The 57,479-nt window shown below is 63.5% G+C and carries 48 protein-coding genes and 1 pseudogene (2 of these 49 only partly in view); 26 read left to right on the top strand and 23 right to left on the bottom strand.

All coding sequences use genetic code 11. From position 1 onward, the window contains the following. On the bottom strand, positions 1-718 hold the 5' portion of the coding sequence (locus tag CUJ91_RS26030) for a DMT family transporter (RefSeq protein ID WP_114157501.1). The gene continues 215 nt to the left of window position 1, outside the view; the window shows 718 of its 933 coding nt (coding positions 1-718); the start codon lies at positions 716-718; its stop codon lies beyond the left edge, outside the window. 113 nt (positions 719-831) lie between these two features. On the opposite strand from CUJ91_RS26030, the gene CUJ91_RS26025 reads away from it, so the two are divergent. Further along, entirely contained in the window at positions 832-1,704 is an 873-nt protein-coding gene (locus CUJ91_RS26025; protein WP_029971801.1) for a LysR substrate-binding domain-containing protein, read from the top strand. Positions 1,705-1,787: 83 nt separating this feature from the next. On the opposite strand, the gene CUJ91_RS26020 is transcribed toward CUJ91_RS26025, so the two are convergent. Further along, on the bottom strand, positions 1,788-3,332 hold the full coding sequence (locus CUJ91_RS26020; RefSeq protein WP_114157500.1) for a carbohydrate porin: 1,545 nt from the start codon (positions 3,330-3,332) through the stop codon (positions 1,788-1,790). A gap of 252 nt (positions 3,333-3,584) precedes the next feature. On the opposite strand from CUJ91_RS26020, the gene CUJ91_RS26015 reads away from it, so the two are divergent. The 9 genes and pseudogenes from CUJ91_RS26015 (at position 3,585) to hutC (CUJ91_RS25975) (ending at position 12,059) form a co-directional block, all read left to right on the top strand. Then, on the top strand, positions 3,585-4,274 hold the full coding sequence (locus CUJ91_RS26015) for a hypothetical protein (RefSeq protein ID WP_029971796.1): 690 nt from the start codon (positions 3,585-3,587) through the stop codon (positions 4,272-4,274). 51 nt (positions 4,275-4,325) lie between these two features. Beyond that, positions 4,326-5,161, top strand: a pseudogene (locus CUJ91_RS26010) (arylamine N-acetyltransferase family protein). A gap of 20 nt (positions 5,162-5,181) precedes the next feature. Then, positions 5,182-5,862, top strand: coding sequence for a methyltransferase family protein (locus tag CUJ91_RS26005; protein WP_114158061.1), 681 nt, complete (start codon positions 5,182-5,184; stop codon positions 5,860-5,862). Between the two features lie 278 nt (positions 5,863-6,140). Then, positions 6,141-7,001: a transporter substrate-binding domain-containing protein gene (locus CUJ91_RS26000; protein ID WP_006052368.1), complete on the top strand. Its 861-nt coding sequence runs from the start codon at positions 6,141-6,143 to the stop codon at positions 6,999-7,001. Positions 7,002-7,103: 102 nt separating this feature from the next. Continuing rightward, the gene (locus CUJ91_RS25995; RefSeq protein ID WP_006052367.1) at positions 7,104-7,826 is read left to right on the top strand and encodes an ABC transporter permease; all 723 of its coding nucleotides are present in this window, start codon (positions 7,104-7,106) and stop codon (positions 7,824-7,826) included. A gap of 13 nt (positions 7,827-7,839) precedes the next feature. Then, positions 7,840-8,595, top strand: coding sequence for an ABC transporter permease (locus CUJ91_RS25990; RefSeq protein WP_114157499.1), 756 nt, complete (start codon positions 7,840-7,842; stop codon positions 8,593-8,595). Between the two features lie 33 nt (positions 8,596-8,628). Beyond that, entirely contained in the window at positions 8,629-9,420 is a 792-nt protein-coding gene (locus CUJ91_RS25985; RefSeq protein WP_114157498.1) for an ABC transporter ATP-binding protein, read from the top strand. Positions 9,421-9,492: 72 nt separating this feature from the next. After that, positions 9,493-11,157 (top strand): HAL/PAL/TAL family ammonia-lyase, encoded by a 1,665-nt coding sequence (locus CUJ91_RS25980; protein WP_114157497.1) that lies wholly within the window; start codon positions 9,493-9,495, stop codon positions 11,155-11,157. A 218-nt stretch (positions 11,158-11,375) separates the two neighbouring features. Then, positions 11,376-12,059, top strand: a complete 684-nt coding sequence (gene hutC / locus CUJ91_RS25975) for a histidine utilization repressor (RefSeq protein WP_029971790.1) — start codon at positions 11,376-11,378, stop codon at positions 12,057-12,059. A gap of 30 nt (positions 12,060-12,089) precedes the next feature. Here hutC (CUJ91_RS25975) and hutC (CUJ91_RS25970) read toward each other — a convergent pair whose 3' ends face one another. From hutC (CUJ91_RS25970) to CUJ91_RS25950, 5 genes are all read right to left on the bottom strand, one after another. After that, positions 12,090-12,899 carry a histidine utilization repressor gene (gene hutC, locus CUJ91_RS25970; protein WP_107710407.1) on the bottom strand — a complete coding sequence of 270 codons (810 nt, stop codon included), beginning with the start codon at positions 12,897-12,899 and terminating at the stop codon, positions 12,090-12,092. Between the two features lie 51 nt (positions 12,900-12,950). Further along, complete coding sequence (locus tag CUJ91_RS25965; RefSeq protein WP_114157496.1) at positions 12,951-13,823, bottom strand: amino acid ABC transporter ATP-binding protein; 873 nt, start codon at positions 13,821-13,823, stop codon at positions 12,951-12,953. A 17-nt stretch (positions 13,824-13,840) separates the two neighbouring features. Beyond that, complete coding sequence (locus tag CUJ91_RS25960) at positions 13,841-14,503, bottom strand: amino acid ABC transporter permease (protein WP_006052360.1); 663 nt, start codon at positions 14,501-14,503, stop codon at positions 13,841-13,843. An 18-nt stretch (positions 14,504-14,521) separates the two neighbouring features. Then, on the bottom strand, positions 14,522-15,172 hold the full coding sequence (locus CUJ91_RS25955) for an amino acid ABC transporter permease (RefSeq protein ID WP_006052359.1): 651 nt from the start codon (positions 15,170-15,172) through the stop codon (positions 14,522-14,524). A 72-nt stretch (positions 15,173-15,244) separates the two neighbouring features. Next, positions 15,245-16,072 (bottom strand): transporter substrate-binding domain-containing protein, encoded by an 828-nt coding sequence (locus CUJ91_RS25950; protein ID WP_006052358.1) that lies wholly within the window; start codon positions 16,070-16,072, stop codon positions 15,245-15,247. Between the two features lie 311 nt (positions 16,073-16,383). On the opposite strand from CUJ91_RS25950, the gene CUJ91_RS25945 reads away from it, so the two are divergent. Together CUJ91_RS25945 and CUJ91_RS25940 are read left to right on the top strand one after the other, a co-directional pair. After that, positions 16,384-17,373: an isopenicillin N synthase family dioxygenase gene (locus tag CUJ91_RS25945; RefSeq protein WP_114157495.1), complete on the top strand. Its 990-nt coding sequence runs from the start codon at positions 16,384-16,386 to the stop codon at positions 17,371-17,373. 13 nt (positions 17,374-17,386) lie between these two features. After that, positions 17,387-18,802 carry an FAD-binding oxidoreductase gene (locus tag CUJ91_RS25940; protein ID WP_029971781.1) on the top strand — a complete coding sequence of 472 codons (1,416 nt, stop codon included), beginning with the start codon at positions 17,387-17,389 and terminating at the stop codon, positions 18,800-18,802. Between the two features lie 22 nt (positions 18,803-18,824). Here CUJ91_RS25940 and CUJ91_RS25935 read toward each other — a convergent pair whose 3' ends face one another. Together CUJ91_RS25935 and CUJ91_RS25930 are read right to left on the bottom strand one after the other, a co-directional pair. Next, complete coding sequence (locus CUJ91_RS25935) at positions 18,825-22,235, bottom strand: alpha/beta fold hydrolase (protein WP_114157494.1); 3,411 nt, start codon at positions 22,233-22,235, stop codon at positions 18,825-18,827. 245 nt (positions 22,236-22,480) lie between these two features. Beyond that, on the bottom strand, positions 22,481-23,272 hold the full coding sequence (locus CUJ91_RS25930) for a hypothetical protein (protein ID WP_029971779.1): 792 nt from the start codon (positions 23,270-23,272) through the stop codon (positions 22,481-22,483). A gap of 354 nt (positions 23,273-23,626) precedes the next feature. Between CUJ91_RS25930 and CUJ91_RS25925 the strand changes: the two genes are divergently transcribed. After that, a complete protein-coding gene (locus CUJ91_RS25925; RefSeq protein ID WP_114157493.1) occupies positions 23,627-25,447 on the top strand; it encodes an ATP-binding response regulator in 1,821 nt (606 codons plus the stop codon). On the opposite strand, the gene CUJ91_RS25920 is transcribed toward CUJ91_RS25925, so the two are convergent. From CUJ91_RS25920 to CUJ91_RS25910, 4 genes are all read right to left on the bottom strand, one after another. Further along, the gene (locus CUJ91_RS25920; protein ID WP_107710397.1) at positions 25,413-26,177 is read right to left on the bottom strand and encodes a response regulator transcription factor; all 765 of its coding nucleotides are present in this window, start codon (positions 26,175-26,177) and stop codon (positions 25,413-25,415) included. The genes CUJ91_RS25925 and CUJ91_RS25920 overlap by 35 nt on opposite strands. Before the next feature lie 340 nt (positions 26,178-26,517). Further along, positions 26,518-26,676 carry a hypothetical protein gene (locus CUJ91_RS34515; RefSeq protein ID WP_006052350.1) on the bottom strand — a complete coding sequence of 53 codons (159 nt, stop codon included), beginning with the start codon at positions 26,674-26,676 and terminating at the stop codon, positions 26,518-26,520. Continuing rightward, complete coding sequence (cydB, locus tag CUJ91_RS25915; RefSeq protein WP_006052349.1) at positions 26,651-27,655, bottom strand: cytochrome d ubiquinol oxidase subunit II; 1,005 nt, start codon at positions 27,653-27,655, stop codon at positions 26,651-26,653. The genes CUJ91_RS34515 and cydB overlap by 26 nt, the downstream gene beginning before the upstream one ends. A gap of 30 nt (positions 27,656-27,685) precedes the next feature. Further along, positions 27,686-29,098, bottom strand: a complete 1,413-nt coding sequence (locus CUJ91_RS25910) for a cytochrome ubiquinol oxidase subunit I (RefSeq protein ID WP_006052348.1) — start codon at positions 29,096-29,098, stop codon at positions 27,686-27,688. Positions 29,099-29,647: 549 nt separating this feature from the next. Between CUJ91_RS25910 and CUJ91_RS25905 the strand changes: the two genes are divergently transcribed. The 3 genes from CUJ91_RS25905 (at position 29,648) to ilvD (ending at position 34,012) form a co-directional block, all read left to right on the top strand. Beyond that, the gene (locus CUJ91_RS25905) at positions 29,648-30,505 is read left to right on the top strand and encodes an NAD-dependent epimerase/dehydratase family protein (protein WP_114157492.1); all 858 of its coding nucleotides are present in this window, start codon (positions 29,648-29,650) and stop codon (positions 30,503-30,505) included. A gap of 32 nt (positions 30,506-30,537) precedes the next feature. After that, positions 30,538-31,836, top strand: coding sequence for an MFS transporter (locus tag CUJ91_RS25900; RefSeq protein ID WP_053860241.1), 1,299 nt, complete (start codon positions 30,538-30,540; stop codon positions 31,834-31,836). A gap of 316 nt (positions 31,837-32,152) precedes the next feature. After that, positions 32,153-34,012, top strand: a complete 1,860-nt coding sequence (ilvD, locus tag CUJ91_RS25895) for a dihydroxy-acid dehydratase (protein ID WP_029971773.1) — start codon at positions 32,153-32,155, stop codon at positions 34,010-34,012. A 111-nt stretch (positions 34,013-34,123) separates the two neighbouring features. Here the strand turns inward: ilvD and CUJ91_RS25890 are convergent, their stop codons facing one another. From CUJ91_RS25890 to garL, 3 genes are all read right to left on the bottom strand, one after another. Beyond that, positions 34,124-36,037, bottom strand: a complete 1,914-nt coding sequence (locus CUJ91_RS25890; protein ID WP_232292381.1) for a glycoside hydrolase family 28 protein — start codon at positions 36,035-36,037, stop codon at positions 34,124-34,126. Positions 36,038-36,344: 307 nt separating this feature from the next. Continuing rightward, the gene (locus CUJ91_RS25885; RefSeq protein ID WP_081653117.1) at positions 36,345-37,259 is read right to left on the bottom strand and encodes a 2-hydroxy-3-oxopropionate reductase; all 915 of its coding nucleotides are present in this window, start codon (positions 37,257-37,259) and stop codon (positions 36,345-36,347) included. 33 nt (positions 37,260-37,292) lie between these two features. Beyond that, the gene (garL, locus tag CUJ91_RS25880) at positions 37,293-38,099 is read right to left on the bottom strand and encodes a 2-dehydro-3-deoxyglucarate aldolase (protein ID WP_114157490.1); all 807 of its coding nucleotides are present in this window, start codon (positions 38,097-38,099) and stop codon (positions 37,293-37,295) included. 238 nt (positions 38,100-38,337) lie between these two features. On the opposite strand from garL, the gene CUJ91_RS25875 reads away from it, so the two are divergent. Continuing rightward, positions 38,338-39,945, top strand: coding sequence for an aldehyde dehydrogenase (NADP(+)) (locus CUJ91_RS25875; RefSeq protein WP_006052341.1), 1,608 nt, complete (start codon positions 38,338-38,340; stop codon positions 39,943-39,945). Between the two features lie 465 nt (positions 39,946-40,410). Then, on the top strand, positions 40,411-41,781 hold the full coding sequence (gene ltrA / locus CUJ91_RS25865; protein WP_006046962.1) for a group II intron reverse transcriptase/maturase: 1,371 nt from the start codon (positions 40,411-40,413) through the stop codon (positions 41,779-41,781). A gap of 136 nt (positions 41,782-41,917) precedes the next feature. Here the strand turns inward: ltrA and CUJ91_RS25860 are convergent, their stop codons facing one another. The 3 genes from CUJ91_RS25860 to kdgD form a co-directional block, all read right to left on the bottom strand. Further along, positions 41,918-42,661, bottom strand: coding sequence for a FadR/GntR family transcriptional regulator (locus CUJ91_RS25860; protein WP_006052340.1), 744 nt, complete (start codon positions 42,659-42,661; stop codon positions 41,918-41,920). A gap of 166 nt (positions 42,662-42,827) precedes the next feature. Beyond that, positions 42,828-44,177 (bottom strand): MFS transporter, encoded by a 1,350-nt coding sequence (locus CUJ91_RS25855; RefSeq protein ID WP_114157489.1) that lies wholly within the window; start codon positions 44,175-44,177, stop codon positions 42,828-42,830. A gap of 176 nt (positions 44,178-44,353) precedes the next feature. Beyond that, positions 44,354-45,271: a 5-dehydro-4-deoxyglucarate dehydratase gene (kdgD, locus tag CUJ91_RS25850; RefSeq protein WP_114157488.1), complete on the bottom strand. Its 918-nt coding sequence runs from the start codon at positions 45,269-45,271 to the stop codon at positions 44,354-44,356. A 217-nt stretch (positions 45,272-45,488) separates the two neighbouring features. Here kdgD and garD point away from each other — a divergent pair, with 217 nt between their 5' ends. From garD to CUJ91_RS25815, 7 genes are all read left to right on the top strand, one after another. After that, on the top strand, positions 45,489-47,078 hold the full coding sequence (garD, locus tag CUJ91_RS25845; protein ID WP_053860243.1) for a galactarate dehydratase: 1,590 nt from the start codon (positions 45,489-45,491) through the stop codon (positions 47,076-47,078). A gap of 120 nt (positions 47,079-47,198) precedes the next feature. Further along, entirely contained in the window at positions 47,199-48,041 is an 843-nt protein-coding gene (locus CUJ91_RS25840) for an NAD-dependent epimerase/dehydratase family protein (RefSeq protein WP_053860244.1), read from the top strand. Then, positions 48,038-48,979: an SMP-30/gluconolactonase/LRE family protein gene (locus tag CUJ91_RS25835; protein ID WP_114157487.1), complete on the top strand. Its 942-nt coding sequence runs from the start codon at positions 48,038-48,040 to the stop codon at positions 48,977-48,979. The genes CUJ91_RS25840 and CUJ91_RS25835 overlap by 4 nt, the downstream gene beginning before the upstream one ends. Before the next feature lie 671 nt (positions 48,980-49,650). Continuing rightward, positions 49,651-50,643: a TRAP transporter substrate-binding protein gene (locus tag CUJ91_RS25830; RefSeq protein WP_006052334.1), complete on the top strand. Its 993-nt coding sequence runs from the start codon at positions 49,651-49,653 to the stop codon at positions 50,641-50,643. Positions 50,644-50,719: 76 nt separating this feature from the next. Next, positions 50,720-51,238 (top strand): TRAP transporter small permease, encoded by a 519-nt coding sequence (locus CUJ91_RS25825; RefSeq protein ID WP_051153951.1) that lies wholly within the window; start codon positions 50,720-50,722, stop codon positions 51,236-51,238. A gap of 7 nt (positions 51,239-51,245) precedes the next feature. Further along, positions 51,246-52,598: a TRAP transporter large permease gene (locus tag CUJ91_RS25820; RefSeq protein WP_006052332.1), complete on the top strand. Its 1,353-nt coding sequence runs from the start codon at positions 51,246-51,248 to the stop codon at positions 52,596-52,598. A gap of 79 nt (positions 52,599-52,677) precedes the next feature. Then, entirely contained in the window at positions 52,678-53,883 is a 1,206-nt protein-coding gene (locus CUJ91_RS25815; RefSeq protein WP_114157486.1) for a porin, read from the top strand. 110 nt (positions 53,884-53,993) lie between these two features. On the opposite strand, the gene CUJ91_RS25810 is transcribed toward CUJ91_RS25815, so the two are convergent. Genes CUJ91_RS25810 through CUJ91_RS25800 form a run of 3 tightly spaced genes read right to left on the bottom strand, consistent with a single transcriptional unit; the run spans position 53,994 to position 55,922 of the window. Further along, on the bottom strand, positions 53,994-54,185 hold the full coding sequence (locus CUJ91_RS25810; RefSeq protein WP_006052330.1) for a 4-oxalocrotonate tautomerase: 192 nt from the start codon (positions 54,183-54,185) through the stop codon (positions 53,994-53,996). A gap of 59 nt (positions 54,186-54,244) precedes the next feature. Next, positions 54,245-55,021: a class II aldolase/adducin family protein gene (locus CUJ91_RS25805; protein WP_114157485.1), complete on the bottom strand. Its 777-nt coding sequence runs from the start codon at positions 55,019-55,021 to the stop codon at positions 54,245-54,247. Positions 55,022-55,052: 31 nt separating this feature from the next. Further along, positions 55,053-55,922 (bottom strand): urea transporter, encoded by an 870-nt coding sequence (locus tag CUJ91_RS25800; protein WP_114157484.1) that lies wholly within the window; start codon positions 55,920-55,922, stop codon positions 55,053-55,055. Between the two features lie 223 nt (positions 55,923-56,145). Here CUJ91_RS25800 and CUJ91_RS25795 point away from each other — a divergent pair, with 223 nt between their 5' ends. Beyond that, entirely contained in the window at positions 56,146-56,700 is a 555-nt protein-coding gene (locus CUJ91_RS25795; protein ID WP_107710430.1) for a putative glycolipid-binding domain-containing protein, read from the top strand. On the opposite strand, the gene CUJ91_RS25790 is transcribed toward CUJ91_RS25795, so the two are convergent. Then, a protein-coding gene (locus CUJ91_RS25790; protein WP_114157483.1) for an alpha/beta fold hydrolase crosses the window boundary here: on the bottom strand, positions 56,675-57,479 show its 3' portion. It continues 152 nt past the right edge of the window; the window shows 805 of its 957 coding nt (coding positions 153-957); its start codon lies off the right edge, out of view — the gene reads right to left on this strand; its stop codon occupies positions 56,675-56,677. The genes CUJ91_RS25795 and CUJ91_RS25790 overlap by 26 nt on opposite strands.

The following is a 57,479-nucleotide window of genomic DNA, read 5'->3' as shown; positions in this document are numbered from 1 at the left end:
GCGCGCCGTAGATCAGCACGTACGAAAGCCCCGTGTGCAGCACGCCCATGCCGACAATCCAGAACCATTGCATCGGCTCGATATGCGTGGCGTCGAAAGGTGCAACGAGCGGCGCGATGAACGGCAGGCACACCACGCCCACCGCACATTGCATCAGCGTCAGCAGGTGCGGGCGCAAATTGCCGAGCCCTTTGGCGATCAACGTGACGCTGGCATAGAGCACCGAGCCGGCCAATGCCTCGCCGATGCCGATCAGGTAGCTTGCATGGCCCTGCAGATTTTCCGTGGCCGCCACGCCCGACGCGAGCACGAGCCCGCCGAAGGCCGCCGCGATCCAGCCGAGCCGATCCGCGCCGAGCCGTTCGTTGAAGAGCGCCGCGCCGATCAGCACGACCCAGAACGGCTGCACATGAAACACCACGGTCGCGACGGCAATGCTGGTGCGATGGATCGCATCGAAAAAGCCGACCCACTGCGTGACCATCAATACGCCGGAGATGAGCGCGAGCGTGAGCGTGCGTCGCGTGAAATGCGCGCGCGTGAAGTAGCCTTTCCACGCGCAATACGCCGCCAGCGACAGAAAGCCGAACAGGCAGCGGAAAAACACCAGTGTCAGCGCGCCGAGCCGCGCTTCCTCGACGAACACGCCGAGCGTGCCCATCAGCAGCCCGCCGCCGGCCAGTGTGATCGCGCCTTCTTGACGTTGGGTGAGGGACATGCGCCGCGTCTCCGTTAGATCTCCGTTGGGTGATGCATTGAAGTATTGCGCCGCTTGCGGGCCACGCACAAACGAATTAAATTGAGAAATTCCATAAGCGCCATTGATAAATCATGCACCCGGAATTCGACGTCGATTTGCTGCGCACCTTCGTTGCAGTGGTGGACACCGGCAGCTTCACGAAGGCATCGGCAACCGTGCATCGCTCGCAGGCCGCCGTCAGCATGCAGATCAAGCGGCTCGAAACCATGCTCGGCACGACGCTTTTCGCGCGCAACACGCGCAATCTTTCGCTGACGCGGCCCGGCAATACGCTGCTCGAATATGCGAGGCGCGTGCTCGCGTTGCATGAAGAAGCGTGGTCGGCGATCGTGCGGCCCGAGGTGACCGGCCGCGTGGTGCTCGGTGCGCCGGACGATTACGTGTCGTCGCTGCTGTCGCCGGTATTACGGCGCTTTTCGAACCTGTACCCGCACGTCGAAATTGAAATTGTCTGCGCGCAGAGCACGTCGCTCGCGCCGATGCTGGCGGACAACAAGATCGACCTTGCCTTCGTTACGCGCGACCGCAAGCTGCGCGGCGAATTCGTGCGCAGCGAGCCGATGGTGTGGGTGGGCGCTTCCGTCGATACCCCGGTGCTGGCGGCGTCGCCATTGCCGGTCGGCTTATACGAGCCAGGCTGCGTGGCGCGTCAGCATACGCTGGCCGCGCTTGACGGCGCGCGGATTCGCTACCGCGCGGCCTTCAGCAGCGCGAGCCTGATGGGCCTGGTCGCCACCGTGGACGCGGGTTTGTCGGTGGTTGCGCTGACGCGCTGCAGCGTGCCGTCGCGGCTCGCCATTCTCGGCGAAGCGCAAGGCTTGCCGCACATCGAGCCGCTCGAAATCGTGGTGGCGCGCAGCGCGAAGTCGGACCGGCCGACTTGCGATTATCTGGCGGCGCAGATGGTGCAGGATCTGTCGCTGCGCGCGCAGCCGCGCGCGTAAGCGGCGGCTGTTCGTGACACGGCGCAGCGCCGTTCACGCGCGCGGCGGCGCGGACAACGGCGGCGCGGGCAACATCAAAAACATCAGAACGCGATATTCGTCCGCACACCCACGACGAACGTGTTGCGCAGCGGCTTCGTCGGATCGTTCGGATTTTGCCCGGCGCCCGCGTTGAACGTGTATTGCGCATCCGCCTGCAGCATCCACCAGGGAGCGATCTGATACTGGTAAGTTGCTTCGAGCGCGGTTTCGCTGGTGCGCACGCCGTACGGGCCGCCGCTAAATGCCAGGTTATCCTGATCGATTCCGCGCGTGTGGCTGCCGATCTTGATATACGTCAGCGCAAGGCCCGCGCTATCGTTGTCGCGGCCCGCGAACGGCGCTTTCAGCACGACGCCGAGATTCGCCGCGAGGCTCACGAGGTTGCGGTCGCCCGGCGCGCCCATGACGCGCGCGAATACGCCGAGGCTGCGTGCCTCGCCGGGATTAGGCCGCCAGATGGTCTGGTCGGCCACCGCATAGAAGCTGTAATCGCCGCGATGGTTCGCCGCAACGCCGGTGGACACAGGACTCGCGAGTGACACACCGTTGTTATCGTAGCGCGGGTCCGCGAAGGGGCCGTTGTTGTACCAGAGCCCGATCTTGTAGGTGCCCGGCAGACCGCCTCGGGTTGCGCCTGGCGCTGCGCCTGGCGCCGCAGCCGCGTCGCTATCGGCCGGTTGATTGATCGCATACTGCAGCTCGCCGATGAACAACGTCCCGTTATGCAGATTGAAGTTCGTGCCGCTGCGGTTATTCGGGTTGTTACCGAGCGGATCGCCGTCGAACACACCGGCGAGCGCCGTCAACGAAGGCGTGATCTGTCCGCGCACGCGCGCGCCGAGCGCCGCGAGCGGATACGCGGGGCCGCCGGACGGCATGTCGTACGAGGGCAGTGCGGGCCACCCGAACATCGTGTTGATGAATAGCGCCGAGTACGTGCTGGAGATGAATTCCTGATCGATACTCTGCTGACCGATTTTCACGTCGACGCGTTTGTTCAGGAACGACTGCTGATACCACAGCTCCCACAGGCGCGTGCTGGCATCCGCTTCGATGCCGCTCGCGGTGTTCAAAGTGCCCAGCTTGTCGGTGCTGAGATTGCGGCCGTGAATCTGCAATGCGCTGACGTTGAACTGGCCGCCTGGCAGACCGAAGGCTTTTTCGGTGTCGAGTTGCAAGGTCGCGGTCGTCAGGCCGTCGTACGCGACGCCGCGCGCCAGTCCGCCGCGCAGGTTGCCGAGCAGTTCGCTCGTTTCCGTGAGCGCGAACGTCACGCCGTATTGGCCGAGCCACGGGCGCAAGCCGCCCATGTCGCCGAATAGCTGATCGCGGTTCCAGAGACCGGTCTCGTTGGCCGGCGTTTTGTTCGCATCCGCGCCGCTCGCTTCGCTTGCGTCGCGCACCGTGTCCGAACTCGTTTGCGCCATTGCCGCGCCGCAAACGGAAGCCCACGCGAGCGCCACATACAACGCCGCATGGCGCAGCGAAAAAAGGCGCGGGCGCCGGCCGGCCGCGCCGCTCGACCGTGCGAACTCACGGCCTGCACGCAGCAGCGCAACGCGTCGAAGGGAGGATGCGAGCTTCATCGAAAGCCTTTAATGTTGTTATCGACTGCCGGGTGTTTTTGCGCGGTTAAATGGCTGTTTAACGCGTGAGTCGACGCATCGGTTCGCGCGACTTGCGGAATGGGCGTGATCGTACCGACGCAGTCTGGGTGCGTCAACGAGACGGGCCGACGCACGGCAAGCTGACAAATTGATGAATTCGCGCGAACGCGCGGAGACAGCGTTTGTCGAACCGCACGAGATTTCCGCAGCCCACTTACAAGGACTTACATGATGAAGAAGCGCACCCTCCTGATTTCGTTGCTGGCGAGTGCTGGCCTTTTCGCAAGCGGCGCCGCGAACGCACAACTGAATCTGAAGCAGTTCGGCATTGGCGGCGGAGACAGCTCCGCGGATGCCGGCGCCGCCGCATCTCCCGGCGGGCTCTCGCAGTTGTTGCAGACCTACGTGGGCGCGAACCAGCAAGTGCTGAGCGGACAGTCCACGCTTGCGTCCGCGATGGGTCTGAGCGGCGCGGCCGGCCAGGCGCAGCAGGCAGCCGGCTTGCTAAGCAGTGGTGGCACGCCGTCGGTCAGTCAGTTGACGCAGGTCGGCAGCACGCAGCAGTCGCTGTCGCAAACGCTCACGCAGGCTTTCGCGAGCCGCGCAGGCGGTGCGAGCGGCGCATCGCAAACGCCGGTGAACAAGCAGGCGTTCACCGACGGGTTATCGTCGCTCGCCAAAGGCGTGACCCAGTATTCGAGCATGCAGTCGGGGCTCGGCAGCATCGGGCAGATGAACCCTTCGTCGCTGTTGCAGGCCGGGATGAATCCGCAGACGATGCAAAGCGCGTCGTATATCGCGCAGTCGGCGCCGGGGCAATTGCAATCGCTGATGTCCACGCTCAGTTCCGCGGTACAGTTTGCGTCGAGCCAGGGGATCAGCGTGCCGTCGATCGCGAGGTCGGCGCTCGGCGGGCAATGAGCGCGCAGTGAGGCGCGCAGTAACACCCCATAAGCCACGAACGGATCACCAATGTCACACACATTGAATTTCGACAACTACTTCGCGCGCATCGGCTATGCGGGCCCGCGCGCGCCGACGCTCGAGGTGCTGCAGGCCATTCACCGTCTGCATCCACGGGCCATTCCGTTTGAAAACCTGAATCCGCTCACGCGCCGCGCGGTGAAGCTCGACCTCGAATCCGTCGAAACAAAACTCGTCGACGATCATCGCGGCGGCTATTGCTTCGAACAGAACACGCTGCTCGCGAATGTGCTGCAGGAGTTGGGCTTTCGCGTGACGCCGCTGATAGGGCGCGTGCTGTGGGGCCGCGAGCCCGACGCGGTGACGCCGCGCACGCACATGGTGCTGCGTATCGATCTGGATAACGAAGCATGGATCGCGGACGTGGGTCTCGGCAGCGTCACGCTGACGTCGCCGCGCGGCTGTCTCCGGGTCTCGCGCAGCGCACGGACCTCGGCATCTTCCGGCTCGCGGACGCGTCGCGCGACGCGCTCTACCTCGAAGTGCAGACACGCGATGAAAGCTGGTCGCGTGCGTATCGCTTCGACTTGCATCCGGTCGAGTGGATCGATTATGAAACGTCGAACTGGTACACGTCGACGTCGCCGGAAGCGATCTTCGCGAGCAATCTGATCGTATGCCGCGTGTTGTCCGGGACGCGGCTCACGCTGCTCAACGACCAGGTGAACGAACGCGCGGCAGACGGCAGCCTGATCGGCGACCAGCGCCTTGCGAGCGCGGACGAACTCGCGGCCTGTTTGCGCGAGCGCTTCGGTCTGAATGTCGGCGACATCGACATCGCAGATATTTTCGAGCGCGTGCGCACTCGGGCCGATTCGGCGTGAGCGCGGCACAAGGCCATGCCATGATTGCGCGCCTCGTCGTCCAGACCGTGCTGTGGCTCGCGGGCATGGGCGTGCTGCTGTTCGGCGCGGCCGGCACGCTCGCGTGGCCGGCGGCGTGGTGGTATCTGATCGAACTCGGCGTATTGAGCTTGTGGATCGGCGTGTGGCTCGCACGCCATGATCCCGGCCTGCTCGCCGAGCGCCTCGCGCCGTTCGTGCAGCAACAGCAAAGCCGCTGGGACCGGCTCTTCATGATCGGCGTGGCGTGCGTGTGGTGCGGCTGGCTGATCGTGATGGGACTCGACGCGATGCGCTTTCACTGGTCCGCGCCGCTGCCCGTCGCGCTGGTGAGCCTCGGCTCGCTTTGCGTGGCGCTTTGCATTTTCATGTGCCGCTTCGTGTTCGAAGCGAACAGCTATGCGGCGCCCGTCGTGAAGATCCAGTCGAGCCGCGGTCACAAGGTGATCGACAGCGGTCCCTATGCGCGCGTGCGTCATCCGATGTATTCGGCGGCGCTGCTGTTGTTCGTCGGCACGCCGTTGCTGCTCGGCTCATGGTGGGGTCTCGCGTTCGTTCCGCTCATGACGATCGGGCTCGGCTGGCGCGCGGTGCGCGAAGAGCGTGTGCTCGCCGAACAACTCGACGGCTATACGGAGTACATGACGCGCGTGCGTTTTCGCTTCGTTCCTCTCATCTGGTAGACGCGCAAAGCCGCCGCACATTTGCGGCGCACGCATGAACCTGTCTAGACAAAACGCACCACACGCGAGCATGAATTAATCTCGCCGCGCGCTCGCCGTTCTTCGATCATGTCCGTAGAAGCCCCGTCCTGTCAGGGCGCCTAGGGGCTTACCCGATGATTCGCGCGATTTCGCATGAATCCCCTTGCGACTGCTTTTTGACTCGTGCAGACTTGTCTATACAAATTCAGCGGCAGTAAACATTCGGCTCGACGGTTCCCCTATCAAGGAGTTTCGACGTGAAAGTGAAACGCACGACGGCAGCAAAAGCATTGATCGGCGCCGTGTTCGGCGCCGCGGCAATTTTCGCGGCACCGGCGCAGGCCAAAGACTGGAAGACGGTGACGATCGCGCTCGAAGGCGGCTACGCACCGTGGAACCTGACGTTGCCCGGCGGCAAGCTCGGCGGCTTCGAACCGGAACTCGTCGCCAATCTTTGCGAGCGCATCAAGCTGCAATGCAACCTGGTCGCGCAAGACTGGGACGGCATGATTCCGGGCCTGCAAGCAGGCAAGTTCGACGTGCTGATGGACGCCATCTCGATCACGCCGGAGCGCGAAAAGATCATCGCGTTCTCGAAGCCGTATGCGGCCACGCCCGCAACCTTCGCCGTCGCTGATACCAAAGTGCTGCCAAAGGCCCCGCCTGGCGCCGCCGTCGTCAAACTCTCGGGCGATGCTAAAGCCGATCAGCCGACTGTCGACGCGCTGCGCAAGCAGTTGAAGGGCAAGACGATCGGCATCCAGTCCGGCACCGTCTACACGAAGTTCATCAACGAGGGCTTCAAGGACATCGCCACGATCCGCGTGTACAAGACCTCGCCCGAGCGCGATCTCGATCTGGCGAACGGCCGCATCGACGCATCGTTCGACGACGTCACGTATTACGCGGCGAACGTCGACAAGAAAGAAACCGCGTCGATTTCGATGGCCGGTCCGAAGATCGGCGGCCCGATCTGGGGCCCGGGCGAAGGCCTCGCGTTCCGCAAGCAGGACGCCGACCTGAAGGCGAAATTCGACACCGCGATCAGCGCGGCGCTCGCCGACGGCACCGTCAAGAAGCTCTCCGCCAAGTGGTTCAAGACCGACGTGACGCCCTGATTCACGAGGCGTCGAACGAATGCGGCACGCGCGGGCGCGAACTCGTGCGTGCAGTTGTTTCGTGCGGCTGTTGCATCGGCCGTCATGAATGAGAGGTAGGCAATGGCTCTGATACAGATGCTCGGCTTCGGGCCGGAAGGCTGGGGCGGCGTATTGCTGCTCGCGGCGTTGATGACCGTCGCGCTCACGCTGGCCGCGCTCGCGGTCGGCGCCGTGTTCGGTGCGCTGATCGCGGCGGCCAAGCTGTCGCGTCTTCGCGTGTTGCGCGTGATCGGCGAAACCTATACGACGGTGTTTCGCGGCGTGCCCGAACTGCTCGTCATCTATCTGTTCTATTTCGGCGGCTCCACGCTCGTGACCACTGTCGGCCAGTGGTTCGGCGCCGAGGGCTTCGTCGGCGTGCCGCCGTTCGTCATCGGCGCGCTTGCTGTCGGCATGATTTCCGGCGCGTACCAGGCCGAGGTGTATCGCTCGGCGGTGCTCGCGGTGTCGCGCGGCGAACTCGAAGCGGCGCGTTCCATCGGCATGCCGACGCTGACCATGGCGCGCCGCATCCTCATTCCGCAAGTGCTGCGTTTCGCGTTGCCGGGCATCGGCAATGTGTGGCAACTGAGCCTGAAGGACTCCGCGCTGATCTCGGTGACGGGTCTCGCCGAACTGCTGCGCACGAGTCAGGTGGCGGCCGGCTCCACGCATCAATACTTCACGTTCTTCGTGGTGGGCGGCGCGCTGTATCTGCTGATGACCAGCATCTCGAACCGGGTCTTCAACCGCGCCGAGGCGCGCGTGGGCCGGTCCTTCAAGCGCAACTTCGCGCGCAACTGACGGCGGCCGCATTATGAATTTCGACTTCGACTTCCTGCTCGACACGATCCGGCAATTGCTCGCGGCCGTGCCGACCACGCTCGGGCTTTTCTTCTGCTCGCTGGTTCTCGGCGGACTGCTCTCGCTCGCGATCGTCACGATGCGCGTGTCGCCGCACTGGCTGCCGAATCGTTTTGCACGCGCTTATATTCTGGTGTTCCGCGGCTCGCCGCTCCTGATCCAGATGTTCCTCGTGTACTACGGCATGGGTCAGTTCGGCGTGATTCGCGAGAGCTTTCTGTGGCCGGTGCTGCGCGAGCCGTATATGTGCGCGGTGTTGTCGCTTGCGCTGTGCACGGCGGGCTATACCGCCGAGATCATTCGCGGCGGCCTGATGGCCGTTCCCGTCGGGCAGATCGAAGCGGGTTATTCGATTGGCCTGTCGGGTTTCGCACTGCTGCGCCGCGTGATCGGCCCGATTGCATTACGCCAGTGTTTGCCGGCGTATTCGACGGAAGCGGTGCTGCTCGTCAAATCGACCGCTCTCGCGAGCCTCGTCACCGTGTGGGAAGTGACGGGCGTCGCGCAGCAGATCATTCAGCAAACGTATCGCACGACGGAAGTGTTCATCTGCGCCGCGCTGATCTATCTGTTCCTGAACTTCGTCATCGTGCGCGCGCTCAGCATGCTTGAGACGCGTCTGTCGCGACATCTGCGGGCGGCGCCGAAGTCTGCCGTGCCGAGCCGCCCGGTGTCCGCCACGACTGAAGCACGCCGCGCCGCGCCCTGAGCGCCGCCATTCCGGATGAACCTGGAGAACTCCATGAACGCTACGGCACCCGTTGCACTGTCGGTCAAGAACATTCATAAATCGTTCGGCGATCATCACGTGCTCAAAGGCATTTCGCTCGACGCTCATCAAGGCGACGTGATTTCGATTCTCGGCGCAAGCGGCTCGGGCAAAAGCACCTTCCTGCGCTGCCTCAATCTGCTCGAAACACCGGACGACGGCTCAGTCGCGCTCGCCGGCGAAGAACTGAAAATGAAACGCCGCGGCGACGGCAAGCTGCAACCGAGCGACCGCCGCCAGGTGGATCGCGTGCGCTCGCAACTCGGCATGGTGTTCCAGAACTTCAATCTCTGGTCGCATATGACGGTGCTCGAAAACCTGATCGAAGGACCGATGCGCGTACTCAAACGCAGCCGTGCGGAATCCGTCGAAGAAGCTGAGGCGCTGCTTGCGAAAGTCGGTCTCGCGGAAAAGCGCGGCCACTATCCGGCGCATCTGTCGGGCGGCCAGCAACAACGCGTCGCAATTGCGCGCGCGCTCGCCATGCATCCGAAGGTCATGCTGTTCGACGAGCCGACTTCGGCGCTCGATCCCGAACTCGTCGGCGAAGTGTTGCGCGTGATGCGCTCGCTTGCCGAGGAAGGCCGCACGATGCTGGTCGTCACGCATGAAATGGGTTTTGCGCGTCACGTGTCGAACCGCGTGATGTTCCTGCATCAAGGGCAAGTGGAAGCGGACGGTACGCCCGACGAAGTATTCGTCGACTGCAAGTCCGAGCGCTTGCGGCAATTCGTGTCGAGTCACCACGACCGCACGACGAACTGAGCGGCGCATCGTCGGCACGTCGCTGCATCGGCATCCGCATCACACACGTAAGTTATCGCGCAAGGCAACATCATGGCCGTGATCCGTTCCGATCGTCCTCTCGACTGGACCCAGGTGGCGGCGGTCGCCGCCGGCGAACCGCTCGAACTTTCCGCCGACGCCCGCGCGCGCATCGCGGCGGCGCGCATGCTCGTCGAGCAGATCGTCGAGCGCGGCATTCGCGCGTATGGCGTGAACACCGGAGTCGGCGCGCTGTGCGACGTGATCGTGTCGCCAAGCGAACAGCGCACGCTGTCGCGCAACATTCTGATGAGCCACGCGGTCGGCGTCGGCGCGCCGCTCGGCGTGGCTGAAACGCGCGCGATCATGGCCGCCGCGGTCAACAACTTCGCGCATGGACACTCGGGCATTCGCCTTGAAGTGGCCGATCAACTCGTGGCCTTGCTCAACGCCGATTGCTTGCCCGAAGTGCCCGCGTTCGGCTCGGTCGGTTATCTGAGTCATATGGCGCATATCGCGCTCGTGTGCATCGGCGAGGGTCATGTGCGCTATCGCGGCGAGCGTCTGACGGGCCGCGACGCACTGCGTCTGCTCGGCCGCGAGCCGCTCGTGCTCGAAGCGAAAGAGGGGCTTAGCCTCGTCAACGGTACCCCTTGCGTGACGGGACTGGCGGCGCTGGCGCTCGCACGCGCGGTGCGGCTGCTCGATTGGACCGATGTGGTCGCGGCCATGAGCTTCGAGAATCTGCGCGGCCAGCTCGTTGCATTCGACGAAGACTCGCTTGCGTTGCGCGTGTCGCCCGGTCTGAATCTGGTAGGCGAACGCATGCGCACCGCGCTCGCCGACAGCGGCATTCTGGCGGCGGTGGTCGGGCAGCGCACGCAAGACCCGCTTTCGATGCGCACCATTCCTCACGTGCACGGCGCGGCGCGCGACGTGCTGACCGCGACCGCCGACGTGGTCAATCGCGAACTCGCGTCGATCACCGACAACCCGATCGTCGCCGGCACGCCCGAAGCGCCGCGCGTGTATTCGCAGGCGCATGCGGTGGGCGCATCCATTGCGCTCGCGATGGACAGCCTCGCCACCGCCATCGCCCAGGTCGCCGCGATGGCGGAACGGCGGCTCGATCGCCTCGTTAATCCGCTCGTGAGCGGCTTGCCCGCGTTTCTCGCCGAGCCTGGCGGCACGTGTTCAGGCTTCATGATCGCGCAGTACACGGCGGCCTCGCTGGTCGCGCAGAACCGGCGCCTTGCGTTGCCCGCGAGTCTGGACGGCGGCATCACATCGGGCTTGCAGGAAGACCACCTGTGCCACGCAACGCCTGCCGCGCTGAAGGCGCTGGAGATCGTCGACAACGCGGGGCGCATCGTCGCCATCGAATTGCTGGCCGCCGCGCAAGCCTACGATCTGCAAGCCACCGACGCGCCGCGTGCGCCGCATACCGAGGCGCTCTGGCAACGCGTGCGGCAGATCGTGCCGACCTATCGCGACGACCGTCCTCTCGCCGACGACATGAGCGTCGCATTCCGCATGATCGCCGGCGAGGCGCCGCCGCCATTGCCGAGTCCGGGTAAGATGAGGCCGCGCCATATAACACCTGGTGGGGGCGCGGAGTTCGTTGCGGGCGCATCGATTGCGAGCCTCGCCGCGGCGGCGACATTTCCCGCGGCAGCGAACAGCGGGAGCAACATAAACAGCATGAACAGCCCACGGAACGCAGCACGCGTCGCCTGAGACAAAAACCGCTGGCGCGCGGGCTTACCCGCCGGCGCGCCAGAGACGTCGTGCGGACGTACAAGCGGTACGACGGCTACGACCCCCAACCCACTCACGAGGTCGGAGTGAACACAGTCACGAATAATCAGAAAGAAGGCCGGCAGCCGGCGCAGCCAGGCGCGCACAGCGGCGGCACTTCTCAGCGCGCCGCTTGCAAGGAGACCCCGGCGAAAGCCATGCCCGCCTACGAACAGATCAAGCGTTATGTGATCCGGCGCATCAGCGAGGGCGACTGGAAGCCGGGCGGGTTGATCCCTTCCGAAACCGAACTGGTGAAAGAGTTTGGCGTCGCGCGTATGACCGTGTCGCGCGCGCTGCGCGAGTTGACCGCCGAACGCGTGCTGACGCGCGTGCAAGGTTCAGGCACGTTCGTCGCGCCGCAGCGTTATGAATCGACCGTGCTGGAAATCCGCAACATCGCCGACGAAATCGCCGCGCGCGGTCATCGTCATGCGGCGCGCGTGCTGACGCTCGAACCGAGCGACGATCCGCACGCGCTCGAAGCGCTCGGCCTTACGAGCGGCCCGGCGTTTCACTCGTGCATCGTCCATAGCGAGGAGGGCGAGCCGATCCAGTACGAGGACCGCTACGTCAATCCGAAGGTGTTCCCCGAATATCTGCAACAGGACTTCAGCGTCGAGACGCCCAATCACTACATGGTGCGGCTCGCGCCGATTCAGCGCGCGGAATTCCGCATCTACGCGCAAAAGCCGGACGCGTATGTGCGGCGTCATCTGTCGATGGAGATCGGCGAGCCGTGTCTGTTGCTGTGGCGTCGTACGTGGGTCGGCGACGATGTCGCGACGTCCGTGCAGTTGTGGCACCCGGCGTCGCGCTTTCATCTGGCGGGGAATGTCTAGCCGGCAAGCGGCGCTATAAGCTGCATCGCGTCAGCCTTGCCGTTGCGACATATCCGGCGAGAAGCGGCAGCCGAGCCGGTAACGGGATCCAGGGTGCACGAATCGCGCGAAGGTGACGGCCACGCCGCTCGTCCATGTGCGGCGCACGAGCGTGAGGCACGGTTCTTCCGCGCGAATGTCGAGCAGTTCCGCTTCCGCGGGAGTGGGCAGCCCGGCGTCGACAATATGTTCGACGTCGTGCGCGGGCACCGTTTCATATAGATATTCCGACGGCCTGATCGCCGAGAAATCCTGTTGCAGAAAATCCGGCGCGATGATCGGGTTCACGTAGCGATCCTCCAACTGCACCGGCAGACCGTTCTCGCGATGCACGCAAATCACATGAAACACCGAAGCGCCAGGCGCGAGGCCTAACGCATTCGATACCACGGCGGATGCGGTCTCGCGTTGCAAAAGCACGGTACGGTAGCTGTATTCGTGTCCGCGTGAACGAATTTCGTCGCCGATATGCGCGATCATCAGCAGCGTGGATTGCGGCCTCGCTTGTGCGACGAAGGTGCCCACGCCCGATACGCGAGTGACGAGCCCTTCGTGCGCGAGTTCGCGCAGCGCGCGATTCACCGTCATGCGCGACACGCCGAGCGTCGCGACGAGATCGAGTTCGGAAGGAAGACGTTCGCCGGCCTGACGCGCGCCCGATTCGATGATGCCGCGAATGTGATGCTTGACCTGTTCGTAGCGCGCAGCCGGCGCATGTTCGGCGGCGCGCGCATTTTTAGCCGCGTCGGCTAGCGGCCGCTCATCGGCATGGTGACGCTTGCTGCGAAGCATGGCGGACATCGGCGGCCCCTTTTCACGGTTCGCGCAACGCGCTTGGCGCAGTGCGCGCGCTCATAGCGCTTCAGCGTCGGCGTCGTCGGGGCCGCGCGCCCAGAAAGCGTTGCGGTCGAAGTAGTTTTGCAGGAACTGCCGCAAGCGCGGTTGCCCGGCGTCGTGAAAGACCTCGCGCGGTTTGCCCTGCACGGCGATGCGTCCTTCGTCGATGAACACGACTTTGTCCGCGACCTGCGCGGCAAAACCCATTTCGTGCGTGACGACCGCCATCGTCATGCCGTCGCGTGCGAGTTGCTTCATCACTTGCAGTACCTCGCCGACCAGTTCGGGATCGAGCGCGGACGTGGGCTCGTCGAAGAGCATGATATGCGGCTCCATCGCGAGCGCGCGTGCGATTGCCACGCGCTGCTGCTGACCGCCCGAAAGCTTCGCCGGATACGCGTCGCCTTTGTGCGAAAGGCCCACGGTTTCCAGCATCGTATTCGCGCGGCGGCGCGCTTCGTTGTGCGACAGGCGCTGCACTCGCAATAGTGCTTCCATCACGTTGCCGAGCGCCGTCATGTGCGGCCATAAATTGAACTGCTGAAACACCATGCCGACGTTGCGCCGCACGCGGTTGATGTCCGCTTGCGACGCGCGCACACGCTTGCCGTTGCGCTCGCTGTAGCCGAGCAGTTCACCTTCGATGCGCACGTCCCCGTGATCGTAGGTTTCGAGCGCGGCGAGGCAGCGCAGCAGCGTGCTTTTTCCCGAGCCCGAAGGACCGATGATGCACACCACTTCCGAGCGCGCAATCTGGAGATCGACACCGCGCAGCACTTCGACTTCGCCGAAGCGTTTGCGCAGATCGCGCACCTCGATCAACGGTGCGCCGCGCTGAGACTGCGCGACAGTAGACGCAGAAGAGGGCATGTCGGCGATGGCGTTCATGATGTGGTCCGTTTCCTTTATGCCATGAAACGGGCGATGCGGGCTTCGGCCCACATGCCCGCGCGCGAAGTCAGTTCGACGAGCGCGAGATAGCACACGCAGAGCATCAGCAGCGTTTCGACGAAAGCAAAGGTCGCCGAGCCGATGCCCGTCAGCACGAATGTCAGCTCGGGCACCGTGACGATCGAGAGCACCGCGGTCTCCTTGCTCAACACGATGATGAGATTCGTGAGCGCGGGCACGATCAGCACCAGCATTTGCGGCATCTGGATGCGCAGCACCGCTTGCATGCGCGTCAAGCCGAGACACGAGGCGGCTTCGAGATGACCCGGCGGCACCGATTCGAATCCCGAGCGGAACGCTTCGGCAAAATAGGCGCTGCCATAGAGGCCGAGTCCGAGCACGCCGGCTGTCATCGGTTCGAGCGTGAGGCCGAACGACGGGCCGCCGTAGTACAGCAGAAACAGTTGCACGAGAAACGGCGTACCGCGAAATAGCTCGATATACACACGCAACAGCGCGCGCACCCAGCGTCCGCAAAAGAGTTGCAGCACCGCGATCACGAAGCCGATCAGCATGCCGATAACGACGCCCGCGGCCCACGTGCCGAGCGTCGTCGCGAGACCCGCGGCAATCGGCTGAAGATTGTGCGTGATGACGGTGGGATCGAACTGTTGCATCGCGTGGGCTCCGGTCGATCAGGCGTGCTTCAGCCGATACTCGGCGGCATGCGCAACGAGTGCGAGCGCGCCGCAGATCACGAAGTAAATGAGGCCGGCGGCGACGTACGCTTCGAGCGGTCTGTAGGTGCTCGCCGCGAGGTTCTGCGCGGTGCGCGTCAACTCCGCGACGCCGACCACCGAGATCAGCGACGAAGCCTTGATCAGCAGCACCATTTCGTTGACGAGCGAAGGCAACGTCAGCCGGAATGCCTGCGGCACGAGGATGCGCCGCAGCGTGTCGAACGGCGAAAGGCCGAGCATGCGCGCGGCCTCGATATGACCTGGCGGAATGCTGAGAAAACCGCCGCGCAGAATTTCAGCGATATACGACGCCGAGCACAACGACACGGCGCTGATCGCGGCCACGAGCGGCGATACGTTGATGCCCGCGAACGGCAGCAGGTAGTACACGAGCAGCAGTTGCACGAGCATCGGCACGCCGCGAAAGAAGAACACGTACGCACCGCCGAAGCGGCGCGCGGCGCGATTCGGCGAGAGCCGCGCCGCGCACACGCCGACCGCGACGAAGAAGCCGATGAAAAGCCCCGTCAACGAAACGCCGATGGTCGCGAGCGCCGCGTGCAACAACAGCGGCATGCCCTGAACGAAGACGGTCGTGCTGAACATGAGCGTCGCCCTCGCTGATGTGCGGTCAATAGTGCGGTGAATGTGCGTTTAAACGCGCCTGTCGAGCACGCGTCAATAATTCGGCGTCGGCATCGTAGTCGGCGCATCCATCGCCACGCCGAACCATTTCTTCTGCAACGCGGCGAGGCGTCCGTCGCCGTGCATCTTCACGAGTGCCGCGTTGAAGGCATCGGCGAGCGGCTTGCTGTCCGCGTCCTTGCGCAGGCAGTATGCGAAGTACACTTTCGCGCCGAACGGCGGTTGCACCACCGCGAACGTTTCGGGGCGCTGCTTCGCCACATACGCGATGTTGGTCATCGAGTTCGCGACCGCCGCAATGCGGCCGGCGGCGAGGTCCGCATAAGCCTGATTGTTGTCGACGTATTCGCGGATTTCAGGCGGCTTCGGCAAGGTGGCGACGTATGCCTTCAACTGGTCGAGCTGCGCCGAGCCCTTGCCCGCGCCCACGGTTTTACCCGCAATATCCGACGATTGCTTGAGCGCCGAATCGTTGGCGCGTTTGAGCAGCGCGTCGGTGGCGTCCGCGATGGGCAGCGTGTACGTGTAGCGCTCCATGCGCGCCTTCGTCACGGTGATCGGACCGCCGACCATATCGAACTTGCCTGCTTCGAGACCGGGCAACACGCTCGGCCACGGCAGGTCGATGAAACGCACCTTCACGCCGAGTTCCTTGCCGACCTCGGCGAACAGATCCTTGTTAAAGCCCGCTTGCTGACCGTTTTCGAGGAAGTCGAAAGGCGCGAACTGCATCTCCGTGCCGACCACGAGCTCGCCGGCTTTCTTCACTTTGGCGAGCTGGTCTTCCGCATAAGCGCTGACGCTTGCCGCGCACAACGCCAACATGACCAGACGACACTTCCAGCCTGCAAGGATGCTCATGAGATTCTCCAGTGGGCACAGCGCGGGTCGTACGAGCGACGCGAAACGCGCCGCAAAAGATCGGCGCGGCGCAAGTCATGCGAGGCAGTATATACCGCAGTTTTCGCGCAAAATAAATAAACGCGCGAGTAGAGAAAAGCCCTTACGCGCAGCGCCGCGAGTTCACTTGCGGGTGCGCTTTTGGCGGTATATACCACTGCAATAGCTAAGGCGCCCCCGGCGATGGCGCCCCCGGCTAAGGCGCCCCCGGCTAAGGCGCCCCCGGCTATGGCGCCCCCGCAATTCGTCGGACCTTCTCACGGAGTAACGCGATGCCTGTGACCCGCATTCCGCTCATCGACTTTGCCGGCGTTCGCGCGGGCGACCCGCATGCGTTGCAAAGCGTGGCGCGCGAAATCCGCGACGCGTGCACGACCATCGGCTTCTTCTACATCGTCAATCACGGCGTGCCGCAAGCGACCATCGACGCCGCCGCGCAGGTCGCGCGAACCTTCTTCGCATTTCCGGTAGAGACGAAGCGGCGCGCGGCGGTCAATCATCGGCATCGCGGTTTCAATGCGCTTGGCGACGCGACCATGTATCAGGCGAAACGCCCCGATTACAAGGAGTTTTTCAGCATCGGACTCGAGTTGCCCGAGGACGATCCCGATGTGCTCGCGGGCCAGGCGCTGCGCGGCCCGAACAATTGGCCCGACTTCATGCCCGAGTTGCGTCCCGCGCTGTACGGCTACTATGAAGCAGTGGGCGCATGCGGCGCCGATCTGCTGCGTGCGGTCGCGGTGAGTCTCGGCGTCGACGAACATTTTTTTGCGCCGCGTTATACGAAGCGGATGCAGCGCACGCAAATGGTCTACTATCCGCCGCAGCCACCACAGTCCGATGAAGATCAATTCGGCGTCGCGCCGCATACCGATTACGGCTGCATCACATTGCTATGGCAGGATCAGGTGGGCGGATTGCAGGTGCGTGAAATTGCCAACGATACCTGGATCGATGCGCCTCCTGTGGAAGGCAGCTTTGTGGTGAACGTCGGCGATCTGCTCGCGCGCTGGACCAACGACCGTTTTCGTTCGACGCTGCATCGCGTGATCAATGCTTCGGGACGCGAGCGTTATTCGATCGCGACGTTCTACGATCCGACGTACGGCGCGATGGTCGATCCGCGCGAACTGGGCGCGAGTGCGGACGACGTCAAATATCAGCCGGTGGCCGCGGGCGATTACATTCTCGGGCGCATCAACGATTCGATGGGTTATCGGAAGAAGCAAAACCAGGAAACGCTGCATGACACAAAGCGATAACGCGCGTCACGACATGAATCACGACACGCAGCCGCAACCCTGCACGGCGCCGCTTGCCGCCACGCTCGACGTGCTGCGTGCCGCGCTCGGCGACGATGCGGTGCGCGTCGGCGAACAGATCGGCGAACGCGCGATGACCGACTGGACGCGCCACGATCCGACGCGTCCCGCAGCGTTGCTGCTGCCGCGCACCACAGACGAAGTCTCGCGCGCGCTCGCCATTTGCCACGCGGCCCATCAACCTGTGGTGCCGCAAGGCGGCATGACGGGGCTTGCGGGCGGCGCGATTGCACGCACGACGGACATCGCGTTGTCGCTGGAACGGCTGAGCGGCGTCGAGGAAGTCGATGCGGCTTCGGCCACGCTGACCGTGCGCGCCGGAACGACATTGCAGAGCGCGCAGGAAGTCGCTGCCGAAGCGGGCTTCGAACTCGCGCTCGATCTCGGCGCGCGCGGCTCGTGTCAGATCGGCGGCAATCTCGCGACTAATGCCGGCGGCAATCGCGTGATTCAGTCGGGCACCGCGCGTGACCAGGTGCTCGGTCTCGAAGTCGTGCTCGCCAATGGCGACGTGCTAAGTTCGCTCGGCAAGATGGTCAAGAACAACACCGGCTACGACCTGAAGCACTGGTTCATCGGTTCGGAGGGCACGCTTGGCGTGATCACGCGCGCGGTGTTGCGGCTTCATCCGCAACGCGCCGCGCGTCATACGGCGCTCGTCGCGCTCGACGGCTACGATGCGGCGGTGAATCTGCTGCGCCGTTTGTCGACGCGCTTTGGCAACGACATCGGCGCATTCGAAATCATGTGGCCGGACTTCTACGATTTTGGCGTCAAGCTGACGGGCACGCGTTCGCCATTCGACGGCGCGTATCCGCTCTACGCGTTGATCGAACACGCGAGCTTCGATTCGAGCGACGACGGCGAGCGCTTTGCTGAAGCGCTGACCGGCGCACTCGAAGAAGGCGCGATCCGCGACGCGGTGATCGCGCAATCGGTGGCCGACGCGCGCGCGTTGTGGGCGATCCGCGAATGCACGGCCGAATTTCCCGTGCGGCTCGACGCAATCAACTTCGACGTGAGCCTGCCGATCAGCGTGATCGGCGACTTTGTCGAGCGTTGCCGCGCGGCGCTCGACGAACGCTGGCCCGGCAACGAATCCTATTTCTTCGGCCATATCGGCGATTCGAATCTGCACGTCACCGTGGACGGCCATTCAATTCCCGGCGTCGATCATCACGCGGTGTACGCGTTCGTTTATGAAATGCTCGGGCCGCTGCACGGTTCTGTGTCGGCGGAACACGGCATTGGTCTGCTCAAGCGCGAGTTCCTGCCGATCTCGCGCTCGCCCGCCGAACTCGCGGCGATGCGGGCGATCAAGCATGCGCTCGATCCGCACGGCATCCTGAATCCGGGCAAGCTGTTCTAGCGAGCGCGAACTCAGTGCGAACTCAATGCGCGTTCAGATAGCGCGCGATAGTCGGATAAACATCGCGCGCGGCGTTCTTGCCGAAGATGCAATCGATGTGTCCATAGCCCGCAATCAGATGCCGCTCATAAGGTTGCTCGGGAAACGCGTTGACCAACATCTCATAGGTGAGCGCGGTGCTTTGCGGCACATAGGTTTCATTGCAGTCGCCATGAATGAAACCGATCGGAATGCGCATGCCCGCAAGCCCCTTCATGCCGCGCGCGCCGCGCAGATAGACGTCGTCTCCGTCGGCGTCGACGACCTTGCCGGCGCGCACCATCGCGGCCAGATGCTTGAACACGCCGACGTCATGCACGCCGAGCAGTTCCTGCAGATTCGAATGAAGCGTCTCGCTCACCTGCGCGTGCTCGTATAGCAGCCCGTACATGAAGGTCGCGCGATGGCAGATCGGGTTGCCGCAGCCCTCGTCATGATCGACGGGATAGAGCCGCAGCGCTTCGTCGTAGAGATTGTGCGGCCATCTTTTGTCCTTCGTATAGGCGGTCAGATCGGTCACGCCGAGATGCTGCATGATGTCCGGAATGTGCAAACCCGCCTTGATTCTGGCGAGCGTGCCGGGCACCGGATGCACGGCGACCTGCGAAATCACCGCTGAACGCACGCCTTCGAGTCCCGCCATCAGCGACATGCTCAACGCGAGGCCGCCCATGCAGTGACCGAGCGCCTGGATGCCGGTCGCGCCCGTCACCTCGCGAATCTTTGCGACGGCCGCGGGAATATCCTCGAGCGCGACTTTATCGACGTTGGTCGGCACGAGCACGCTCGGCATTTCGATGCTCACGCGCAGATCGACGAGCCACACGTCGTAGTTCGCGGCGCACAGATATTCGACGAGATTGGTGCCGATCAGATCCGTCGAATAAATGCGGCTCGACACGCCGGAGCCGTGAATCAGCAGCACGGGGCGCGCATTCTTGCGCGCAGGGTCGACATAGCGCGTGAGACGCAAGCGCGTACCGTCCGGCGTATCGAAGAAGAACATTTGCGGCGCCGGCGCGCGCAACGCACGCTTCATACGCGGCTCCGCGGCGGGATCGTGATACTGCAAAGGCGCGGCCACGCCGCCGTATTCGCTGAACAGCACGCCCGCGAAGAACTTGCCGAACTTCAGCGTCCATTCGAGACGTGTCTTCAGATCGGGTGCGTTGGTGACTTCGAGCGTGCGCTGCTGCTTGAGGAAATTTTCCGGCGTGATGATGAGCGTCGCGCTGCCGATCGCAGGCGCGTCGGCTTGGGGCGCGGCGAAAATCTGCGCGTATAGCGTGTTCGTTTGCTCCCACAGTTCGAGAGGCGACGTGCGCGTGATGATCTTTTGCCCGCTCAGATAATACGTTTTGCCTTCCGCCGAGTTGAGCGTCATTCGATAGTTCATGTTGCGCTCGTCCACGTCCTGCGGGTCGGCCACGAACAGATTGAAGGTGCCGTCCGTGATCGTCATCGGCTGCGAGGAAAGGGCGGGGCAGGTCAGCGTTCCGGCGGTTTTTGCCATGTGATTCGGATCGCTAAGCATCATCGCGAGGTCGTCGGATTCGACGGTCAGCGTGAACGCCATCGGGCTCGCGGCGTCCTTGCTCGCGCCGGTCGGCGTGTAATGGCCGACCATCGTTTCGGTAAAGCGCAAGCCGATCTTTTGCGCGGGCGGTGTGTCGGCGGTGCCTTTCGAACCGTAGTCGATGCTCCAGCCGTGCGACGCCGCAAGCAGCGCGCAATTGCGCTCGGCGAGCGCGGAGATGGTCCACAATGGATTGACGCCGAGCGACATGGGCATGACGGCGCCGTCCATCACGTAGAGGCCGTCATGCACGCCGGTGCCGGTCGTGCCGCTGAAAACGCGGCCCAGGTGATCGACCACGCCGCGCTCCGCGTCCTCGCCCATCCCGCAGCCGCCGAGCGGATGCACGGTCACCGTTCGATTGCCGAAGATGTCGTTTGAAATCGGATCGCGCAGATATTTGCCGCCGAGCGGCGCCGTCGCCTGCTTCAGCGTCTGCTCGACGGTTTCGTAAATCGGCTGCTTGCCGGCGTTTTCCCACGCGATGCGCGGCCGGCCTTTGTCGTTCACGCTGATCTGCCCGCTCTCGTCGTCATGCGCCATCACGAGATAGCTTTGCGTGTGATTGAGCGCGCCGCGATACGGGCCGTGCAGGAAGCCTTCGACCACGCGCGCGTCGTATTCGAGTTGCTGGTCCACGGTGCGCGGCCCCGAAACGTCCACGCCCGCGAGCGGCGCGGCCGCACCGAGCATGCCGACGAGCGCGGCGCCCACCGGCCCGGCGAGCGAGCCTTCCTCGATCACGAAGCCGTCCCTGACGTCCGCGGTATTGCGATGATCGATCAGGCCCGTGATGGTCGGCCCGACCGGCGGAATATCGCGGTCCACATGCGCGCCCCAGCCGACGCCGTTGATCGTGTCATTGGTGTTGTACGCGAACGCGAGCACGTCGCCATTGCCGGTGAAGTGCTGACCAAGCATGTCCGACACGCTCAAACCTTCATTGCGCGAACGCAATAGCAACGCGGTCGAGCCGATCGTTCCCGCCGATACGATCACGATGTCCGCGCTGACGAACAGATCGGGCGCGTCATAGCTTTCGCGCCCGAGGCGCACGAGCTGATAGCCGACTTGCCACTTGTGCGTATCGACGTTGCGCACAACCGAATGAACCGCAGCGCCCGTAAAAATCTGCGCGCCGTGAGCGACGGCGTCGGGCAGATAGTTCATGTGCGTCGAGTTCTTCGCGTCGTAGTTGCAGCCGGAGTTGCAGTCGCCGCATCCGGTGCAGGCTTTCTGCGCGACGCCGGCCGCGTTCGTGCGGTCCTCGAAGGTGACGGTTATCGGCGGCGTGCTGAAGCGGTCGCCCATGCCGAGCGCCTCGGCGGATTTGGCGAGCGCGAGCAGCTTCGGCAATTCGCGGAAGCGGCTCGGCACCGGCGCAGGTTGCAACATGTCCCACGCGCGTTGATAACCTTTGTCGCGCCCGGCCTGATCGCCGCGCAACGCAGCGGGCCAGCGTGTGTCGTCCCACAGGCGCGAATCGATTTTCAGCGCCACGTTCGCGTTGATCAGCGACGTGCCCCCGAGCCCGCAGCCGACCACCGCGTTGACGTCGTCGTTCACATGCACTTCGAGCAGCGCGAGCGGCGAGCCGATCTGCGCGAGTGGCGTGTTGTACTGGATCTGCTCCGCGCCCTGAAACGGCGTGCGCGGGTATTCGCCGGCCATGAATTCGCGTCCGCGTTCGAGCACGCAGACGCTGCGGCCCGCGCGCGCCATGCGGCTCGCCGCGATCGCACCGCCATAACCGGAACCGATCACGACCACTTCGTAATGCGACTTCATCGCCGTCACGGCGCTCGATAAGCGGTTCATACGCGACCACCTCGTCAGGAATCGGTGCAGGGAAGGGAACCGGGCGTCGGAAGAAAGACGGCGCGCTGCCGCGGCTTTTTTATCGTAGGCGGTGCGCGCCGACAAAAAAAGGCGCATCTGTGCGATGCGCCCAAAGGAGTCCCCTGTGCCTCAGTCATTTCCCCATTACTATTGTTGAGCCCGTTGTTGTTGAGTCCGCTCATGCGGCTTTTTACGTGTTCTTTTTGTGTCGATGCTGCAGCCTGTCATGCGGCCGCTTCATTCATTTCGCTATCGATCGACTCGGCCGCGAGCAGATTCAGCGCCAGCAGAATCGCACTGCGATTGTCGATGTCGATCTCGATCCCGAGCACGTCCGTGAGCCAGCGGCCGATCTTCGTATTGGAAAAATCGTCGGCAGTGGCCGTCTTTTTCATGGTGACGCCGAGTTTGACGGCGCGATAGTGATACGAGGGCACCCGATGCGAAGCCGCAACCGCCGACAGTCCGCCTTTGCCTTCCGAGCACCAGCCGAGGCTGCCGGCCAGCACGATCCGTTCGGGCTCGTCGAGACTTTCGATAAAAGCGCGCGCCGCGTGCCGTACCCGTTGTTCGTCGAGCCCGTATTGCAGCAGCACGCTTTGCACGGGGTCTTCCAATGCCTGGGCGTGCAGATCGATTTCCTGCGCCATGCCGTCGGTTTCCATCGACACATTGCGTTGATGCCCCGCGCTGCGCAGGCAGTCGATCAGATAGCGGCGGAAATACGCGCACAGTGCGTAGCCATTGGACGGCGCGCTATCGGCGCACGCATGCGTTTCGGTGTGGCCGGGGGCAAGGCGCAGAACCTTGGAATAAATGAACTGCGCAACCAGTTCTTCCTTATCTTCGCCGAGTGCCTGCAGTTCCAGCGGATGGTAAGTCCGCAACGCCCGCTTGACGAGTTCGACCATCGACACCATTTCGTCGGCGGACAACTGCGTGCGGCGGCGCCACAGATCGGGCAGGATCGCGTCGTCGAGATTGCGGACGAACTCGTGGCTCGGAACTGCGCCCATGAAAGCCTCCATTAGGGTTAGGCGAGGGTAAGGCGAGAAGCGCGGCGAGCCCGGAATGCAGGCGAAAGGCGGAAGGAAGAATCGTTGCGGCCGCGCCAGGTAGTGAGGCCAGTATGGTCGTCGGCGGCGGCTTCGCCTATATGGATTAAGTGTTAGCTGATGGGTAAACTGCCGGGTAAACCATCCGGCAGCACGCCCCTGATTCGTCTGATAAGAAAGCGGCGGCCGCGCGCCGCTGCATTGCAGTAGAACCGTGCAAGCTCTTGCGCAAACACGCCGCAGCGCGCTCCGTGCAAGCGCCAGGCTCTCGCGCCCCCTCACCGAATTTGCCGTGCCCGACAAGGAGACCGCGCGATGCGGGCTGACCCGATCCAGCGTGCAATCGACGAAGACCTGGTGCGCGTGCTGTACGCACAAGACCCGATCGCTTTCTTCTCGCACTGGTTTTCGATCGCCGTGCTGGTGGCCATCTACTGGCCCGCGATACCGTCGCCGCCGCTTTTCATTGCCTGCTTCGGCTTCTATGCGGCCGCCAACTGCGCGGGTCTCGCGCTATGGATCTGCAACCGGCGCTATCCGCATCTGCTGTCGCCGCGCGGCTGGATCAACGTGCACGCGGTGCGCGGCGTGCTGCTGTACAGCGCACCGGGCATCGCGATCTGGTTCGCGTTCCAGAGTCCGCAGAGCGACTTGCCGCTGCTGCATACGGTGATGCTCGTCACGCTCGCAGCGGGCGTGTTCATGTCGAACGGCTTCGACCTGCTGAACTTCGCCACGGCGATTCCCTTTCTGCTGTTTCCGTCGATCGTGCTGCATTTCGGCATGCATACGTTCGATCGCACGATTCTTGCCATCGTGCTCGCGTTCTTCTTCTGCGCGATCAACGTGTATGCGCTCAGTTACCGCAAACTGTTCCAGCAGGTCGTGCAGGCGCGCGTCGATCAGCAGTATCTGGCGGAATCGCTGGCGGCGCAAAAGCATGTCGCCGAAGAGGCGAGTCTCGCGAAAACGCGCTTTTTCGCGGCGGCGAGCCATGATTTGCGTCAGCCGTTGCACGCCATCGGGCTGCTGGCGGCGTCGCTCAACGATTCCGCCGCGACGCCCGCGCAGCACGCGAAGACCGCCGAGCACATCGTCCATAACGTCGAGGCGCTGAACCAGTTGTTCAACCAGGTGCTCGATCTCGCGCGGCTCGAAAGCGGCGTCACGCAGGTGATCCGCTTGCATTTCCGGCTGTCGGAACTGTTCGAGCGCGTCGGCAGCCAGTATCGTCCGCAAGCGGCGGCGAAGGGGCTCGCGCTGCGAATCGCGCCGACGTCGATGGTGGTCCACGACGATCCCGTGCTGCTCGAACGCGTGCTGAGCAATCTGCTGTCGAACGCTGTCCGCTATACCGAGGAAGGCGCGATCTGGCTCGGCTTCCGGCGCGCGGGGCGAACCAATGGCGGCTATATCGAAGTGCGCGATTCGGGCATCGGCATTCCGGCGCAGGAGCACGAGCGTATTTTCGAGGAGTTCTATCAGGTCGCAAATCCGCAGCGCGACGCGCGCCAGGGGCACGGCCTCGGCCTGCCGACGGTGAAGCGCCTCGTCGGCATGCTGGGCGGCGAATTGCAGTTGCGCTCGGCACCGGGACGCGGCTCGGTGTTCCGCTTTCCGGTGCAGGCGGGCGACGCGAGCGGCATCGTCGCAAGTCTGAATGAGGCGGTGACGGGCGGACCGACGGCGCAAGGACGCCGCGTGTTGTGCATCGACGACGAGCCGTCGATTCTCGAAGGTCTTTCGAGCCTGCTCGGCCGCTGGGGCTGCATCGTGCAGGGCGTACGCGACGAAACCGCCGCATTGGCCGCGCTCGAGGACGGTTTCGTCCCCGACGCGGTGCTTTGCGATTACCAGTTGGCCAATCACCGCACGGGCGCGCAGGCGCTGACGGCGGTGCGCAGCGAACTGGCGCGCGCGGGCCACGAGGGTGTCGTGATGCTGCTGATTACAGGCGATATGGCGTCGGCGGAGCTGGCGGCGCTCGCCGCGCAAGGCATTCCGGTGTTGCACAAGCCGGTGGCGGCGGCGCGCTTGCGGCGCACGCTCGACATGCTGTGGCAGCAGGCGGAGATCGATAAAGGACCAACGCCGCCGCCCGCTACAGCGTTCTCCCCGCTTCAAGCCAGCCGTTGATCACGGCGATTGCCGTCGACCGGTTGTGCACGCCGAGCGCCCGGAAGATCACCGACAGATGCACCTTCACCGTGCCTTCGGCCACGCCGAGTTCGCGCGCGATCATCTTGTTGGTCCAGCCGCGATGCACGAGCCGCATGATGTCCTGCTGACGCGGCGACAGGTTTTCCAGCAAGTGCTGCTGATGCGGCTGCAACGGCTGAAGTTGCACGATGGGCTCGGTGAGCGTCGCGGTGCCTGGGTTTTGGCCCGCTGCGGTGCTCGCCACCGGTTGAGGCGAAGCGGCGGCGCGCTCCGCGCATGCCTGCGCCGGTTGCGCATCGCGCGAGCCGAGCAGGCTCAGCGCTTCCATCGGCACATAAGCGCCGCCCGACAGCACGAGTTCGATCGCCTTCAGCATCACGCTCGCGGGCTGCCGTTTCGGCACGAAGCCGAGCGCGCCGGCGGCCAGCACTGCGCGCATCTCGTCTGGCGACTCCTCGGCGGAAAGGACGACCACCGGCAGCGCCGGATTCGCCTTCAACAGCATTTCCAGCGACGACGCTCCGCTCATGCCCGGCATATGAAGATCGACGATCGCGAGATCGTGATCCGCGTCGGGCCGCGCGGCTGCGGCGAGGGTTTCCCAGGTATCGGCTTCGTCGAATTGGGCGTCGGCATCCAGCCCGCGCAGCATTCCCTTGACGCCTTGCCGGATCAGTTCATGGTCGTCCGCCACAAGAAACTTCATGATGTCTCCACGAGTCGAGCTTGCGTGTTGTGGACTACCGCTGTTGCCAGGCCCCGTTTTACTTCTATTGTCGTGAATCGCATCATTGCCGGCTACCCCGTGATCTAAGCCGATCGGTTGACGCGGCGGCCTTGCGGCTCGCCGCGCCGGTCATTCTCTGCTTGTGGCATCGCCGGCGCCACGTTTTTTTGTGTGCCCTGTGCGGGCAGGTCTCTCTCGCGCATCGGCCCCGGCTTGCTAGGTAGACGAGCCGCGCGCGCCGTTTTTTAAGCGCCGCCGGGCGGACGCAAGAGCTTATGCGGCATGGATCGAATTGCCCGCGCGCGCACGCGGCGAGCGGCTATTTCACGGCAAACAGCGTCGCATTCATCAGAAGCTTGAACGCGTAGCCGAGCGACATCGCCGAGCCCACGCCGAAGCACCAGAGCGCGATGAACCAGAGCCAGCCTGGCAGCCTGCGCGCGGATCTGATCCTAGTGATAGTGATGTTGGTCGCCATGACGCACCTTTCCGCGGAAAACCCAGTAACCCATCGTCGTATAGGCGACGATGATCGGCAGAATCACCGCCGCGCCGACCAGCGTGAAGGTCTGGCTCGAGCGCGGCGCGGCTGCTTCCCACAACGTCACGCTCGACGGAATCGCGTACGGCCACAAGCTCACCAGCAGCCCGCCGTAACCGAGCAGCACGAGCAGGAGCGCGAGCACGAACGGCATGTTGTCATGCCGCTCGCGCACCGCGCGGCGCATGAAGAACGCGCAGACCGCGACCATGAACGGCACGGGCAGCAGCCGGTAGAACAGGCCGTCGTCGAACCAGCGTTGCGCGATGTTCGCGTCCTGCAGCGGCGTCCACAGGCTCACCATCGCGATGAAGCCGAGCAGCACGACCGTCAGCGGCCAAACCATGCGATGCAGGCGGCGCTGCAGATCGCCTTCCGTCTTCGCGACGAGCCAGCAGCAGCCGAGCAGCGCGTAAGTAACGACGAGTCCGAGGCCCGCCAGCAGGCTGAACGGCGTAAGCCAGCCGAAGGCGTCGCCGGCATACGCGCCGTCGATCACCGGAATGCCTTGCAGAAACGCGCCCAGTGCGACGCCCTGGAAAAACGCCGCGCCCGCCGAGCCGCCGATGAACGCGAGATCCCACAGGTGCTTCGTTCGATTCGCCTTCGCGCGAATCTCGAACGACACGCCGCGAAAGATCAGGCACACGAGCATGAAAATGAGCGGCAGATAAAGCGCGGACAGCACGGTCGAATACACCATCGGAAAGACGGCGAAGAGGGCGGCGCCGCCCAGCACGAGCCAGGTTTCGTTGCCGTCCCAAACGGGCGCGACGGTGTTCATCATCAGGTCGCGTTCTTTCTCGTCGGGGAAAAACGGAAACACGATGCCGATGCCGAGGTCGAAGCCGTCCAGCACCACATACATGAAAAGGCCTAGCGCGATGATCGCGGCCCACACTACGGTTACGTCCATTTTGTGACTCGGCTAAGAGAAGAGATCGGGTTACGCGGCGTCGATCGCCTGATCGGCGGCGGAGAAAGGGCGGCGCGCGGTCTGGTCCGGCGTGTGGGCAGGCGCGTCGTGCGGCGTCTGTCCGGGCAGCGCCGGGCCGGAGCGCATCAGCTTGAGCATGTAGTAAATGCCCGTGCCGAACACGAGGAAATACACGACCACGAAGGCCATCAGCGAAATGCCGACCTGCTGCGCGGTAAGCGGCGACACGGCCTGCGACGTGCGCATCACGCCGTACACGACCCACGGCTGACGGCCGACTTCAGTGGTCACCCAGCCGGCCAGCAGCGAGATGAAACCGCTCGGACCCATCGCTACCGCGACGCGCTGGAACCACTTCGACTCGAACAGCGTGCCGCGGCGGCGCAGCACCCATGCGGCAATCGACATCGCGATCATCAGCATGCCGAGCCCGGCCATGATGCGAAAGCTCCAGAACACCACCGTCGAATTCGGCCGGTCTTGCGGCGGGAATTCCTTGAGGCCGCGAATTTCGCCGTCCCAGCTATGCGTGAGGATCAGGCTGCCCAGGTGTGGAATCGACACCGCATAGCGCGTGGTTTCCGCCTGCATGTCGGGGATGCCGAACAGGTTCAGCGCGGTGCCGCCTTTCTCGGTTTCCCACAAACCTTCGATTGCCGCGATCTTCGCCGGCTGATATTCGCGCGTGTTCAAACCATGCTGATCGCCGACGACCGCCTGGATCGGCGTGAGAATCAGCAGCAGCCAGAGCGCCATCGAAAACATTTTCTTGACGGCCGGATCGCGCCGTCCGCGCAGCAGATGCCACGCGCCGACCGCGGCGACCACGAGCCCCGCGACGATGAACGCCGCGAGCGCCATATGTGCGAGCCGGTACGGGAACGACGGGTTGAAGATGATCTTGAACCAGTCGAGCGGCACGACCTGGCCGTTCACCACCTCGAAGCCTTGCGGTGTCTGCATCCAGCTATTCGACGCGAGAATCCAGAAGGTCGAGATGAGCGTGCCGATCGCGACCATCAGCGTCGCGCCGAAATGCGCGCGCGGGCTCACGCGCTGCCAGCCGAACAGCATGATGCCGAGGAAGCCGGCTTCGAGAAAGAACGCGGTCATGACCTCGTACATCAGCAAAGGTCCGGTGACGGGTCCGGCGAAACTCGAGAAGCCGGACCAGTTGGTGCCGAACTGATAGCTCATCACGACGCCGGAGACGACGCCCATGCCGAAGGCGACGGCGAAGATCTTCGACCAGAAGAGGCACAAGTCCTTGTAGTAGGTCTTGCCGGTTTTGAGCCAGCGCCATTCGAGCACGGCGATGAAACTCGCGAGGCCGATGCTCAGCGCCGGAAAAACGATGTGAAACGAAACGGTGAACGCAAACTGGATGCGGGCGAGGTCGAATGCCGATATTGCGGAGTTCATGATCGTGAAGGCGTGATGCCGCTCGTTGCGGACTACGCGCGTCGACCGGTGTCGGTGCGCACTGCGTTTCGCAGATGGCCGAAGATTAGGCCAACACGGCGAATTATGCTGCGGCGCGACGTGCGTCAAAGAACCGCGTTGTTTTGTGCGGTTTTGCCGTTCGCGCGTGGCAAATGACTGATCTGTATCAGCTTTTTCTTATTGCTTGCGAGGACGCGTTTTCCCCAGGTGGGGCGTGAGTGCGGCAATCGACCGCGTCGCAGCAAAGGGTGGGGCGGGGGTTGGCGTATGGCGTGGGCTTGTTGAGAGCGATGCGGTTTGCGGCGGTGGCCAATGGCGCGGTGAGTGTCGAATGCGGTCGGTTTGTTTTCAATGTCATACGACATCGCACCATAAATTGAGCCTGCGGCTTGTCGTTCAGTGCCTGAAAGTATCGAAAGGCACACCGACACCTCGGGTAAATGCCTAGTTGAAATGCGATTCCGCATCGTTGATAGTACGTTATCGTACAACTAGCCCGCGCACGAGCCGGTGCAGTAAAGGAACCCTATGAAGAAGATTGCCCTTAGTGGCGCCGGTGGCCAGCTTGGCTCGGTCGTGCGCGCCGCGTTCATTGCGCGCGGCACGCCGCTGCGTTCGGCGGCCGGCTCGAAGCCGCTCACGCCGCTCATCGACGGCGAGGATGTGATGCACGGCGACCTGCGCGATCGTGCGGTCGTCGACCGGCTGCTGGAAGGCGTCGACGTGCTGATCCACTTCGCCGGCACGAGCGTCGAGCGTCCGCTGCCCGAGATCATCGAAAACAATTTGCGCGGTCTCGTGGAGGTGTACGAGGGCGCGCGGCGTCACGGCGTGAAGCGCATCGTGTTCGCCAGCTCGAATCACGCGATCGGCATGTATCCGGTGACGGAGCGGCTGAGCCTCGATTGCGAACTGCGTCCCGACGGTTTTTATGGCCTGAGCAAGGTCTGGGGCGAAGCGCTCGCCCGCATGTACTGGGACAAGCACGGCATCGAGAGCGTGTGTGTGCGCATCGGCAGTTGCCTCGAGCGTCCGACCGAGCCGCGCCATCTCAGCACCTGGTTCGGCCACGCGGACCTGATGCATTTCCTCGACCGCTGCATCGAAGCCGACGATCTCGGCTTCATCACCTTGTGGGGCGTGTCGGCCAATACGCGTAGCTGGTGGGACAACAGCGGCGCAGCGCGCCTCGGCTACACGCCGAAGCAGAACGCCGAAGACTACGCCGACGAAATCCTGGCCCGTCCGAATCCGCTCGATGCGCTCGGCCAGCGCTTCCAGGGCGGCGGCTTCGTCGGCATCGATTATTCGCGGCGCGAGGAAGAGGGCGCGGGCACGGGCGCGGGCACCGGCGCGGGCAGCGCTTCGGCGGCGCGGCCGGCCTGAAGCAAGTTAAAGCATTACCAGGAGACGCAGCAATGAAGATCAAGGGCATCCGCTGGTGGATGGTCAGTCTGGTCGCAGCCGGGCTCATCATCAATTATCTGGCGCGCAATACGTTGTCGGTGGCCGCGCCGACGCTGATGAAAGACCTGCACATCACGACTGAGCAATACGCTCACGTTGTAGTCGCATGGCAGCTTTGCTATGCGTTCATGCAGCCGGTCGCGGGCTTTCTGCTCGACACGGTCGGCACCAAGATCGGCTTCGCGGCGTTCGCGCTGGCCTGGTCGCTCGCCTGTGCGGCGGCAGCGTGGTCGACGGGATGGCGCAGCCTCGCTTTCTTCCGCGGCCTGCTCGGCATTGCCGAGGCGGCGGGCATTCCGGCCGGCGTGAAAGCCACGAGCGAATGGTTTCCGGCCAAGGAGCGTTCGGTGGCGATCGGCTGGTTCAACATCGGTTCGTCGATCGGCGCCTTGCTCGCGCCGCCGCTCGTGGTCTGGGCGCTGTTGCATGGGCAGTGGCAACTGGCGTTCGTGATCGTCGGCGTGGCGGGGATTGTGTGGAGCGCCGTGTGGATGGTGCTGTACAAGCATCCGCGCAAGCAGAAGCTGCTCGGCGACGCGGAGCGCGACTACATCCTGAGCGGTCAGGAAGCGAAGCATAGCGACGATGGCGCGCCCAAGCGCAACTGGTTCGCGATGATGAAGAGCCGCGACTTCTGGGCGATCGGCATTCCGCGCATTTTGTCCGAGCCGGCATGGCAGACCTTCAACGCGTGGATTCCGCTTTACATGATGACCGAGCGTCACATGAACCTGAAGGAAATCGCGCTGTATGCGTGGATGCCGTTTCTCGCCGCGGATATCGGCTGCGTGCTCGGCGGTTATCTGAGCCCGCTGTTTCACAAGTACGCGAAGGTTTCGCTGTTCACGTCGCGCAAGATGGTGTTCGTGGTCGGCGCGCTGTGCATGATCGGGCCGGCGTGCGTGGGCCTCGTCGCGAGTCCGTATGTGGCGGTCGCGCTGTTGTGCGTGGGCGGCTTTGCGCACCAGACGCTGTCGGGCGCACTGTACGCGATCACGTCGGATATGTTCGGCAAGAACGAAGTCGCGACGGCCACCGGCATGGGCGGCATGGCCGGCTATCTCGGCGCGGCGGCTTTCACGGCGCTGTTCGGCGTGCTCGTGACGCAGGTCGGCTACAGCCCGCTCTTCGTGGTGCTCGCGGTGTTCGACATCATCGCGGCGGGCGTGGTGTGCCTGCTCGCGAAGAGCGCGGACAAGACGCCCGAGCCGCGCTGGTCGCAGGCGAATGGCGCGGTCCCGGCCAAGTAATCGACGCAGATATTCGACGAAGATTCGACGAACACATTCGACGAAGCGTGCGCGCCGGCATCACGCGGCGCTGACGTTCAGCCAAAGCGGCGCCTGCGGGCGCCGTTTTCGTTCACGGGTCAGTCCGTTGCACACCGCCGCAAGCCTCGCCGCGAACGCCGCCCAGCCGCACTTGCGACCCGCACACCGCCGGACCCTGTGGGATAATTGCGCGTTTTGCCCGCGGCGCGGCTCACGAGGTTGTTCGCACGGGCGCTCGAGGGGCCGTCACTCCCTTGGCCCGCTTCTTTCAAGCGATATTCATTCAACAACCACGATGCCCGCATACCGTTCCAAAACATCCACCGCCGGCCGCAACATGGCGGGCGCGCGCTCGCTGTGGCGCGCCACCGGCATGAAAGACGAAGACTTCTCGAAGCCGATCATCGCGGTCGTCAATTCGTTCACGCAGTTCGTGCCCGGCCATGTGCACCTGAAGGACCTCGGCCAGCTCGTCGCGCGCGAGATCGAGGCCGCCGGCGGCGTCGCCAAGGAATTCAACACCATCGCCGTCGACGACGGCATCGCGATGGGCCACGACGGCATGCTGTATTCGCTGCCGAGCCGCGACATCATCGCGGATTCGGTGGAATACATGGTCAACGCGCACTGCGCCGACGCGATGGTGTGCATCTCCAACTGCGACAAGATCACGCCCGGCATGCTGATGGCCGCGATGCGCCTGAACATTCCGGTGATCTTCGTGTCGGGCGGCCCGATGGAAGCGGGCAAGACGCGCCTCGCCAATCCGAAGACCGGCACCATCGAATTCAAGAAGCTCGATCTCGTGGATGCGATGGTGATCGCGGCCGACAAGGCGTATTCCGACGCCGACGTTGCCGAAGTCGAGCGTTCCGCATGTCCGACGTGCGGCTCGTGCTCGGGCATGTTCACGGCCAATTCGATGAACTGCCTCACCGAGGCACTCGGTCTTTCGTTGCCGGGCAACGGCACGGTGGTCGCCACGCACGCGGACCGCGAGCAGCTCTTCAAGCGCGCCGGCCGCCGCATCGTCGGACTGGCCCGCGAGTATTACGAAGAGGAAAAGGCGAGCGTGCTGCCGCGCGCGGTCGGCTTCAAGGCGTTCGAAAACGCGATGACGCTCGACATCGCGATGGGCGGCTCGACCAACACGATTCTGCATTTGCTGGCCATCGCGCGCGAAGCGGAGATCGACTTCACGATGACGGACATCGACCGCCTGTCGCGCGTGGTTCCGCAGCTGTGCAAGGTGGCGCCCAACACCAACAAGTACCACATCGAAGACGTGCATCGCGCGGGCGGCATCATGGCGATCCTCGGCGAACTGGACCGCGCGGGCAAGCTGCACACCGACGTGCCCACGGTCCACGCGCCGACGCTGAAAGACGCGCTCGATCAGTGGGACATCGTTCGCACTGACGACGAAGCGGTCAGGACTTTCTACATGGCCGGCCCGGCCGGCGTTCCGACGCAGGTGGCGTTCAGCCAGAACACGCGCTGGCCGAGTCTCGATCTGGATCGCGCCGAAGGCTGCATCCGTTCGTACGAGCACGCGTTCTCGAAGGAAGGCGGCCTTGCGGTGCTGACCGGCAACATCGCGCTCGACGGCTGCGTGGTGAAAACCGCCGGCGTGGACGAAAGCATTCTGGTGTTCGAAGGCACCGCGCACGTCACCGAATCGCAGGACGAAGCGGTCGAGAACATTCTCGCGGGCAAGGTGAAGGCGGGCGACGTGGTGATCGTCCGTTACGAAGGTCCGAAGGGCGGGCCGGGCATGCAGGAAATGCTTTACCCGACGAGCTACATCAAGTCGCAAGGTCTCGGCAAAGCATGTGCGCTGCTGACGGACGGCCGCTTCTCGGGCGGCACGTCGGGGCTGTCGATCGGCCACTGTTCGCCGGAAGCGGCGGCCGGCGGCGCGATCGGCCTCGTGCGCGACGGCGACAAGATCCGCATCGACATTCCGAACCGCACGATCGACGTGCTGCTGTCCGACGCGGAGCTGGCAAGCCGCCGCGAGGAGCAGAACGCGAAGGGATGGAAGCCGGCCAAGGCGCGTCCGCGCCGGGTGTCGGCGGCGCTCAAGGCTTACGCGAAGCTGGTGATGTCGGCCGACAAGGGCGCGGTGCGCGATCTGTCGTTGCTGGAAGATTGATTTTGCTCAGCGCGTCATGCGCTGTTAGCAATAAAAACCGTAGAAAAACCGCTCTCCCGAGCGGTTTTTTTTCACAACGCGGCGCAGCCGCAACTCCGCCGTGTTCGCTGCTTACCGCTGATCGACCACGTTCGTGTTGTACGTCGTCCCGCCGATCACGACGTTCTTCAACGCAATGCCGTTGACGTTGTACGCATAGATCGGCCCCGGCGTGGTGGCGTTGGCCGGTCCCGCGCAAACGGCAGTGCCGAGATTGCAGTTCGAGATCGTCACGCCGGTGATCGGCGGAACGGTCGGCGCGGGCGTCGGTCCGTTGTAGTCGAACGCGACGGGGCCTTGCGCGACGATCGCCTGAAAACACGAAGCCGTGACGCCGTTGAGCGTGACGTTGCTCGCCTGCACGTTCGAGATGTTGACGTTCTGCACGACTGCCGGCCGCGTTCTGATTGCGTCGTTGGCCGGCTGATAATCGCAGTCGAATGTAATCAGGCCGCCCTGAGCCGCGGACGGATTGGCCGCAGTCGCAGTCACCACGCCAAGCGGCACCGTGCCGTTGATCGGGCTGCCGGCGAGCAGCGCGCTGCCGTAGCCGCCGCCTTTCAGCGCGACGCCGTTGGGCAACGTGACCTTGTCGACGTAGAAGTTCTTCACGAAGCCGCCGCGATTCATATTGGTCTTGATACGGATCGCGATATTGAGCGGATTGGTCGCCCAGTTCTGATTCAGCATCTGGAGATTGCGCGCGTAAATGTTCTGCACGCCGCCGCCCATTTCGCTGCCGAGCGTAATGCCGCCGTGGCCGCTATTCATCGTGCAGTTCTGGATCACGTGATTTTGCGCGGGACCGTACTGCGTATCGAGATCCTTGCCCGACTTGATCGCGATGCAGTCGTCGCCCGTGTTGAAGGTCACGCCGTCGCACAGCACGTTGTCGCACGCGTCGGGATCGAAGCCGTCGTTATTCGGACCGATGCTGTTGGTCGTCACGCCGCGAATCACGACGTTCTTGCAATCGGTCGGATGATGCTGCCAGAACGGCGTGTTGTTCGTGGCGTAGTTTTCCATCAGCACATTCGTGCAGCCGATGAACTCGACCATGCATGGGCGCAGATAGTGACCGAGGCCGAAGATGCGCTTCGCAATCGGCACGCCCGCTTCCGAGAGCGCGGGCAAGTAGTTCTGGTCCTCTTGCCAGGGCGTCGTCGGACTCGTCAACTGTGTGTAGAGCGCGTCGGAAATGCCGGGCGCAACAGTTCGCAGATCCACGTTGCTCGGATTCTTGTAGACCTGCGAGGGCGTCGACGAACTCACGCAACCGTAGGCCCCATTCGATCCCTTGAAGGTCCACCAGCACGTCGCGGTGTTGCCCGAGCCGGCGAACGGCGTCATCGCCTGACCGTTCAGCACCGAGGTCGCGTCTTCGCCGGTCAGCGCGATGTTCGACTGATTGCGCGCGTAGACGGGCGAGCCGAAGTTCAGGCAATCATTCGCCTGCCAGCGGCTGTAAAAGAGGTTGCCATTCGCGCCGCAGTTGACCGGTCCGTCCTTCGCGTAGTCGGCGGGATTCGGGCTGAAATAGATCGTGCAATTGGCGCTCAAATGAAAATTGACGTTGCTGAGCAGCACGATCGGACCTGCGCAATACCAGTTGCCGGACGGCACCACGACGCGGCCGCCGCCCGCCGCGTTGGCTGCCTGAATCGCGGCGAGGAACGCGGGGCGCGAGTCGAACGAAGACGCCGCGTTGGTCTGGTTCGAGCCGGGGCTCGCGGGCGACGACGAGCCCGTGTACGGATTGGTTGCCGCGACCACCGCGCACGGTTGCGCGCCGTATTGCGTAACGACGAAGTCGCGCGACGGGAACATCGACTGTTTGATGCCGGCGAGCGAAGCGACGATCTGCGTCGCGGCGCCGTAGCTGCCCCAGATCGGATCTTCGGGTGTGAGGCCCGAACTGCCCGAGCCGCCGCACGCGGACAGACCGCCGAGCAGCGTCGCGCCCGCGGAGGTGCCGGCGAACACCATGAACGCCCGGCGTCCAGGTGAATAAGGTTCGGCATGAGCCGCGTTCGTCGATGCTGCCCGTTTGCCGCTGTTTTTATAGTGACTCGCCACGAATGTCTCCTTGCCCTTCAGGGCGTTGTAAATAATCGTCGATGCTCGAAAGTACGGCGTTCATTGCGATTGCTTTTGTTAAGTCAGTCATCCTTAATAATTGAAAGAAACGAAGGGAATTTGTCGGTTTGCGCGGGCCCAGAACGCAACACGCGCCGCTTTACCCATTCATCGACATCGAACGGGCGAAGCGGCGCGGCGGAACGCGCGTGATGGATCAGGTTGTTTGCTGGCCGATCTCGTGATTGGCGAGCACTTCGAGCGCACGCACCATCGCCGAGTGATCCCATGCCTTGCCGCCGTGCGCGACGCACGCATTGAAAAGTGCCTGGCAGGTGGCCGTATTCGGCAACGAAACGCCGAGCGTCTGCGCGGTCGAGAGCGCGAGATTCAAATCCTTCTGATGCAGTTCGATGCGAAAGCCCGGATCGAAAGTGCGCTTCGTCATGCGCTCGCCGTGCACTTCCAGAATGCGCGACGACGCGAAGCCGCCCATCAACGCTTCGCGCACGCGCGCCGGGTCCACGCCCGCTTTCGACGCGAGCAGCAGCGCTTCGCCGACCGCCTCGATCGTGGCCGCGACGATCACCTGATTGGCGACCTTGCACACCTGGCCCGCGCCGACCGCGCCGATCAGCGTGACGTTCTTGCCCATCATGTCGAACAGCGGCTTCACGCTGTCGAAGGTGGCCTGCTCGCCGCCGACCATGATGGTGAGCGACCCGGCCTTCGCGCCGACTTCGCCGCCCGATACCGGGGCATCGAGATAATCCGCGCCCGTTTCGCGCACGCGAGCGGCGAACTCGCGCGTGGCCATCGGCGAGATCGAGCTCATGTCGACCACCGTTTGACCCGCATGCAACGCGCTCGCCAGTCCGTTTTCTCCGAACAGTACGCGCTCGACGTCCGGTGTGTCCGGCACCATGATGAAGATGATGTCGGCCTGCGCCGCGACGGCGGCGGGGCTGTCGCATGCCTGTGCGCCGGCCTTGGTGAGATCGTCCGGCACGCCGCTGCGCGTGAACGCGGCGAGCGTGACGCCGTTCTTGAGAAGATTCGCGGCCATGGGCTTGCCCATGATGCCGAGTCCGATAAAGCCTGCTTTTTGCATGGAATGCTCCAGAGATGTCATGGCGGCCTGGTTTGTGCCTGCGCTGCGCGTGGCTTAGCTCTGGCCGGCCGGTTTCCTGATGAAGTGTTGATGGACGGCCTGCGCGGCGTTTCGCAACAGCCCGAGGTCGGCGCACACGGCGATGACGCGGCAGCCCATCGCGAGATAGCGTTCGGCGTCGGCTTGCACCGGCGCAAGAATGCCGCTCGGTTTGCCCGCGGCCTGCGCGCGTTCGAACACATGGGCGATCGCCTGCTGCACGTCGGGATGCGCGGCGTTGCCGAGATGTCCGTAGGCGGCCGCGAGGTCGGACGGGCCGACGAATACCGCATCGACGCCGTCGACGGCAAGAATCGCGTCGATCGAGTTCACGGCCTGACGGCTCTCTATCTGCACGATGACGCAGACGTTGTCGTTGGCAATGTCAAAATAGTCGGGTACCGTCGCGTAGCGGTTGCCGCGGTGGCCCACCGAGACGCCGCGAACGCCTTGCGGCGGATAGCGCGTGGCGGCGACCGCGCGCGCCGCGTCGTCGGCGTTATCGACGAACGGCACGAGGAAGTTGGAAAAGCCGCTGTCGAGCAGCCGCTTGATGACGACGCTCTCGTTGGCCGGCGGGCGCACGACCGGCGCGCTGCGACTGTCCTTGAGCGCCATCAGTTGCGGGATCAGCGTGAGGACGTCGTTGGGCGCGTGTTCGGCGTCCAGCAGCAGCCAGTCGAAGCCGATCACGCCGAGCAGTTCGGCGACAATCGGGCTCGCGAGCGAGGCCCAGCAGCCGACCAGCGTTTCACCGCTGCGCACGGCGTGGCGAAAGCTGTTGGGAAGAGACTGATAAGGCTGGCAGGGCGCGGCTGGCATGAACGTATTCCTCGAACGGCAAATGGATCGGGTCAAGTTCCGACGATGGCTGAACCGCACGTTATAGGTCGTCGTATATCTATTTCCAGATTAGCACCCGATTCAGCCGTTGTAACGGTCACGTTAACCCGGAATGACGCTGAAAGCCCATGTGCGAGTAGGCGGTTCCGGTTGCATCGGCACACCCGTATGTTGTAGGATGACTTATATCTAGCGCTCTAATACAAGGAAAAGAGACATGTCCCATTCCAGCGAAGTCACCGGCCAGATCACCGGCGAAATGCTGATCGGCCGCAAGGCCGTGCGCGGCGCCGAACAGGCGCTGCACGCGTTCAATCCCACCACCGGCACGGACATCGCCGAGCCGGTTTTCGGCAGCGGCACGGCTAGCGACGTCAACCTCGCCTGCGAACTGGCGGGCAAGGCATTCGATCCGTACCGGCAACTGCCGCTCAGCGTGCGCGCCGAGTTCCTCGAACGTATCGCGGACGGCATCACGGCGTTGGGCGATGCGCTCGTCGAGCGCGCGCAGCAGGAATCCGGCTTGCCGAAGGCGCGTCTGGAAGGCGAGCGCGGCCGCACGACCGGCCAGCTCAAGCTGTTTGCGCAAGTAGTGCGCTCGGGCCAGTGGCTTACCGCGACGCTCGATTCGCCGCTGCCGGACCGCAAGCCGCTGCCGCGTTCCGATCTGCGCATGCAAAGGATTCCGGTGGGACCGGTCGCCGTGTTCGGCGCCAGCAACTTCCCGCTCGCGTTCTCGGTGGCCGGCGGCGACACGGCCGCGGCGCTCGCGGCCGGCTGTCCGGTCGTGGTGAAGGCGCATCGCGCGCACCTCGGGACCTCGGAGATGGTCGGCCGTGTGATCCAGCGCGTCGCAGCGGAAATGGACCTGCCGGAAGGCGTGTTCTCGCTGATCGTCGGCGCGGGCAATTCGGTCGGCGAGGCGCTCGTCGCGCATCCGGCGATCAAGGCGGTCGGCTTCACCGGTTCGCGCGCGGGCGGCTTGTCGCTGATGCGCGTCGCGGCGGCGCGCCCCGAGCCGATTCCCGTCTACGCGGAAATGAGCAGCATCAACCCGGTGTTTCTGCTGTCGAACGCGCTCAAGCAGCGCACCGAGAACATCGCGCGCGGTTTCGTCGATTCGCTCGCGCTGGGCGCCGGCCAGTTCTGCACGAACCCGGGCCTCGCGATTGCCGTCGACAGCGATGCGCTGAAGAGCTTCGTCGCCACCGCCTCTGAAGCGCTGGCCGCCAAGCCCGCGCAGACCATGCTGACTTCGGGCATCCACTCCGCCTACACGGAAGGCGAGGGCAAGCTGGCCAAGACCGCCGGCGTCGAAACGGTGGCGCGCGGCGCCGACGTAACGGGCCCGAACCAGGCGCGCGCCGCACTGTTCGTGACTGATGCGCAGACGTTCGTCGCCACGCCGGCGCTGGAGGACGAGGTATTCGGTCCGGCATCGACGATCGTGCGCTGCAAGGATGAAGCCGAGTTGTTGCAAGTTGCCGAGCACTTTGCCGGCCAACTGACGGCCACGATCCAGATGGACGCCGCCGACGTGCCCGCAGCCCAGAAGCTCGTGCCGATTCTCGAGCGCAAGGCCGGGCGTCTGCTGGTCAACGGCTTTCCGACCGGCGTCGAAGTCTGCCACGCGATGGTCCACGGCGGCCCGTTCCCGGCGACCTCCGACAGCCGCGCGACCTCGGTCGGCACGACGGCGATCGAGCGCTTCCTGCGCCCGGTCTGCTATCAGGACTTCCCGGCGGATCTGTTGCCCGAGGCGCTGGCTGACAGCAATCCGCTGAATCTGTGGCGTCGCCGCGATGGCGAGATCACGCGCAGCTAAGCGCGCCTGATTGGCGGCATCGAATGAAAATGGCCGGGGAGGTGAACTCCCCGGCCATTTTCTTTGTGCGCCCAGCATGGGCGCAATCTTGTGGGTGCAAGTCCCATCGTGAGTTGACCACAGCGAACGAAGTGAAGCGCAACTGCGTGAGGGCGACCGAGCGTGGGGAGGAAGCGTGGAGCGAAACCGCGAGCCGATGAACAAGAACCGGATATGAGGCGGTGCCGATCAGGGCGAGCGTGCAAAGAAGCGCGAAGCTCTCGTGGTCAAGGATCAGGCAACGTAAATGCGGCGGTTGTGCGGTGAAGGATTGCGTTCTTACCTGGGGAGATCTCGCCTCGTGCCTGAAAGGGCAACGGCGTCGAGCCGGAGCGAGAAGTCAGCAGAGGCCGTAGTAGTCACAGGACAGGTTGATGAGGCCGAAGCTGGTGACGAAGGGCTAAACGGGAAGGAGTGTCCAGCGTCATGTCGATGCGACAGGCAATGCGTCAGATGCCCGCGCAAGCGGGGCGGGTGGGGGTCACGTGCGGTGAAGCTGCACGGCGTACACCGACTAGCGATGAAGCCTGCTGCCCGCGACATGAATCCGGGGACACAGGGTCGGCGCTGCTGGAAGCGGCGCTGACAGGAGAGAACCTGAAGCAGGCGTTCAAACGGGTCCGGTCCAACAAGGGAGCCGCTGGCGTGGACGGTCTGGACGTTGACCAGACGTCGCGTCATCTGGTGACGGCGTGGCCCGCGATCCGTGAACAGTTGCTCAAGGGGACGTACCGGCCCAGCCCGGTACGTCGGGTGACGATACCGAAGCCGGATGGAGGCGAGCGCGAGCTTGGCATCCCGACGGTAACGGACCGGTTGATCCAGCAGGCGCTGCTACAGGTGCTACAGCCGGTTCTGGACCCTACCTTCAGCGAGCACAGCCACGGCTTCCGGCCTGGACGGCGTGCGCACGACGCGGTGTTAGCCGCGCAGTCGTACGTGCAGTCGGGTCGGCGAATCGTGGTGGACGTTGATCTGGAGAAATTCTTTGACCGGGTCAACCACGACATCCTGATTGACCGTCTACAGAAGCGAATCGATGATGCCGGCGTAATCCGGCTGATCCGGGCGTATCTGAGCAGCGGCATCATGGATGGCGGAGTGGTCCAGCAACGGGATCAGGGCACGCCGCAAGGCGGACCACTGTCCCCGTTGCTGGCCAACGTGCTGCTCGACGAAGTGGATAAGGAACTGGAGCGGCGGGGTCATTGCTTCGCGCGCTACGCCGACGACGCGAATGTCTATGTTCGTAGCCGCCGGGCGGGTGAGCGGGTGATGGCACTGCTGCGGCGTCTGTATGGGCGACTGCGGCTGAAGGTCAACGAGACCAAAAGCGCGGTGGCCAGTGTGTTTGGTCGCAAGTTTCTGGGCTACAGCCTGTGGGTGGCTGCGGGTGGGGTGGTCAAACGCAAGGTGGCGGCCAAACCGCTGCTGGCGTTCAAACACCGCATCCGTGAACTGACCCATCGCTCTGGCGGGCGCAGCATGAAGAAAGTGGTGGAACAGTTACGGCCTTACGTGCAAGGCTGGAAGGCGTACTTCAGGTTGGCGCAAACACCCGGTGTGTGGTTGGCACTGGATGAGTGGCTGCGTCACCGGTTGCGCGCGATCCATCTCAAACACTGGCGCCGTGGCACCACCATCTACCGGGAACTGCGTGCGCTGGGGGCATCGGCCGCTGTGGCGCGACAAGTGGCGGCGAACAGTCGTTGCTGGTGGCGCAATAGCGACGGTGCGCTCAAGCGCGTGCTGACCATCGCCTACTTCGACCAACTGGGCGTACCCCGACTCTCATAACCTCAACTTCCCGAACCGCCCGGTGCGGACCCGCATGCCGGGTGGTGTGGCAGGGGTACGGCCTCATGGCCGTCCCCTATGCCGATTTACCGTTGGCGCGTAGTCGTACTTCTATGCGCTTGAAAAACCGGCGCGTTCAGCTATTCGCCTCGGACGTTTCGTTCGCGCGACGCAGCCGTTCGCGGCTATTCGACAGATGCATGCGCATGGCCGCGCGCGCGCCGTCGGCGTCGTGGCGGCTGATCGCTTCGAGAATGCTCTCGTGCTCCAGGTTGACGAGCGACAGGTACGCGTCCGGCTCGGCGCGCGCAATGCCCGCGGAATCGAGACGGTTACGCGGAATCAGCGCGCTGCCCATTTGCGTGAGGATGTCGACGAAATAGCGGTTGCCCGTGGCGCGCGCCACCGAAATATGAAACTGCAGGTCGGCCTCGACGCTGTCGAGTCCGTTATGGCGCGTCGCTTCGATCGCGTCGAGCGCGGCGCGCATGCGCGCGAGGTCTTCCGGTTTGGCACGCTGGGCCGCGAGACCCGCGCATTCCGTTTCGAGGCTGATACGCAATTCGAGGATGCACAGCACGTCGCGCAGCGTGGTGGCCGGCACCATATCAATACCGAGCTTTTCGCGCTGCGGCTCGAGCACGAAGCTGCCGATGCCGTGCCGCGTCTCGATGACCTTGCCCGCCTGCAGGCGCGAAATCGCCTCGCGAATGACCGTGCGGCTCACGCTCAGCGTGACCATGAGTTGCGATTCGGTCGGCAGCTTGTCGCCTGGTTTCAGCGCGTTGGACGCGATCTGCTCGGTGACGTAATTGACGACGAGCTCGGCGAGATTACGAGCGCGTCGTGGCGGTGCCGCGGATGCCAGTGGTGTAGCCATCGAAAACGCCCCTTGAATCAGATAGTTGCAGATACTTTCTGCGATCCATTATACCGTCGTCTGACGACTGATTATAGAAAGGCCGGATCAATTTGAGCGGGAGGTGAGGGCCGGGCCGCAGCGCGCGGCCGCGGCCCGAAGCCGGGCGCTGTAATTCGCGCCGCGCTTAGCGCGGGCGCAGCTCCACGCGCTTGATGTCCTTCACGATCACGAGGTAGCTGAACACCGTCAGCAGCGCGTTCGCGCCGACGAACACCAGCGCGCCGTTGAACGAGCCGCTTTGCGCGACCAGGTAGCCGATCACGATCGGCGTGACGATGCCGGCCACGTTGCCGAACATGTTGAAGATGCCGCCCGACAAACCGAGCGCTTCCTTCGGCGACGTGTCGGCGACCACCGCCCAGCCGAGCGCGCCGATGCCCTTGCCGAAGAACGCGAGCGACATCAGCGCGACGACGATCCAGTCGGTCGAAACGTAGTTGCAGCCGATGATCGACACCGACAGCAGCATGCCGCCGACAATCGGCACCTTGCGCGCGACGGTCAGCGAATGGCCGCGCCGGATCAGCGAGTCCGACAGAATGCCGCCGAGCACGCCGCCGGAAAATCCGCAGATCGCCGGCAACGACGCGACGAGGCCCGCCTGCAGAATCGTCATGTGACGCGCCTGCACGAGGTAGATCGGAAACCAGGTCAGGAAGAAGTACGTCAGCACGTTGATGCAGTACTGCGCGAGATAGACGCCGACCAGCATCCGGTTCGTCAGCAACTGGCGCACGAGCGACCAGCCGCCGGCCTTTTCGACGTCGGCGGGACCGGTTTTCTGGTGACCGTTGATCACGCCGCCGCCCTGTTCGATGTACTCGAGTTCCGAAGCCGACACGCCCGGATGGTCGGCGGGATGCTTCATCACCTTGAGCCAGGTGAGCGCGAGCAGCAAGCCGGCCACGCCCATCACGACGTACACCATGTGCCAGCCGAACGCGTGCGTGAGCCAGGCCATCAACGGCGTGAAGATCACTGCCGCGAAGTATTGCGCCGAGTTGAAGATCGCCGATGCGGTGCCGCGTTCCTTGGTCGGAAACCAGCTCGCCACGACTTTGGCGTTGGCCGGAAAGGCCGGCGATTCCGCCGCGCCCATCGCGAAACGCAACACGAAGAGACCCGTCACCGCGGCGGCCGCGCTGCCGAGCAATCCGATCGAGCTTTGCAGCAGCGTGAAGAGCGACCAGAAGAAAATGCTCGCGGCGTACACGCGCCGTGCGCCGAAGCGGTCCAGCAGCCAGCCGGCCGGCAATTGCGAGGCCACGTAAGCCCAGCTGAACGCCGAGAAAATGTAGCCCATGCGGATCGCGTCGAAGCCGAATTCGGTGCGCATCGCCGAGCCGGTGACCGACAGCGTCGCGCGGTCTGCGTAATTGAACGTGGTGATTACAAAGATAAGAAGCAGGATCGCGTAGCGGACTTTGGTGCGCTTTGCGACGTTGGCGGAACTCGCCGTGCGGCTCATTTCCATGGTCATCTCCTTAATTCTTGTACAAGAGAGCGGGCTCGTGGCCTCGACCGCATGTGCGAAAAACGCCCGGCGACGCGGTCGTCTCCGGGCGCTCCTTGCGCAGCCGTCTATGCGGCTCTCATCTGCGGCAGTTGTCCGCGTGGCCGGCAGTCGATCCGCCGGCCACGCGCGCTGCGTTACTGCGGGCCGAGCGTCTTGATGAGCGCGTCGAGTTGCGCCATTTCTTCTTCGGTCAGATCGGTCAGCGGCGCACGCACCGGGCCGGCGCTGTGGCCGACGAGCTTCGCGCCCGCCTTGACGATGCTCACCGCGTAACCGGCACGGCGGTTGCGAATCTTCAGGTACGGCAGGAAGAATTCGTCGATCAGTTTGCCGACGGTCGCGTGGTCGTCCGCGGCGATTGCGCGGTAGAAGTCCATCGCGGTCTTCGGAATGAAGTTGAACACCGCCGACGAGTACACCGGCACGCCCAGCGCCTTGTAGGCCGCGGCGTAGACTTCCGCGGTCGGCAGGCCGCCAAGGTACGAGAAGCGGTCGCCCAGACGGCGGCGGATCGTCACCATGTTTTCGATCTCGCCCACGCCGTCCTTGAAGCCGATCAGGTTCGGGCAGCGCTCGGCGAGACCCTCGAGCATGTCGGCGTTAAGCTTCGAATTGGCGCGGTTGTAAATGATCACGCCCATGTTCGGCACCGACTTGCAGACTTCTTCGGCGTGCGCGGCGATGCCTTCCTGGCAGGCTTCCGTCAGATAGTGCGGCATCAGCAGAATGCCGTTTGCGCCGTGGCGCTCGGCTTCTTTCGCATACTCGATGGCGACGCGCGTCGGGCCGCCCGCGCCGGCCAGGATCGGCACCTTGCCCTTGCAGACTTCGGCTGCGGTGCGCACGACGTTCGAATAGTCGTTGTGCGTCAGCGAGAAGAACTCGCCCGTGCCGCCGGCGACGAACAGCGCCGAAGCGCCGTACGGAGCGAGCCATTCGAGGCGCTCGGCGAAGGTGTCGGCGCGGAATTCGCCTTGTGCGTCGAAGTCGGTGACCGGGAAGGAGAGGAGGCCTTCTGAAACGGTCTGCTTGAGTTCCTGCGGTGTCGTCATGATGTCTGTATCCAGGCGTCGGTGTAGGTTGGATCAATAGAAATGAAGATTTCTTATACGTCATCGTACAACAACAATTCGGCTAACTCAACGGTGTTTTCGCGGCATAATGGTGCTCTTAGGGTAAATACGGAACATCCCACGCGATTCGCATGTTGTAGGATGACGTATGAATAAGCTGGCGCAGAAGGCGTAAATCGCCATAAGGATCGATGCAATGGAACTTTCACCGCTCTACATTCGCGTTCACCCCAATGACAATGTCGCGATCGTCGTGAACGACGGCGGACTGGGTGAGGGCGCCGTATTCCCCGACGGCCTGGTGCTGCGCGAGCGCGTGCCGCAGGGCCACAAAGTCGCGCTGGCCGATCTGGCCGAGGGCGACGAGGTCATCCGCTATAACGTGGTGATCGGCTATGCGCTGAAGGCGCTGCCCAAGGGAAGCTGGATCAACGAGCACGTGATCCGCATGCCGAGTCCGCCGGGACTCGAAGACTTGCCCATTGCGACGATCAAGGCGCCGGAGATGCCGCCGCTCGAGGGCTACACCTTCGAGGGCTATCGCAACGCGGACGGCTCGGTGGGCTCGCGCAACATTCTGGCGATCACCACGACAGTGCAATGCGTGGCGGATGTGGTCGAACACGCGGTCGTGCGCATCAAGTCTGAGTTGTTGCCGAAGTACCCGAATGTCGACGACGTGGTCGGCCTCGGCCACACCTACGGCTGCGGCGTGGCGATCGACGCGCCCGACGCGATGGTGCCGATCCGCACGGTGCGCAACATCGCGCTGAATCCGAACTTCGGCGGCGAGGTGATGATGGTGAGCCTCGGTTGCGAGAAATTGCAGCCGGAACGCCTGATGCCGCCCGGCACGATTCCGATTGCCGCCGCGCAGAACCCGAGCGAGATCGCGGACATCGGCGATCTTGGCGCCGACGAGAACGGCGACGTGGTCGTGTTGCAGGACGAATCGCACGTCGGCTTCCAGTCGATGATCGATTCGATCATGAGGACCGCCGAAGGTCATCTGAAGCGGCTCAACAACCGGCGTCGCGAGACCTGCTCCGCTGCGGATCTCGTGGTCGGCGTGCAATGCGGCGGCAGCGACGCGTTCTCCGGCCTCACCGCGAATCCGGCCGTGGGCTTCGCGACCGACCTGCTGGTGCGCGCGGGCGCCACCGTGATGTTCTCCGAAGTGACCGAAGTGCGCGACGGCGTCGATCAACTGACGGCGCGCGCGGCGAACGCGGACGTCGCGCAGGCGATCATCCGCGAGATGCAGTGGTACGACGATTATCTGAAGCGCGGCGGCGCGGACCGCAGCGCGAACACCACGCCGGGCAACAAGAAAGGCGGGCTGTCGAACATCGTCGAAAAGGCGATGGGCTCGATCATCAAGTCGGGCAACTCGGCGATTTCGGGCGTGCTGTCGCCGGGCGAGAAAGTGCGCCAGAAAGGGCTGATTTATGCGGCGACGCCGGCGAGCGACTTTATCTGCGGCACGCTTCAGCTGGCGGCCGGCATCAATCTGCACGTCTTCACGACGGGCCGCGGCACGCCGTACAGTCTCGCCGAAGTGCCGGTCATCAAGGTCGCGACGCGTTCCGATCTGGCGCGCCGCTGGCACGACCTGATGGACATCAACGCGGGCACCATCGCGACGGGCACGGCGACGATCGAAGAGGTGGGCTGGGAACTGTTCCGCTTCATGCTCGACGTCGCGAGCGGGCGCAAGAAGACCTGCGCCGAGAAGCTGAAGCTGCATAATGCGCTGGCGCTGTTCAATCCGGCGCCGGTGACCTGAGTGCCGCATCTGGCGAGCCGCGAAATTCGCGGCTCGTTTTACGTGGTGGCTTCACTGCTTCGTTAGCTTCATTTGCCTTATTCGCTTCATTCGCCTCATAGACGGCTCAAACAAAAAGACATGACTGATTCGAATTCCGACCACCCATCCTCGAAAAAACCGTTTCGACGCCTGCTGCTCACCGGCGCGGCAGGCAATCTCGGCAAGCAATTGCGCGGCGCGCTGGCCGCGTGGGCCGACGTGGTGCGCGTGACCGACATCGCGCCGCTCGGCGAGCTGGCTGCGCACGAAGAAGCGTCGATCGTCGACCTCGCCGACGAAGCCGCGGTCCTCGCGCTGCTCGAAGGCGTGGACGCGGTGATTCACCTCGGCGGCATCTCCGTCGAAGCGCCGTTCGCGGATCTGCTCGAAGCGAACATTCGCGGTCTCTACAACCTGTATTCGGCGGCGCAGAAGCAGGGCGTGAAGCGCGTCGTCTACGCAAGCTCGAATCACGCGGTCGGTTTTCATCCTGTGACGGAAGTGCTTGATACGGATGCGCCGTTGCGCCCCGACAGCCTGTATGGCGTGACGAAATGCTTCGGCGAATCGCTGTCGCGCTATTACTTCGACCGCTTCGGGCTCGAGACGGTGTGTCTGCGGATCGGCTCGTCGTTCGAGCAGCCGAAGAACCCGCGCATGCTCGTCACGTATCTGAGCTATCGCGACTTCATCGAACTCGTGCGCTGTTCGCTGTTCACAAATCGCGTTGGCCACGCGATCGTGTACGGCGTGTCGGATAACCGCACCAAGTGGGTCGATAACACCAAAGCGGCGTTTCTCGGTTTCCGTCCGCAGGACAGCTCCGTTCAGTTCGAGCATCTGTTTCCGGTCACCGCGCCGACCGCCGATCTCGACGATCCCACGCAGCGCTTTCAAGGCGGGCCGTTCGTGCTGGCCGGGCCGATGGAGCCGAAGCGATGAGCGCGGCGGGCAATGCTCGCGTCGAACGCGTCGAAGCGGCGGGGCCGACGCCGGCTGCCGTCGGCGAGAGTCCGGTATGGCGCGCGGCGGAACAGGCGCTTTACTGGGTCGATATTCCGGCGCAAAAAATCGTGCGCTTGCGACTCCAAAGCGGCGAGCGGTCTGAATGGCTGTTGCCCGAGAAGGTCGCGTGCATCGCGTTCGATCGTCGCGGCAACGTGCTCGCGGGCTGTGAGACTGGTCTTTTCGCGGTGACGCTGAGCGACGCTTCGGCGCCTCTTGCGACGCAAGCCGAGCCCGTGAAAGTCAGCGGACGCAAGCTCGCCGCGCCGGTCTTCCCGTTCGGCGACATGCGTTTCAACGACGGCCGCTGCGACCGGCAAGGCCGCTTCTGGGCCGGCACGATGGTGCAGGATATGGCGGCCGCCAACCCGGCCGGCGCGCTGTACCGATTTGACGCGGACGGCGTGCTGTCGGCGCCGGTCGTGGACGGACTCATCACGCAGAACGGCCTCGGCTGGTCGCCCGATGGCAGCACGATGTATCTGTCGGACTCGCACCCGCTGCGCAGACAGATATGGGCTTTCGACTACGACGTCGAAACCGGCGAGCCGCGCAACCGCCGCGTGTTCGCGGACCTGAACCACTATGTGGGGCGGCCCGACGGCGCGGCGGTGGATGCCGGCGGCTGCTACTGGATCTGCGCGAACGACGCGGGCGCGCTGCTGCGCTTCACGCCGCAAGGCAAGCTCGACCGGCAGATTAACCTGCCCGCGATCAAACCCGCGATGTGCGCATTCGGCGGCCGCGACCTGGACACGCTGTTCGTCACGTCGATTCGCCCGGCAGCCGGCGCGAGCGAACACGACGGGCATCTGTTCGCGGTGCGTCCCGGCGTCAGCGGCTTGCCCGAGCCGGAATTCGCCGGCGATCTGTAAGCGAAAGAGAGCAGTCGGAAAGAGCGCCGGCGCGGGCAACGCGACCGGCGCTTATTGTTTCACGCGCGTTAATTCATCACTCGTCATACAACATTGTGGCGTCGATACGACGATTTGCGTCGTCGTTTTACGAAAAATCGGCGTTCCGGCCTTCTCCGCTCGCGTGGATCTCCAATCCCGCCGCTGCCGCGCTTATCCATGCTGACAGCGCATCCAGGTCATCTCTACCGGATGCCCGTTTCCTCGGGTAAATACCGTCTGTACAACTCAAACTGCGTTTTATAGACTTCGTATGTCGTCGTACAACGTATAAGCGCAAACAGATTACTTTCTGTACTTTTCGAGATAGCAGCGCACTGCGTGGTACGCGGCGGCTTTGGCGTGCGCGATGGTTCAGAGGTTCACGCCCAGGCATGCCGACGCAGCAGAAGTAAAAGAAGTCGAGTTGTCTGACAGGAGTGCTGATCTTTGTGCCGGGGACGTTGCACGGACAGCACGGCAGGGCGTTCGCCACCGCAGGAGACCGCGGGCGCCGCGCCGGGAGACGCAGCAAAACCATGTCACATCCGAGACTGGCCGTCGTTACGGCAGTTCGCTACCGGCTGTCCGCGAGCGGCTGTTGCAAGCGGCTCTTTGCATCGATTGGATGTCTAATTTTGAGGAATGTCACGATGAATAAGAAGTTTGCCTCTTCCCGTGTTTCGTTGATTGTCGCCGCCTCCGTGCTGGCCTTCGGCGCCATGTCGGCGCAGGCGCGCGTGTTCCGCGTGTCGGACGTGCATGGCGACACGTACCCGACCAACATGGCCGTCAAGTACATGGGCGAGCAGATCAAGAAGGCAACCGACGGCAAGGACTCGGTGAAGGTATTCGGCAACAGCGCACTTGGTTCGGAGAACGATACGATCGATCAGGTGCGCATCGGCGCGCTCGACATGGCGCGCGCGAACGGCGCGGCATTCAACGAGATCGTTCCTGAATCGATGATCCCGTCGCTGCCGTTCCTGTTCCGTGACATCGACCATTTCCGCAAGGTGATGTACGGCCCGGAAGGCCAGAAGATTCTCGACGCGTTCAAAGCGAAGGGCATGATCGCACTGACTTTCTATGAAAGCGGCGCGCGCTCCATCTACACGAAGAAGCCGATTCGCACGCCCGCCGACATGAAGGGCCTGAAAGTGCGCGTGCAACCGTCCGATCTGATGGTCGACGAAATCAGGGCAATGGGCGGCACGCCGACGCCGATGCCGTTCGCCGAAGTCTATACGGGCCTGAAGACGGGTCTCGTCGATGCAGCGGAAAACAATCTGCCGTCGTACGAAGAGACCAAGCACTTCGAAGTCGCGCCGGTCTATTCGGAAACGCAGCACTCGATGACGCCGGAAGTTCTCGTCTTCTCGAAGAAGATCTGGGACACGCTCTCGCCGCAAGAACAGGAAATCATCAAGAAGGCCGCGGCCGATTCCGTGCCGTACTACCAGAAGCTCTGGACAGCACGCGAAAGCGACGCGAGCAAGACCGTGACGAAGGGCGGCGCGCAGATCGTCGCACCGTCGCAGATCGATCGCGCGGCATTCGTCAAGGTGATGCAGCCGGTGTGGGCGAAGTATGAAAAGACCCCGCAAATGAAGCAGCTCGTCGACGAAATCCAGGCAATCAAGTAAGAGTCGCATGGTGTTTTACGCAGCGGGAAAGTCTTGCAGGAAGCTGCGGACTTTCCCGCTGCATGCCGCATGCTGAATGCCGTCGCCGCTGATGTCGGCAGGCAAGAATGGGATCAAGAGATTCATGAAACGCCCAAACGATTTTCTCTTTCGCACGCTAACCGTCATCGCCTCCGTCAGCCTTGCCGCGCTGAGTCTGCTGGTGATCTATGGCGTCGTGATGCGCTATGTATTTAGCGACGCGCCCGATTTCGTCGAACCCATCGCGCTATTGCTCGTAATCGTGATCGCGATGTTCGGCGCCGCGCTCAAAGTTCGCGAAGGCGGCCATATCGGGCTCGATTCGCTCGTGAAGAGCCTGCCGGTGAAAGGCCAACTGATCGCGCACGTGTTCCAGCACTTGTGCCTGATCGCGCTTGCCGTGGCGATCTTCTTCGGCTCTCTGGAGATGGCGGAGACCACGCGGCATGACCACATTCCAATTCTGGGTTTGCCGGAAGCGCTTCGTTATCTGATCCCGGTTATTGCCAGCGTCTGCATCGCGTCGTTCTCAATCGAGAACCTGCTCGCGCTTTTCGCAAAGAAACACAAATAGAACAATCATGGAACTTGCCCTCCTTTCTATCAGTTTCATCGTTTTTCTGGTACTCGGCGTTCCTGTTTCGTTCGCGCTGGGACTCTCGTGCGTGCTGACGTATCTGTACGAGGGACTGCCCGCGGCCACCGCCATGCAGTCGATGGTCTCGGGGATGAATGCGTTTTCATTCCTCGCCGTACCGTTCTTCATCTTCTCCGGCGAGCTGATGCTCCACGGCGGCATCGCCGATCGCATCCTGCGTTTTGCGCAAGCCACCGTCGGTCATTTCCGCGGCGGCCTCGGCATGGCCAATGTGGTCGCGTGCACGTTGTTCGGCGGCGTCTCGGGTTCGCCCACGGCGGACACATCGGCAATGGGCGGCGTCATCATTCCATTGATGAAGCGCGAAGGCTATAGCGCCGCGTACGCCGTCAATGTCACGACGCATTCGTCGCTGGCGGGCGCGCTGATGCCGACGTCGACGAACATGATCATCTACGCATTCGCCGCGCAGGGCATTACAGGAACGCTGAACGGTGTGCCGATGAGCGGCGTGTCGATCGGCGACCTGCTGTTCTCGGGTCTATTGCCGGTGTTGTGGGTGATGGGCTTCGTGCTGATCGCCGCGTACTGGCAAGCGGTGCGCTACGGCTATCCGCGCCGTCCCGACGGTTCGACCGGACTGCAGCGTTTCCCCGGCTGGCTCGCGGTCGCGCGCACGTTCCTTGGCGCATTGCCGGGCCTGATGGTGATCGCGATCATTCTGGTCTGCGTGGCAAAGGGTATTGCTACGGCGACGGAAGCCGCCGCTATTGCAGTCGCTTATTCGCTTGTGCTGACAGTCGTCGTGTATCGCACGATGACGCTGAAGAAGCTCTCTTTCGCCTTGTCGAAAGCCGCGAAAACGACGGGCGTCGTGCTGCTTCTGATTGGCGTATCGAACATGCTGCGCTACCAGATGGCTTATCTGGAGATCCCCGATGCAATCGAGCACATGCTCGACGGCGCAACGAGCATTCCCTGGTTGATGCTGCTGTACATCAACATCATCCAGATCTTCCTCGGCACGTTTGTCGATATGGCGGCGCACATTCTGATCACCACGCCGCTGTTCCTGCCGATGGCGATGCATAGCGGCGTCGGCCCCGTGCAGTTCGGCATCATGATCCTGCTGAATTGCGCATTAGGTCTCGTGCATCCGCCGATCGGCTCAGTGCAGTTCATCGGCTGCGCGATTGGGAATGTGTCGATTGGGGAAACTACCAAGGTGGCGTGGCCTTATTACCTCGCTATCTTCAGCGCCATTAACATTGTGACGTACGTCCCGATGTTCTCCACGTGGTTGCCGAGCCTGATTAATGGACACCCGGTTTTCTGACCGGACATCCCCGATTCACCGGTTGCGCGGTTCAGACAATGACCGGTAGTCAAGAACAATTTTTTAAAGAGGAGCATAAATGAAAAAGGCACTAGCAACCTCCGCCCTTGGCCTGTTCGCCCTTGGCGCACACGCTCAGAGCAGCGTGACGTTGTACGGTATCGTCGATACAGGGATCGGCTACCAAAGCAGCTCGGCGGCGCTCGGCTCGAATTCGGGCGGCCGCTCGGTTGTGAAGATGAACAACGGCATCTGGGCGGGTAGCCGCTTCGGCCTGAAGGGTAGCGAGGATCTGGGCGGCGGCACGAAGGCCATTTTCCAGTTGGAGCAGGGCTTTAACAGCGCAACCGGCGCGCAGAGCGTGAACGGCCTCGGCTTCAGCCGCCAGGCCTGGATCGGCGTGACGAACCCCACGTACGGTACGCTGACGGCTGGCCGTCAGTACACGTCGTACTACACGCTGCTGTCGCCGTACAGCCCGACTACGTGGCTGACGGGCGCTTACGGCGCACACCCGGGCGATCTCGATTCGCTGGATACGATCTATCGCGCGAATAACTCCCTCGTGTACACGTCGCCGAAGATGTACGGTGTGACGGTGAGCGGTTCGTACTCGTTGGGCGGCGTGCCGGGCAGCTTCAACGCCGGCTCGACGTGGAGCGCCGCGGTGCAGTACCTGAACGGTCCGTTCGGTATCGCAGCGGGCTTCCAGCGCATCAACAACTCGACACCTGGCGGTGGTCAGTGGGGCCCCGAGTCGACTACGTCGAATAACGGTGCGACGAGCGGCCCGGGTCTGTCGGGCATCACGAACGGTTACCGCACGGCGCAGGCTCAGCAGCGCTTCGCGGTTACCGGCGGCTACGCGTTCAGCTCGCAATGGGACGTGTCGTTCTCGTACTCGAACGTGCAATACATTCCGGGTGTGAACTCGGGTTTCCGTCATCAGGCGACGTTCAACACGGGTGGCGCAGTGGTGCACTTCAAGCCGATCGGTGCACTCGACTTGGCAGCCGGCTATAGCTACACGCGTGCGACGGAATCGAATGGCATTTCGAGCGCAGCCAGCTATCACCAGTTCAACCTGTCGCAGTACTACAGCCTCTCCAAGCGTACGGGTCTGTATGCGGTGGAAGCGTATCAGCGTGCGAACGGCAAGACGATCGGCAACAACGGCGTGAGCATCATCAACGCGACGGCCGATATCGGCGACGGTCAGAACAGCGCGCCGTCTTCGTCGCGCAGCCAGGTTGCAGGCGGCGTGGGCATCATCCACCGCTTCTAATGGCTCTGGAGTAGCGGCGGCGTGTTGTTACGCCGCCACAGCGGCGCATTTTGTTCATGCGTCGCTGAGTAATAAAACCGCTGCGCGCACCGCGCGCGCAGCGGTTCAATTCAACTCTCGCTGTCGGACCACAAGCGTCCTCCCGTCGCCCAATTTTCGCGCTTCACGTCGGTGAGAATAATGTCCACCGAATTCGGTTCGACGCCGAGCGACTCGCATGTCGCTTTCGTGATTGCTTCGACGAATTGGCGCTTCTGCTCGAGTGAGCGGCCTTCAAACAGTTCGATATGAAACGTGGGCATAATGTATATGGCTCCGTTGATAAAGCGATCGGCGTACTGCGCCGCGTATTCGTTAAGCGCTAATCACGATAGCTCGGATCGAGCCGGTCGAGCTTGCGCAGCAGCGCGGGCCATTCAAGTGTTCCTTCGATTGCGCCGCCATCGTAGAGCTGCTCGGCCGTGCGCGCGGCCACTGCATCGTCGGGCACGACGAGCGGCGCGCCGCATGCCTGCGCCTGCAACTGGATCTCGCAAGCCTTGAGCAACGTCGCCATCAGCACGTACGCTTCGGCGACCGTGCGGCCGACCGTCAGCGTGCCGTGATTGCGCAGCAGCATGGCCGGCTTGTCCGCGAGATGCTCGACGAGGCGCTCGCTCTCAGCGGGTGTGAATGCCAGGCCTTCATAGTCGTGATACGCAAGCTGGCGATAAAAACGCAGCGCGTGTTGCGACGCGGGCAGCAGTCCCGCAGGCTGCGCGGAGACGGCCACGCCCGCCGTATTGTGCAGATGCATCACGCAGAAAGCGTCGGCGCGCGCGGCATGCACGGCCGCATGAATCGCGAAGCCCGTCACGTTCACCGTGTATTCGCTTGCACCGACGATATTGCCGTCGACGTCGATCTTCACGAGATTCGACGCACGCACTTCATCGAATGTGAGGCCGAACGGATTGATCAGGAAGTGGCCCGGCTCGTTCGGCACGCTCGCGGAGATGTGCGTGTAGATGAGATCGTCCCAGCCGTTGAGCGCGACGAGTCGATACGCGGCGGCGAGGTCGACGCGAGTCTGCTGCTCCGCGTCGGAGCGTGGCCCGGATTGCGCGACGCGGCCCTTCGGTACATGAGCGAACGACATATGTTTCTCCTGATGGTGCGTAACGGAGTGCCTACGAGTAGAGCATTAGCGCGCGACGCGGCTTCAGCCATTGCACGCCCCACGTTGCGGCGACGAACGGCGCGGTCAGCACGGGCAAGCCAACGCACGCAGCGCCCGCTTGCAGCAGCGCCGCGAGCGTCACGCCGCCGAGCATCCATACAAGCCCGCATTCGGTCAGCGCCAATGCGGTGAGCGCGCCGTTGAATCCTAGCAGGCCCGCGTTAAACGAGCTTGCCGTCGCGCCCAGCAGCAGATGTTCGGCGCTCGCGAGAGCCGCGCCCGTCAGCACGCAGAGCGCGTGACGCGGAGATGCCGCGGCGATGCCGATCAGCACTAACACGCCGGCCGATGCGCCGCCAGCGAACGCGGTTTGCGCGAGACCAGCGAGCAGGCCGCTGGCGAGGTCGGCGTGCGTGTGCGCCGTTGCGAGCGTCGACGATGACGGCGCGCTTGCGGTCATCGGCAGCCAAAGCCAGGTGACGATCAAACACGGGCTCGAGAAATAGCAGAGGCCACGCAAGCGCAGCCATCGCGACCACGGTGCGAGCAGCCAGGCCGTGCCTGTTGCGGCGAGAATCGCGACGGCGGCAGCGGTCGCGTTGTCGGCGATGAAACTGAACGCGGCGAGTCCGGCCAACGCGCCGTTGAAACCGTAGAGTCCTGCGTGCAGGTCGTCGTCGGAATAGCCGGCCAGCACCGCGCTCACGTTGGCCGCGACCGCGCCGGTCAGCGCCGCGCACGCGAGACGCGGGTCCCACAGCAGCCAGCCGGCCAGCAGACATGCGCCCGTAAAAGCGTTCGCTTGCAGCACGATCTGGCCAAGACTGCGCAGCAGCGTGCGTAGTGCTGCGGAGTGTGCTTCGGTCGCGGCGGCGTGCATGAGTTGTGGATCGATGAGCGTTGGAATCGCGGCGACGTCGCGGACACAGGTGAAACGCGAGCATAGGGCAGTGCTGCCGCTGCGTGCATGCGGGCGCGTTGATAGTCGCTATTTGCAACGCTTCGCATCATGCGGCGATTCGCGCATCGGCGAAAGTAAGACGTTCGCGCTACGATACGAAACGCGGCACGTGCCGCGGTTTTCATCGCGAGGAGGCGATCCAATGCGTGAACTTCGGTGGGCATCGCAAGAGGGCGACGGTATCGAACATCTGACGTTCGACGCGCGCGACGACGGCTTCGAAGTCGAAAGCGTTGTCGTCGGCCAGCGCTATGGCAAGAGCTATGGGCTGCACTACACAGTGCGTTGCGATGTGCAATGGCGCACGCGTCATGCTTGGCTGAAGATTGTCGGCGCGGGAGAACTGGAGTTGCACGGCGACGGCGAGGGCCATTGGCGCGATGGTCACGGCCTTGTGCTGAGCGCGATCGAAGGATGCGTCGACATCGACATCGCAGCCACGCCGTTTACCAACACGCTGCCGATTCGCCGGTTGCAACTCGCGCAAGGCGAGCGCCGGCCTCTGCAAGTTGCCTACATTTCGACGCCGGACCTTCAGGTCACGCGAGTCGAGCAGGCGTATTCGTGTATCGAGCTGAATCGCGAATATCGCTATGAAGGCATTTTCCGCGATTTCACGGCGAATATGAAAGTGGATGACGACGGGCTCGTGATCGACTATCCGACGCTATTCAGTCGCCTGCCGCGCGAGCGTTGAAGGGCGCGTTGAACGACGATGTACCCGAGCCGCCCGGTCGATACAGGTGCCGCGCAACGAAGCGTTCGATGTGCGCGGCGACCACTTGCGGCTCGCGCAACACGACCCAATGGCCTGCGTCAATCTCGATGCGCTCATAGGGACCAAGCCACGCTTCCTGTCCGAGCGACAATTCCGGCCCGACGTAACGATCGCGTAGCGGCACGATGAATTGCACCGGCGCGTGAGCGTGGCGCGCGCGTGGATGCAGCAGCTTGTCGATGAAATTCGCGCGGTAAAGACCGAGGCCGTTGATCGCGTTGCGCAGTTGCGCGGGGTCGCGCGGTGCCCGCACGCGCTCGGTCATGCGCAGCCACAGCGGCCACATGCGTGCGCCGCCAAGGCGCCATACGAGTTCCGGCAGCCACGGCAGATGAAAGAAGAAGATGTACCAGGACCTGATCATTTGTCGGATGCGACCGCGCGGAAATTGTTTTGTCATCCTATGTTTTTCGTCAGCAGCGTTCGCGCCGCGCAAGTCCAGCGACGCGTGATCAAGGCACGGCCCCGAGATGGACGTATACGACGCAATCCGTCCTTTGAATTCCGGACTGGTGACGGCTTCCCAGCTTTGAATCGAGCCCCAGTCGTGACCGACGAGGTGAAACGGCTGCGCACCGCAGGTCGCATCGACGACCGCCGTGAGATCGGCTGCAAGTTGTTCGAGACGATAGCCGCCGCGCGTGGCCGGTGCGCCGGACGCGCCGGCGCCGCGCACGTCGTAGCTGATGACGCGGTAG

This window comes from Paraburkholderia graminis (genome assembly GCF_003330785.1).
In the GTDB taxonomy this organism is placed as follows: Bacteria; Pseudomonadota; Gammaproteobacteria; order Burkholderiales; family Burkholderiaceae; genus Paraburkholderia; species Paraburkholderia graminis.
This window is presented reverse-complemented; position numbering and strand designations above follow the sequence as displayed.

Excerpts from the sequence above, each read along its gene's own strand:
- CUJ91_RS26025 (WP_029971801.1), top strand. The coding sequence starts at position 832 with ATGCACCCGGAATTCGACGTCGATTTGCTGCGCACCTTCGTTGCAGTG.
- CUJ91_RS26020 (WP_114157500.1), bottom strand. The coding sequence starts at position 3,332 with ATGAAGCTCGCATCCTCCCTTCGACGCGTTGCGCTGCTGCGTGCAGGC.
- CUJ91_RS26015 (WP_029971796.1), top strand. The coding sequence starts at position 3,585 with ATGAAGAAGCGCACCCTCCTGATTTCGTTGCTGGCGAGTGCTGGCCTT.
- CUJ91_RS26005 (WP_114158061.1), top strand. The coding sequence starts at position 5,182 with ATGATTGCGCGCCTCGTCGTCCAGACCGTGCTGTGGCTCGCGGGCATG.
- CUJ91_RS25995 (WP_006052367.1), top strand. The coding sequence starts at position 7,104 with ATGGCTCTGATACAGATGCTCGGCTTCGGGCCGGAAGGCTGGGGCGGC.
- CUJ91_RS25990 (WP_114157499.1), top strand. The coding sequence starts at position 7,840 with ATGAATTTCGACTTCGACTTCCTGCTCGACACGATCCGGCAATTGCTC.
- CUJ91_RS25985 (WP_114157498.1), top strand. The coding sequence starts at position 8,629 with ATGAACGCTACGGCACCCGTTGCACTGTCGGTCAAGAACATTCATAAA.
- CUJ91_RS25980 (WP_114157497.1), top strand. The coding sequence starts at position 9,493 with ATGGCCGTGATCCGTTCCGATCGTCCTCTCGACTGGACCCAGGTGGCG.
- hutC (WP_029971790.1), top strand. The coding sequence starts at position 11,376 with ATGCCCGCCTACGAACAGATCAAGCGTTATGTGATCCGGCGCATCAGC.
- hutC (WP_107710407.1), bottom strand. The coding sequence starts at position 12,899 with ATGTCCGCCATGCTTCGCAGCAAGCGTCACCATGCCGATGAGCGGCCG.
- CUJ91_RS25965 (WP_114157496.1), bottom strand. The coding sequence starts at position 13,823 with ATGAACGCCATCGCCGACATGCCCTCTTCTGCGTCTACTGTCGCGCAG.
- CUJ91_RS25960 (WP_006052360.1), bottom strand. The coding sequence starts at position 14,503 with ATGCAACAGTTCGATCCCACCGTCATCACGCACAATCTTCAGCCGATT.
- CUJ91_RS25955 (WP_006052359.1), bottom strand. The coding sequence starts at position 15,172 with ATGTTCAGCACGACCGTCTTCGTTCAGGGCATGCCGCTGTTGTTGCAC.
- CUJ91_RS25950 (WP_006052358.1), bottom strand. The coding sequence starts at position 16,072 with ATGAGCATCCTTGCAGGCTGGAAGTGTCGTCTGGTCATGTTGGCGTTG.
- CUJ91_RS25945 (WP_114157495.1), top strand. The coding sequence starts at position 16,384 with ATGCCTGTGACCCGCATTCCGCTCATCGACTTTGCCGGCGTTCGCGCG.
- CUJ91_RS25940 (WP_029971781.1), top strand. The coding sequence starts at position 17,387 with ATGAATCACGACACGCAGCCGCAACCCTGCACGGCGCCGCTTGCCGCC.
- CUJ91_RS25935 (WP_114157494.1), bottom strand. The coding sequence starts at position 22,235 with ATGAACCGCTTATCGAGCGCCGTGACGGCGATGAAGTCGCATTACGAA.
- CUJ91_RS25930 (WP_029971779.1), bottom strand. The coding sequence starts at position 23,272 with ATGGGCGCAGTTCCGAGCCACGAGTTCGTCCGCAATCTCGACGACGCG.
- CUJ91_RS25925 (WP_114157493.1), top strand. The coding sequence starts at position 23,627 with ATGCGGGCTGACCCGATCCAGCGTGCAATCGACGAAGACCTGGTGCGC.
- CUJ91_RS25920 (WP_107710397.1), bottom strand. The coding sequence starts at position 26,177 with ATGAAGTTTCTTGTGGCGGACGACCATGAACTGATCCGGCAAGGCGTC.
- CUJ91_RS34515 (WP_006052350.1), bottom strand. The coding sequence starts at position 26,676 with ATGGCGACCAACATCACTATCACTAGGATCAGATCCGCGCGCAGGCTG.
- cydB (WP_006052349.1), bottom strand. The coding sequence starts at position 27,655 with ATGGACGTAACCGTAGTGTGGGCCGCGATCATCGCGCTAGGCCTTTTC.
- CUJ91_RS25910 (WP_006052348.1), bottom strand. The coding sequence starts at position 29,098 with ATGAACTCCGCAATATCGGCATTCGACCTCGCCCGCATCCAGTTTGCG.
- CUJ91_RS25905 (WP_114157492.1), top strand. The coding sequence starts at position 29,648 with ATGAAGAAGATTGCCCTTAGTGGCGCCGGTGGCCAGCTTGGCTCGGTC.
- CUJ91_RS25900 (WP_053860241.1), top strand. The coding sequence starts at position 30,538 with ATGAAGATCAAGGGCATCCGCTGGTGGATGGTCAGTCTGGTCGCAGCC.
- ilvD (WP_029971773.1), top strand. The coding sequence starts at position 32,153 with ATGCCCGCATACCGTTCCAAAACATCCACCGCCGGCCGCAACATGGCG.
- CUJ91_RS25890 (WP_232292381.1), bottom strand. The coding sequence starts at position 36,037 with ATGGTGTTCGCCGGCACCTCCGCGGGCGCGACGCTGCTCGGCGGTCTG.
- CUJ91_RS25885 (WP_081653117.1), bottom strand. The coding sequence starts at position 37,259 with ATGACATCTCTGGAGCATTCCATGCAAAAAGCAGGCTTTATCGGACTC.
- garL (WP_114157490.1), bottom strand. The coding sequence starts at position 38,099 with ATGCCAGCCGCGCCCTGCCAGCCTTATCAGTCTCTTCCCAACAGCTTT.
- CUJ91_RS25875 (WP_006052341.1), top strand. The coding sequence starts at position 38,338 with ATGTCCCATTCCAGCGAAGTCACCGGCCAGATCACCGGCGAAATGCTG.
- ltrA (WP_006046962.1), top strand. The coding sequence starts at position 40,411 with ATGTCGATGCGACAGGCAATGCGTCAGATGCCCGCGCAAGCGGGGCGG.
- CUJ91_RS25860 (WP_006052340.1), bottom strand. The coding sequence starts at position 42,661 with ATGGCTACACCACTGGCATCCGCGGCACCGCCACGACGCGCTCGTAAT.
- CUJ91_RS25855 (WP_114157489.1), bottom strand. The coding sequence starts at position 44,177 with ATGGAAATGAGCCGCACGGCGAGTTCCGCCAACGTCGCAAAGCGCACC.
- kdgD (WP_114157488.1), bottom strand. The coding sequence starts at position 45,271 with ATGACGACACCGCAGGAACTCAAGCAGACCGTTTCAGAAGGCCTCCTC.
- garD (WP_053860243.1), top strand. The coding sequence starts at position 45,489 with ATGGAACTTTCACCGCTCTACATTCGCGTTCACCCCAATGACAATGTC.
- CUJ91_RS25840 (WP_053860244.1), top strand. The coding sequence starts at position 47,199 with ATGACTGATTCGAATTCCGACCACCCATCCTCGAAAAAACCGTTTCGA.
- CUJ91_RS25835 (WP_114157487.1), top strand. The coding sequence starts at position 48,038 with ATGAGCGCGGCGGGCAATGCTCGCGTCGAACGCGTCGAAGCGGCGGGG.
- CUJ91_RS25830 (WP_006052334.1), top strand. The coding sequence starts at position 49,651 with ATGAATAAGAAGTTTGCCTCTTCCCGTGTTTCGTTGATTGTCGCCGCC.
- CUJ91_RS25825 (WP_051153951.1), top strand. The coding sequence starts at position 50,720 with ATGCCGTCGCCGCTGATGTCGGCAGGCAAGAATGGGATCAAGAGATTC.
- CUJ91_RS25820 (WP_006052332.1), top strand. The coding sequence starts at position 51,246 with ATGGAACTTGCCCTCCTTTCTATCAGTTTCATCGTTTTTCTGGTACTC.
- CUJ91_RS25815 (WP_114157486.1), top strand. The coding sequence starts at position 52,678 with ATGAAAAAGGCACTAGCAACCTCCGCCCTTGGCCTGTTCGCCCTTGGC.
- CUJ91_RS25810 (WP_006052330.1), bottom strand. The coding sequence starts at position 54,185 with ATGCCCACGTTTCATATCGAACTGTTTGAAGGCCGCTCACTCGAGCAG.
- CUJ91_RS25805 (WP_114157485.1), bottom strand. The coding sequence starts at position 55,021 with ATGTCGTTCGCTCATGTACCGAAGGGCCGCGTCGCGCAATCCGGGCCA.
- CUJ91_RS25800 (WP_114157484.1), bottom strand. The coding sequence starts at position 55,922 with ATGCACGCCGCCGCGACCGAAGCACACTCCGCAGCACTACGCACGCTG.
- CUJ91_RS25795 (WP_107710430.1), top strand. The coding sequence starts at position 56,146 with ATGCGTGAACTTCGGTGGGCATCGCAAGAGGGCGACGGTATCGAACAT.